This window comes from Ignavibacterium sp. (assembly GCA_032027145.1).
Taxonomy (GTDB): Bacteria; Bacteroidota; Ignavibacteria; order Ignavibacteriales; family Ignavibacteriaceae; genus IGN3.
Genome location: JAVSMP010000001.1, coordinates 2454815 through 2512485 on the forward strand (window position 1 = coordinate 2454815; position 57671 = coordinate 2512485).

Genomic DNA, 57671 nt, shown 5'->3' on the forward strand with positions numbered 1-57671 from the left:
TTGATATATCTACTTACTTCACGGTTAAAGGTGGATTGCAAAGAGTAAAAACTGCAATCATAAAGGATGGAGACGATTCATTACTTAAACTTAGATTTGTTCCTGCTGCAACTTTAATCAAGCTGAATGAAAAATGGAAAACCCGAACTGATCCGGGATTTCTGATAAATCTTAAAACCGGATTCTGGAAGAAAGAAAAAGATCTAACTGAGAATCAAACCGAAATCAAAAGAGTTCGATTATTTACAGAGGATACAGCGGATGCATTATACATCCATCCACTAAAAGCTTTAGCATTTGATGATACCAGAACAGATGATGGAATAATTACTTTGATGTATGCCATTAAAAGAGGAATTGAAATTGTATTCCAGGTTGAATCAAGTGAAATCGGCGTTGAAGTTATGGGAGATCCTGCCTGGCCCAATATTCTAATTTATGAAGCTTCGGAAGGCAGCCTGGGAATATTATCTCAGCTTACTGAAGATATTCAAAAATTTAAAGATGTAATAAAAGAAGCTTATAATATTTGTCATTTCAAAGACGGTGAAGATGACGATCCGGAACACAAGCCTGCCACATATAATGATCTACTAAGCTACTACAATCAAAGATATCATCAGGACATTGATAGATTCTTAATAAAAGATCAGCTTGAGAAATTAATGAACTGTTCTCTTGAGATTTTGGGAAGATCAACTTTTGGTTCTTATGATGAGCATTACAATTATCTCGTTAAAAGTATTGACCCAAATTCTTCAACTGAATTAAAATTCATTAAATATCTTTATGATAATGGTTACAGGTTACCTGATGAAGCACAGTACACAGTTTCTGAACTTTATGTTCTCCCTGATTTTTATTACAGGGAAACAAACACCTGTGTATTTTGTGACGGTACACCTCACGATGATCACGTAGTGAAAGAACAGGACAGACAAAAAAGAGAAGCATTGACCAATAAAGGTTATGATGTGTTTGTATATTATTATAAAGATAGATTAGATGAAATTATTAGTAAACGACCTGATATATTCAAAAAAGTAAGGTAGTATGAAATATCAACCCGGGACATTAGTTAAGCTACGAAACAGAGATTGGGTAGTAATGCCTTCGGGCGATGAAAATGTTCTCCTAATCAAACCATTAGGAGGCACTGAAGACGAAGCAACAGGAATCTATTTACCTTTTGGATTTACAGAAGAAAAACCGGAAGTATCTAACTTTCCAGAGCCCACGACACAGGATCTGGGAAGTTTTTCTATTTCATCTTTACTTTATAATGCTGCACGACTGTCTTTCAGAAATGTTTCCGGTCCTTTCAGATCTTTTGGGAGGCTTTCATTCAGGTTAAGAGCCTACCAGATAGTCCCTCTAGTAATGGCACTCAGACAGAATGTTATCAGGCTATTGATTGCTGATGATGTGGGTGTTGGTAAAACAATTGAAGCACTCACTATTGTTAGAGAACTGATAGACAGAGGAGAGTTAAAAAGGTTTGCCGTTGTTTGCTTGCCACACCTATGCGATCAATGGCAGCAGGAATTAAAAGATAAATTTTCCATTGACGCGGTAATCGTCAGATCAAGCACTGCAGCACAGCTTGATAGAAAGCTTAAAGATGAAAGTATCTTTAAAGCTTATCCTTACCAGGTGATTTCAATTGATTTTATAAAATCTGAAAGAAAGAAACCTGTATTTTTATCTGATTGCCCTGAACTTGTAATAGTTGATGAAGTTCACTCTTGTGCTAAACCGGAAGGTGCAACTATTAAACAACAGCAACGTTATCATCTTATTCATAGTCTTGCACAAAATCCAGAACAGAATCTGATAATGTTAACAGCTACTCCGCACAGTGGTAAATCATCAGAATTCCAATCACTTCTTGGTTTGTTAAAACCAGAATTTGAGTTTTATGATATAACCGGAAAAGACAAAGATAAAAGAAGCGAGGTGTCTAAGCACTTGGTTATAAGACGAAGAGCTGATGTTGAGCAATGGCACGAGACAACAATATTTCCGCAAAGAGATCCAAAAGAAATTTCATACGAATTATCCCCTGATTACAAAAACATTTTCTCTGAATTACTCAGATTTGTAAGAAACATTGACACAAAAAATGCTTCTTCGAATGCTAAGAAAAAATTCAGATACTTTGCTATTCTTGCTTTGCTTCGCGGGGTTATGTCTAGTCCGCAAGCTGGAATTGAAATGTTATCGAAAAAAGCTAAACAACTGAATGAAGAAGAAATTCAGACAGAGGAAGTAATTGAAAACCCGGTTGCTGATTCTGATGAAAGCGATTCTGATTCAACTCCAACAAACATTCTTGATAAAGCGGATTTAACAACTTCAGAATATAAAACACTTACCGACATAGCTGTCAAACTTGAGAATGTAAAAGATAACAAAGCAGAAGTGGCACTTACACAGGTAAGCAAATGGATTAAAGAAGGATTTAATCCGATAGTGTTTTGTCGTTTCATTTCCACGGCAAAATATTTAGGCGATTACTTTAAGGAGAAACTACCAAAGAATACTGATATGCTTGTCATAACCGGTGAGATGGTAGATGAATTAAGAAAAGAAAAAATCCAGGAGATAGGTAAATCAAAAAATAAAAGAGTGCTTATAACAACTGACTGCTTAAGCGAAGGAATAAATCTCCAGGAATTTTTTACTGCAGTTCTTCATTATGACTTGCCCTGGAATCCAAATCGTTTAGAGCAGCGGGAAGGAAGAGTTGACAGGTTTGGTCAATCAGCAGAAGTAGTAAAAGCATATATGCTTTATGGAAAAGACAATCCGATAGATTCTGTTGTGTTGAAAGTTCTTTTGAGAAAAGCCAGGGAGATAAGAAAACAAACCGGGATCTCCGTCCCATTTCCTGAAGACAGCCAGGGAATCCTTGATGCTTTAATTAATGCAGTTATACTGAATCCAAATGCGGTATTTGATGAGTATCAGCTTAAGCTTGATTTAGATGCACCTGATATTGAAGATAAATCTTTGCAGGTTACAAATGCTTATGAAAAAGCAGCGGAAAGAGATAAGCTCACTCACAGTATTTTTGCTCAGCACTCAATTAAAGTAAACGAAATTGAAGAAGACTTAAAACAATCGGATGAAGCAATAGGTGATACAAATACAGTAAGGGAATTTTTCATCCGTTCATTAAATGAACTTGGTGCACAAATCCAGACCGTTAAAAAAGGATATCTGCTATATACTACAAACTTATCCCCCTTATTCAGATCATTCTTTGATTACCAGGATGAAGTTAAAATATCTTTTGAATCACCAACACCTGAAGGATTTATTTACATAGGTAGAAATCATCCCTTCGTTGAATACTTATGCCAGTATCTTCTTAACGATGCACTTTCTGTTGAAAAAGAAAAAATTATTTCCAGAGCTTCGGTGATCAGTACAAATAAAGTAAAAACTAAAACTACAATCTTACAATTACGAGTAAGAATGCTGATCTCAGATAAAGTAAGAAAGAACGAACTAATTGCTGAAGAAATGATGCTTTGGGGTTATAGGAATAGTCCTTCTGAAAATGATTTCTTAAGTCACGATGAAGCAAAAGAGTTATTAATCAATTCCACTGCTGATGTTGAATTACCAAAACCACGACAGGAATCACAACTCGACAGTGAAATGGAAATTGTTAAAAGATTGAATACCAATTTTAATCAGATTGTTCGTGAGCGTTCCCAAAAACTTATTGAAGCACACGAACGATTCAGAAAATTAGTTACAGGCAGAAAGTATGATGTGGTTGAACCTGTTCTACCTCCCGATATACTAGGAGTATATATCTTATTACCAATAGTCAAAAATTAGTATGAATGATTTTGGATTTACAGCGGAAGATCAAGTAAAGACTGTGTATAAAGGATTAAGCCACGTTGTTATTTTGGGTGCTGGTGCAAGCATAGCTTCTGTTTGTGATAATCCAGAAAAGAATGGAAAACTTCTTCCCTCTATGGATAATTTAATTGATATTATTGGTTTAGAGGGTATGCTTAGTAGTAATATCAAAAAATATAATTCAAGAAACTTCGAATTATTATTTTCATCATTATATGAAGAAAATAAAGATTCTTCATTAATAAAAGATTTGGAAACAGAAGTATATAATTATTTTGATAGTTTAAGCCTGCCTGATACTCCAACTATCTACGATTATCTAATTTTATCTTTAAGAAGTAAAGATATTATAGCGACATTCAACTGGGATCCATTTTTATGGCAAGCATTTGTAAGAAATATGGATTTTACCGATAATTTGCCAAAACTTGCTTTCCTTCACGGAAATGTTGCGGTCGGCGTATGTGAGGAGGACAAAAGTTTTGGCCCTAAATATAAACTAAGTAATAAAAGTAAAAAACCTTTCCTGCCGACTAAACTTTTATATCCAATCACAAAAAAGGATTATGCAACCAATCCTTACATTGCTGATCAATGGAATCTTTTATCGCAAGGGCTCAAAAAACCAGCTCGTGTAACAGTCTTTGGGTATTCAGCTCCGAAATCGGATGTTGAAGCAATAAAAATTATGAAGAAAGCTTATGGCAATCCAGAAAATCAAAGATTTACACAGTTTGAGATCATAGACATAAAAGATAGATATGAATTAGCAGATACTTGGAATGAATTTATTTTCAGTCATCACTATGAGGTGTATAATGATTTTTTTGACTCCACAATAATGAGATTTCCAAGAAGAACTGGTGAAGTATTTTGGGAAAACTATATGCAAGCTAAATGGTGGGCACCAAACAACCCTCCAAGAGTAAATAAATTATCAGAGTTATGGGATTGGTATTCAAAATTTTTACCAGCTGAAAATTAGCAATGAAAACAACCGCAATAAAAGTTGAAGGACAAATAATTTCACCGGAGATTTTTGATAATCTCGATTCGGGAGAAATTAAAGGTCAATCACCTAAAGATTACGGATTTGATGCTAAGGTAAAAGTTAAAGAAGAAATTCAAAGAGCCTGGGCAAATGCAAAAGATCAGTGGAAAATTTTTAAGCGTTACATTGAACCGTTAACTGAAGAAGAATCCGGAACTTCCGAAACAAGAAGATACTGGATAATTCCACTGCTTAGTTTTCTTGGTTATAATGTTACTGTTTCAAGAGCAGAAATTGTTAACGAAAACTCCTACGCAATAAGCCATCGTGATATGAATATTGATGGCTTCCCGATCCACATAGTAAGTTTCAATGATAGTCTTGATAGAAAAAGAGAATCTTCCGGTCCACGTTTATCTCCTCACGCACTGGTGCAGGAATATCTGAATCTCACAGAACATATTTATGGATTTGTAACAAATGGTTATAAACTCCGACTGCTGCGCGACTCAGGTAAATTAGTCCGGCTTACATTTGTTGAGTTTGATCTTCAGAAGATGATGGAAGAAGATCTTTATGCTGAGTTTTCAATTCTCTACAGACTTCTTCACATTACCCGAATGCCGCAAAAGATGAGTGAAGGTGATATATCTTTAATAGAGCAGTATCATCAGGATTCACTTGAAGCAGGTGCAAGGATACGAGAAAAACTCAGCGGTGCTGTTGAAGATTCAATTAAAGTACTTGGCAATGGATTCCTCAGCAATCCCAAGAACCAGGAATTGATTGAACTGATAAAATCCGGACAAATGTCTGCAAATGCTTTTTATCAGCGTCTGCTCAGACTTGTTTACCGCATACTTTTCCTTATGGTGCTTGAAGAAAGAGATATTGTCTATCCGAATGATGACGGTAATGGTAATACGAAATATTACAAAGATCTTTACTACGAATATTACAGTCTGCAGAGGTTAAGAAGACTATCTGAAAAAATTTTCTTCTTTGATGAAAAACTTTTTGATCTGTGGATTTCACTAAGAAATACGTTCAAAATATTCGGAAGTGAAAATCTTGCTGCAAAAATTAAACTTTATCCGCTGGATGGTGATTTATTTGATTATGGTTCTCTGGGTGTGTTGAGTGATTCCGATATTGATAACAGGACTTTATTACAATGCATTAAAAACTTAAGTCAGTTTGATGATAAAGACACCAAAAGCATAATAAGAGTTAATTACTCTGCTCTAAATGTTGAAGAATTTGGCTCCGTGTATGAAGGACTTTTAGAAAAAGCTCCTTCAATAAATTTTGACGGACAGCATTATTCATTTTCATTTGTTGAAGGAACTGAACGCTCATCTTCCGGTTCCCATTACACACCTGAAGAATTAGTCCAGCCATTAATTAAACATTCTCTTGATTACGTCATCGAAGATAAAATAAAAGCTGTCATTGCGAGCGGAGCGAAGCAATCTGCTGAAGAAATTAAAAAGGAAAAAGAAAATGCCCTCCTCTCCATCAAAGTCTGTGATGTTGCGTGCGGAAGCGGACATATCCTTTTATCAGCAGCAAGAAGAATTGCACAGGAATTAGCAAAAGTAAGAACCGGCGAAGACCAGCCCTCTCCCGAACCGTACAGACAGGCAATACGTGATGTTATTAACCATTGCATTTACGGAGTTGATAAAAATCCTCTCGCTGTAGAGCTCTGTAAAGTTGCTTTATGGCTTGAAGCACATAATCCCGGAATGCCTCTTAACTTTTTAGACCATAAAATTAAATGCGGAGATTCTATTGTGGGACTTGCACGCATTGAAGAGTTGCAGAACGGAATTGCTACCGAAGCATTTAAAACTCTGCCCGGTTATGATAAGGATATTGCAGCATCTTTCAGAAAGCAGAACAAAACAGAAAGAGAAAACAGGACACAGTTAAAGCTTACCGATACTGAAGAAATTATTAACAACCTTAATACAATCTCTGTAAAGTTTAAGCACTTTAATTTACTCCCCGATACAACCGTTGATGAAGTTAAAAAGAAACAGCAGGAATACAACCTGCTTAAAGGCAGCGACTGGATGAAATTAAAAGAGCTTGCAGATATACAGTCTGCACAGTTCTTTATTGATAAGACAAATGCTAACAAAGAGTTTTTAACCACTGATGCAGAATACTTTAGAATTTTTGCAGGACAGAAAAAGGAAGTAAATACACGCAAAATCTCGCAAGCAATGGCAGTTGCTGTAGAGAAAAGATTCTTCCATTGGTTTTTGGAGTTCCCGGAAGTGATGCAGGAAGGTGGATTTGATTGTATTCTTGGGAATCCACCATTTAGAGGAGGGCTTTTTATAACAAATGATTATGGTGCTGATTACACTAATTATATAAAGACTTCAATTTCAAATGCTGGGGCTACTACAGATTTAGTAGCTTACTTTTTTAGACGAACATTCTTCCTAATAAATGAAAAACGGTTTATATCTTTAATCGGAACAAACTCAATTTCGGAGGGTGATACAAGAGAAACTGGACTCGAAAAAATTAATGAAACTAATGGATCCATTGTAATGGCAGTTTCTTCAATAAAATGGCCTGGTGTTGCAAATCTTCACGTATCATTGTGTTCTATATTTAAAGGTAAATGGAAGGGACCAAAATATCTTAACTTCAAAGAAGTTCTCAACATTGATTCCTGGCTCTCATTAGAAAATAAGAGTGTAAAACCAAATACTTTAACGCAGCCAATTTTAGCCTCTCTAGGAACAACTGTATACGGTAAAGGATTTTTCTTAGAGAACAATGAAGCAATGATCCTTATTAATTCAAATAATAATTATTCGGAGCTAATCAAACCTTTTCTAAATGGTGATGATGTATTAACAAATCCTAAAGTTGAACCATCAAGAAAGGTATTCTATTTTCAAAAATTATCAGAGGAACAACTACAAAACTATCCTGAGATTTATCAAATAGCGAAAGAGCGAATATTCCCAGAAAGACAAGAAAGTGGAAGTAAAAGAAGAAGAGAAAAATGGTGGTTATATACTTCGCCTGCAGAACAAATTTATGAATCGATTAATGACCTAAAATATGTTTTAGTCACTTGTTTTACATCTAAATATATTCTTTTTGTAAAAACAGCTATTGATATGATATTTTCAAATGCAACAATTGTCATCTCTACTGATAAAAACAAATATTTTTGCATTCTACAAAGTTTTACACACGAAATATGGGTAAAAGAATTTAGTTCAACTCTTGAAACAAGACAACGTTATGCGGTTTCAGATTGCTTTGATACTTTTCCATTTCCCCAAAACCACACAAAAGAGACCGAAGAAGAGCTTGAAAAAATAGGAGAAGAATACCACGAGTTCCGCCGCCAGCTTATGCTGGATATGCAGCTTGGCCTAACAAAAACTTATAACCTATTTCATAATCCTCAATGTTCAATGCTCAATGTTCAGTTAGCAAAAGAGATAAGGGAGATTAAGAGTGCCAACCTGCAAATACCAATAGAAGAAGCAATAGAAAGAATAGAAAAACTTAGAGCACTCCACAAACAAATGGATGAGGCAGTCCTAAAAGCCTACGGCTGGACAGACATCAACCTCGCTCACAACTTTTACGAAGTAGACTACTTACCAGAAAACGACAGAGTCCGTTACACCATTTCCCCAGAAGCACGTAAAGAAATATTGAAGAGATTATTAGAACTCAACCACAAAATCCACGAAGAGGAAGTCGCAAAAGGGTTGTGGGAGAAGAAAACCTCAAAGAAGAAAACAAAAGCAACTGAAGTAAGAGAACAACAAGAGAAATATGGACAGGGAGGGTTGTTTGGAGAGTGAAATAACTAATTTTAATCAAAGGGTATAACCATGGGACATAAATGCTACATATCATTTAAGGCTGAAGACGAAGACTATAAAAAACACATTCAAGAAAACTTGAATATTGATATGATAGACAAATCCTTAGATGAACCGATAGAATCACAGGATGAAGACTACATTATGCAGAAAATCCGCGATGATTATCTTTCAGATTCGACAGTGACTATTCATTTAATCGGTTTATATGGCGCTGAATCAAGAGGATGGTGGGAACAAAGGTTTATTAAAAGAGAATTGCAGGCATCATTGTATGATGGAAAAAATAATTCCAGAAGTGGAATATTGGGAGTAGTATTGCCAGAAATGAAAGATGTGATATTCAAAGGATCCATACAATGCGTCACTTGCAGTAACTCTCACAATTTAGTTATAGTAAATAATTCAACTGTAATTAGAGAATTTAGTTACAATTATTTTATACCTCATAGTAAATGTTCTTGGTCAGAAGAAGACAGATATTGTGTGTTAGTTGATTGGGATGATTTTTGTAAAAATCCAGAGCAGTATATAGATCAGGCTTATAATAAAAGAGGTGAACCAATTGCTAAAAAGGTTAAGGTAAGACCGGATCTTTAATAATGTCATACTAATATTTTAATGAAAAGTTTTATTAATCAATATTGAGGAGTACTGATATGACGACTGAAGGATATCTAAAGGAAAGAGTGGATGATCAAATAAAATGGTACGATCAAAAAAGTAAAAACAATCAGTATTGGTTTAAAGGATTACGCACTGCTGAAATAATTATTGCTGCCATGATACCTTTTATAAGTGGTATTACTGCAAGTTATGAAGGGTTTGAGAAAACAGGTTTAATACTTCTTGGTTTAGCAGGAGTTATTATCGCCATAATAGCTGGGGTTTTAAGTCTAGGTCAATTTCAAGAACACTGGATTGAATACAGAACTGTATGCGAAAGCTTGAAGAAAGAAAAGTTTTTATTTAAAACAGGAGCCGAACCTTACGGGCACGATGATTCATTTAATCTATTAGTTCAGAGAGTTGAAACACTAGTCTCGCAAGAAAATACTAATTGGGCTCAGTATATGATGAAGCGAGAAAAGAAGGAGAAAAATTAAGTTTTTCATTTAATAAAAAATGTGCATACCTATGGCAGTTATTGATACACTAAAAAATGTGATTGTTATTGTTGATTCAATTAAAAACAACCTTTCCATTCCGGATACTTTAAAAATAAACCTTTTAGAAAGTAATAAGACTTTCTATGAAGAATCATGGTTCATAGCTCTAATAGCAGCAGCAATTGCAGCTTTAGCTACTATAATAGGTGCTATTATAGGTCAAAGACTCCAACGTAGGACACTTAAAGAAATATATAATGAACAAGGTTATTTAAATCGCGATAAAGAGTTATTCACAATGCGAATGAATGGATGTCTTCAGATTGCTGAAGCTATGTCTGTATTATATCATGTTACATTGTATAAAAAAGATGGGAATAACCTTCCAGTCCTACCTACATCTTATATTACCTATCAAAATTTAAAAGACTGGAATACAGATACAACTAAACTTGTTGATCGTAAGTTGCTTCTTTTAAATCAGGAAATCTACTCAAAATTCACTGATGTTAATCAAATGGTTCTTGATCATCTGAAGGAAATTGAAGAAAGTCAAAAACCTCAACATGAATGGGATAAATTCTGTCGTGAAATAGGCAGGAGAGAATGTGGATTCATTCAAGAAAAACAATCTACGGTAGTTAAAGCAATGAGAGATTTTATTAAGGCTGAGTATAATATTGATTTGGAAGAAGTGAGGTAAATACAATGAAAATTGTTGTGATTGATTTTACTTCGAACTCTAAAAAGACACTAAAAGGTGTAGTTGAAAAAATGAACGATACCCAATCAGAGTTTAAATTTGAGTATCAGCAAGGTCGGAGTGAAGATAGGCAGAGTCTTAAAGAGTCAATTGAATGGGATCAAGGTTTCGAATTATTAAAGCAATACAAATCAAATACAGAAAATGACAATGCAATTGGAATATTTAGTTTACCATTAGAAAATAATTGGTTTAGTGTTACAAGATTTGAAGAGAAAGCTAGTTTAATTACTACTAATGATTGGGAATTTATTTCACATCTTAATATTGAATCATTTCTAACATTGGAATTGATAGAAAATCTATTAGAACAATTAGTTTATCATTCAGACTACAACTTTGCTCACGAACCCCCGATAGGTTGTATTCACGATATGTGTGGTTGGAAGACGGATATAAATCTGAAGATATTAACTGCATACATTTGCCCTCGATGTGTTGAAATGTTACAAAGCCATATAAGTGGCGAAAAATTAGATGCAACCTTTAAGTTACTCGAGTTAGCAAGAAATTATGCTTTTAATAAAATATCAGTTACCGATGAACCCAACGAACAGGAGATAATCTTTCCTGTTTCTATTTACATTAGAAAATTAAAGCACGAACCCGATATAAGAGAAAAATTTAGCTTGCTGCTAGACCTTTTTGATGTTTCTGTAAGAGTATCAACGATAATTTTATCATCAAGATTAAAAGAGATAATCCCAGATTATTTGAATGTAACCGAAAGAGGGAATCCCTCCTTAGGTGATTGGGTTAGTGGGTTAAATGAGGCTAAAGTTCAACTGGAGAGTACCCAAGATTCTTTTTTTTCTAATTATTATTCCTCGTTAAAAGAGGCACATTCTCTCATCTGCAGAACCGAATTGGTAAAGTTGAGAAACGATACCAAGGGTCACGCATACACTTTACCCCCTTTTCAGTTACAAAAGTATTTCCAGGAATATTACCCTACTGTAACTGAATTAATAAAAGTCTTGCGAAAGTTTTTAAGTCAGAAATTATTAATGGTTGATCGTTGCACTTTTGATAGAGGAATAGATTCATTTAAGTTAATAGCATCAGAGGTAAATGGTGATAACCCGGTTTTTGTAAAAAAAGAATATCGAATAAAGAAGTCTATTCCAAGACAAGAAATATTAAATAGTAAGAATGAAATGTTAATCTTTAACTCTGATAAAACGGACTTCATCTCCTTGTTTCCTTATTTGATTTATACTATTTGTCCAACCTGCGGTCAACCAAGAAATTTAATAATTGATTCAGAAAAAAAATATTTAGATCTGTTAGTAGGCCATAGGGTTACGATAACGGATTTTAATTCAATTGAATGCTAAACAAAAGGAAGAGAAATTATGGACTCACAATCGAAGAAAATTTTATGGATCCATATCAAATCGGCGTTGCGACAAGATATTTCATCACGCAACCTCAAAGATCCCAAAATCCGATTAAGAGCAATTGAAAATCTTGAAGAGCAGCTCAGGAATCATTTCCCTCAAATTTATAGCAATCCAATTGAGCTATTAAATCACGATAGAAATGAATTTAAACGCAAGTTGGGACAATATAAACCAACCGGCAGTCTCAGTGGTGCAGAGGAGAGCATCATTAATAATATTTATGATTATTTGGAACGTTTTAAGGATAATAATCAATAAAATTAATGTTTACACATTATGTTAAGTCCATATCTATCAGAATACGATGAAAGTACATCCAGTGAAGGAAGTCTGGACCCATTAGGGCTTTACCCAATTTCAGATCAATTAGCTACAAAATTAGTCCCGGGTTTTAGAGAAAGAATGCGTCATCCAAGATATCTTACAACTATCGCTGCTGGAATGGTTATTTGCAGTGAATTTGATGAAGACATTGCTGCCTCAGATGATAGAACAGAACCCTGGCAAATTTATGAGTGGTATGCAGTTCACGCTTTATATGCAAAGTATAGAACAGATGATGAGACTCAGCTAATCGGTTTACCCGGAATAGATAAAGCAAAGAAAGCATACAATGCAAATATATCTTTGAATCCATCTTCTTATCTCAAAATGGCAACCGTATTCGGTTTTCACGGTGTTTACAGGACTCTTGCTAAGGATTTAAAACTAATTGATACAAACATTCTGGGGGAATTCGGAGATGAGCTTATAAGAACATGGGAGAAAGAGGAAAATCTGGAGGGATTTTATTCTTCGCCATTCGGTTCGGGAAGGGATTTAAGAAAGCAATTTTACAATGCCATTAATGATTCGCTAAAAACTACTTCAATCGCAAGAAATAGAAATTGGAATGCTTTTTATGAATTGGCTGAACACATAGCACCATACAAAATTAATCCCATTGAACGGAAACTGCTTTATAACAAAATAATTGGAGAAATAGACTCATATCGATATCAGGTAATTAAAACAATTGAGTTAAGTGAAGTTCAAAAAATCTGGAATGATACCGGTTCTGAAAAAGAAATTCATAAAATTTTGTTTTCTTCAGCAACCAATGATTTAAAACATTTACTTAAAGCAATTTTTCAGTACGAAGAATTTGCACGCCTGCTACAGGATGCATTTGATTCTTGCTTATACGTAATGAGTGGTCGCTCGTCAACGAGAATTAATGACTTAAAAAATAATACTGAAATTACTAAGGCAGGTAAAAAAGTTAGTGATAGTTATAAAAAAGCAATTGATGCAATAAGTGAATATGGATTGTCATTTCAATTTGAAGAGCGATTTTCCACATTTGAAAAAGCGGTATCGGTTCCTGACTGGATTAATTTACTATTCGAGCATCATGAAACTACACAAAAGAATAAGCCACCTAATGGAAAAAGACCATGGTTTGAAAGAACTAATGATAGCAGATTTTTAATTTATCCGGGAAATCGACGAGATGAAAGTCCCACAGGTGAGGACTTATATGTTCATTATTATCGCACGACTCCTTTAGTATCATTTCTGAAAGATTTAGGTAAAATATAGAGATGGCTAAGAATAATAATCAGGGTATTCAAAAATTATTAGACTACTGGGAACCTCCTGATAACATTAAAGAACCAATTGGTTGTATTGCTACAACTTTTACATTTGATTCTAGTTTCTTTGAGGAACAATGTCTTACAAGATTCGTTAAAATGGAATCAGATGCTTTTTCGGATGGTCCCGCTTATTTAATAGAACGTGAAGAAAAATTCTCAGCATTAAAATGTGCTTCGGTTTTGGTTGATGCAAACCATTGTAGAGGGAAAAGAAGTCTGCGATGGGATCTTTTACCTTTTAAATCTAACCATGGAGTACTTCACGCAAAGATTTCGCTATTGTATTGGGTAAATTATGTAAGAATTATAATAGGTTCTGCTAATCTTACTGAGGATGGTTATAGAAAAAATCAGGAGGTTTTTGGTGTTGTTGATTTCTATCAGGATTCAGAAGCGCCTTACGATTTTTTAACTCAGACTCTTGAGTATTTAAGTTTATTAATTGAACAAAGCCAATACGATATTCAAAGTACGGCAGTAGATCGATATAGAGAATTTATAACTCTGGTTACTAAAAATTCGCGTAGTTGGAATAAAGAAAAGAAATTTAATAAGAAAAAAGATGTTGCAATTCATCCGATCTTTACTCATCAAAATTCAAACGATTTGTTAAATCAGGTTAAAAAAGTATGGTATGAATATGCGACAAGACCTCCTAAGTGGGCATATATAAATAGTCCCTTTTTCGATCCTCCCAATGCTGAGAATAAACCTGCGAAAAAAATATGGGAGATTCTTAATCAAAGGGGAAATGCTGAAGTTCAATACAATATAATTGCCGAAGATGATAAAGCAGTTGAAAATAAGCTGGTACTTTATGCTCCCGAAAGTTTAGACTACGCACCTGAAAACCGAAGTGAAGCATATGTGAATTTTGCAACACTTAGTGAGTGGGAAAATAAACGGTACAGACCAATACATATGAAATCCATTTTTCTTGAAAACGAAAATTGGTATTTCTATATAATTGGTTCAAGTAACTTCACATCAGCCGGATTAGCCTTGGGAAAACAAAAGAATTATGAAGCAAACATTTTATATGTAACAAATTCAATAAAAAACAAAGATGGAGAAAAATCATTAATTAATGCCTATATGGATGGTGAATTAATTGATGATGGGTTAATACTTGAATGGATTCCCAGAGAAGATGAGGATAAGTCTACAGAAGACCAACTACCTACTCTTCATAAAGCTTTCAAATCGGCTTCGTTAAATTTCAAAAGGGATAAGTTTATTATTGAGTTAGACCTTGATCAGGAGATAATGCCTAAATCATTTTACATTTATGATGAGCTGATGAAAAAAGAATTATATAATTCAGATGAATGGAAAAATGTTGGAAAACCTTCAAATGTAATTATTGAATATGAAGAGCAAAGACCACCTTCTGGACTATTTGTAAAATGGGATAAGTTAAGTGTAACAGTTTGGTGGCCGATAAACATATTAAATTCTTCAGTTCTTCCACCACCTGAGGAGCTCAAAGATTTACCATTAGAAGTGCTGCTCAATGTGCTATCCTCCTCGAAACCTCCGCATAGAGTGATTAGCGAATGGTTAAAGAAACAAAAGAAAACAAATGGTGAATCTGACGCCAGTCCACTTATAGATCCGCATAAACGAGTTAACACTTCAACATTTCTTCTGCAAAGAACAAGAAAAATTTCTTATGCGCTAACTGCATTAAAAGAAAAACTTCAAAAACCGATATATACCATTGAAAGTTTGAATTGGCGAATATTCGGACCAGTTGGTGTAAAAGCACTTTGTAAAGCAATTACCGAGACCGCAAAATCAGAGGAAGAAAAAGCTTTTCTACTCACTGAAATTGTTTTTGAGTTAAAAAATGTAAAACCGCATATTTCCAAAGAGACTATAAGCAAGTCAGAGTACAAGAAAACTATAGATGAAATAACTAGTGAGTTAAAAAAGGAAATTGACAATCTGGATTTAACTAAGGACCAACAGTTGAACGACTACATTACGAGTGTTTTCCAGGAAATTGAGAAATGAGTTATAGCTACAGTTTTGAAAATAATATAGATCTTTTTGTAAAGGACAGAATTTCTTTTGAGGATGCTAAGAGGCAAATGGCGACCACTCGGGAAATTCTGATGAGGTTAGAAAACCAACCAGGACTCATACTTGCAGATGAAGTTGGAATGGGTAAAACATTTATCGCGTTAGCAGTGGCTGTTTCAATAGCATTGCAGGATTCTCAAAAAAGACCAGTCGTTGTTATGGTGCCAACCTCGCTCAGAGATAAATGGCCTAAAGACTTTAATTTATTTAAAGAAAAGTGTTTGCCGCTAAATTTATCTAACAAACTTACATATGGTTTTTCGGATAAAGCAGTTGATTTTTTGAAATTCCTGGATGATCCTAAAGAGAGAATGAAGTCAATTGTTTTTCTTACTCACGGGGCTATGAGTCGAGGTCTTACTGATGGGTGGGTTAAACTGGCTATTATAAAACGTGCTCTGTTTAACAGGAAAGATACTCGTTTATTGAAAAAAGCATTATCACGTATTCTAGGAGATTTGCTATTTCTAAAATGGGCAACCAAAGATGAAAATATGTGGATTGATTTATTAGAAAGCCATACAGAGAAGTGGTTAAATATAATTCGTGATTATGGAGTTGATCCCGAAGGAGACAATGACAGCTCATCGGATGATGACCCCGTACCAGAAGCAATAACAAAAGTTCTTGAAGAATTACCAACAATTTATTTTGAAGAATTATATCAAGCCATTTGCAATATTCCTAAGAAATCATCTCCATATCTGAATGAAAGAATAAAAACTACACGTGCAATATTAAATGAAAACATAAGAGACATTTGGGAAAAAACAGTCAGATCACTAAGTGTTAAATTACCGTTGCTTATACTGGACGAGGCTCATCATTTAAAAAATGCACGAACTCGACTGGCCTCACTATTTAATACGGAAGATTCAATTGAAGATGCAGATGAGTTTTCTAAGGGTTCATTATCAGGAATATTCGAAAGAATGCTTTTTCTAACAGCCACTCCTTTTCAATTGGGCCATCATGAACTTTGTTCAGTTCTTGATCGATTTTCCGGTATCTCTTGGTCGGGACAAAGATCACCATCAATTACACTTACTGAGTATAAAACTGAAATTGATGAATTAAGAAGCAGATTAGATAAAACGCAAGTAAGCTCATTGAGATTGGAATCTGCCTGGAGCAGAATGCAAATTAAATCCAATAATTCAATAGATGTTGATACTTGGTGGGATAGGATTCTTGATAAAGGAAATAAGGACCCTGATATAGATGATCTAATTCAAAAGATTGAAGATGTAAAAAGTAGTGTGAAAAATGCGGAAATATTGTTGAAGAAATATGTTATAAGACACAATAAGAGCAAATATTTGCCTGGAGATTTTGCTAATGTTAAACGACGAGAGAATCTTATTGGTAAAGCAATACTTGATGACATAACGTCTTCAGATGAGATTGATGGATTGAGCATTAAAGATAATTGCATATTACCATTCCTGCTGGCATCGAGAGCAGCTGTGCTTAATGCTGCAGCAAGGCCTGTGTTTGCCGAGGGATTGGCATCTAGTTATGAGGCTTTCTTAAATACTAGAAAGTCAAAGGTTACAACCGATAGTGATGATGAAGAAATTTCAATAGATAATTATAATGAGTGGTATCATTCAAATATAGAAAAGTATATTTCTACTGAATTACAAAATTCATCTGAAATTACTCATCCTAAAGTATCAGCCACAGTCAAAAAAGCAGTAGAGCTATGGATGAAAGGTGAAAAAGTATTAATATTTTGTCACTATATAGCTACTGGAAAGTCTTTAAGACAATATATCTCTTATTCACTCAATAAATATATTCAGGAAGAAGCAGCTAAAAAACTAGGATGTGACTTATCAGAGACAGAGAAGAGACTTGATAATATCGGCAAACGATTCTCAACTAAGGATTCGCAATTCATGTTGGCCTTTGAGAATGAAATGAACACGATGATAAAGAACTATCATTCAATTAAAAAGCATAAAGATGATGTGATTGAAATTATAAAAAGATATATAAGGACGCCTTCATTTCTGATTAGATTTTTCCCACTTGATATGCAGGAGAGATTCAGCAAAGAAACACTTTTGGAGGCAATGGGAAATAAGGATCTTTCCGGAATTACATTAAGAGAAACGATTCTTGACTTTTTTAATTTTCTGGAAAATAAGTGTGGAGTGAATGAAAGAGAAAAGTATATCGGAGCTTTATTGGATATACAAACAGGAAATATACTAAGTGCTGATGCACGCAAATTTTTGATGGATGATGAAATTCAAAACGAAAGGACTGAACTACTAATACCCAATGTAAGATTGGTAAATGGAGATACAAAGTCAGAAACCCGGCAAAATCTGATGTTGACCTTCAATACTCCATTTTATCCAGATATATTAATTACAAGCAGTGTTCTAGCAGAAGGAGTTGATTTACATTTAAACTGTCGATTTATAATTCACCACGATTTATCTTGGAATCCTAGTACACTGGAACAAAGAACTGGTCGCATTGATAGAATTGGCTCAAAAACTGAAAGATCTGGAAAATCAATCAATGTTTTTATTCCATATGTATCTGAAACCCAGGATGAAAAAATGTATAGAGTAGTTATGGATAGAGAGAAATGGTTCAAGATTGTAATGGGCGATAATTATAAAGCAGATGTCAAATCAACGGATAAAATCTCGGAAAGAATTCCCTTGCCCAGCAAACTTACTGAAGAATTAGCGTTTAACTTAGAGATTTAGAAAATTATTAAATTTAGTTGAAAAATAATGGCAGAAATAGCAAGAAATAGCACAGGTTTATCAGGCGAATATTTTGTTGCAGCTGAATTGCTTCGTAGGGGATTTAATGTTGCAATAACTATGGGCAACGCAAAGGCAATAGATTTAATTGCTGAGAAAAAAGGGAAGACCTTTCCAATACAAGTGAAATCTATTTACAAAAAGAAAAATGTAGGTTGGCCAATACTTAAAAGTAAAGTTAAAAGAAATCATTTTTATGTTTTCGTAAATCTTAATGCTGATAAGATGGAAGAGCCGGTATATTTTATTTGTACTGCTGCTGAGGCAAAGAGAAATATAAAAGAGTATTCAACCAGAGGGATATTGAATATGTATTTAATTAACAATGATAAATTCAAGAGTCGGTGGGATAAGATTAAATAATTCTATAATTTGAAAAATTAAATAAATATGCTCGGCGCAATAACAGGCGACATAATTGGTTCGATCTATGAATTCATAGACACGAAACCAGAAATGGATTTCACTCTGTTTACTAATGAATCCTTCTTTACAGATGATTCGGTTTTAACTGTTGCTTTGGCTGACAGTATATTATCTGGCACTGTTTATAGAATAAAACTTCTCGAGTATTACCATCAGTATCCGGATTGTAGCTATGGATTAAGATTTCACGAATGGGTAAACAGTAAAAACCCACAGCCTTATAATAGCTGGGGAAACGGATCAGCTATGCGGGTTAGTCCTGTTGGCTGGGCTTATAATGATCTTGAAACAGTCTTACAAAAAGCAAAAGAGAGTGCAGAAGTAACGCATAATCATCCTCAAGGAATTAAGGGTGCTCAATCAACTGCTGCTTCAATATTTCTTGCACGCACAAAAAATTCCAAAAAAGAAATAAAAGAATTCGTAGAAAAGAATTTTGAGTATAATCTAGATTTGGATCTTGAAGAATTAAGAGAAAATTATCGCTTCAATGAAAGTTGCCAGGATACTGTACCTCAAGCAATCTTCACTTTTTTAATCTCAGATTCTTTCGAAGACTCAATTAGGAAAGCAATTTATATCGGCGGTGATTCTGATACACTTGCTGCAATTAACGGATCAATAGCAGAAGCTTTTTATGGCGGAGTTCCGCAAGAGATTAAGGTAGAGATTTATAAAAGGTTGGATGAAAGATTAATGGCTGTCAGCGCTAACTTTATTGAAAAGTATATGTCATATATTTATTGAGCTTTAATCAAATAACCCCTGCTGATTGTGGGGGTTAATTTTTTATATTCCATATTATAAAAAGGAATAATTTTATGTTCGGAATATCAGGACTATTGTACATTCCAGATTATATCACGTCCGATGAAGAATCAACTCTATTAAAAACAATAAATAAACAGCAGTGGGATAATACACTAAGCAGACGAGTGCAGCATTATGGTTATCGATACGACTATAAAGCCAGAACAGTGACTCCTGAGATGTACATTGGAGCTTTACCTAAGTGGTTAAATGATCTGGCTGTTCAATTACATAATGATGGCTTGTGTGAAGAAGCTCCAGACCAGGTTATTGTGAATGAGTATCAGCCAGGGCAAGGGATATCTGCACACATCGATTGTGAAAGTTGTTTTGGACCAAGAATATTCAGCTTGTCATTAGGAAGCACTGCGATAATGGAATTTACTCTTGAAGGAAAACCAAAGAAGGAAATACTACTAGATCGAAGATCTTTGGTGATAATGTATGGTGATGCAAGATCAATTTGGAAGCATAGCATACCTGCTCGTTTGAAAGATAAAGGAATTGAAAGGGGAACAAGAATCAGCCTGACTTTTAGAAATGTTGAGAAAGATTTTTAAGTTTTAGTTGCCATTCTGAATTTTATCTAGTTTCTCTGCCGTTTCTCTCATGTAATCAGGTGAAAAGTGAGCATAAATTTTTGTTGATTCTAAGTCGGAATGAGATAAGAAATTCATCAGCTCATGGTAACTACCAATCTTCATAACAAAATTAGCTCCAAACGTATGTCTGAGCATATGAATGGTCCCTTTAAAATCAGTTTTAGACAATACTTTATTTAGCTTTTCATTAGGAGTGGCTTGGCGGATTTTCTTGCCCTTTTCATTCACAAATACATAGCGAGAGTGTTTACCAACTTGTTGTTTCAATATTTCAAAGGCAGTTTTAGTCATTCGAATTGTGTGTATTTTTCCCGATTTAGTTTGAAATTCATCTGTAGAGATAATAGTCATCGTAGGATTATTTTCATCCATGGAAACATTATCCCATGTTAAATTTATTAGTTCCTTTTTGCGCAAACCTGTATAGACATAAAATTTAAAGATTGGAACCCAGTATGGATCAAGATTTTCCCAGATTACTTTTAGCTGATCATCAGTATAATATTTAACAGTGTTTGTCTTTGGCACTTTAAAGGGAACAGTTTCAGATGCTGGATTGGTATCAATATATTTCTCCTTAATAGCATTATTAAACATTTCAATCAATAAATCTCGGAGTATATTAACAGTATTTTTATGCCATGGCTTCTTCTTATTAACTGGTTCATTGGTTAATCTATTAAAACACGCCTGCAAATATTTTGAAGATATTAGTATAATATTTTCACATGCTGGAGAAAAATATTTATACATAAACTTTTCAAATCCATCAAAATAATTTTTGTATCTACTATAAGTTGTTTTTCGAACAATACCTGATTTAGTATTTAAATACTGAGCTATCAGTTCTTTTAAGGAAATGATCTTTGATTGAGCAGGATAAATGCCATGAATTCCTAATGTAAGTTTTTGTTGCCTATCCGCTCTTATTAATTCAGCATCTCTTTTATTGTGAGCAACAATTTCTCTTATTCTTTTTCCATTTAGGTTATAATCAAGCTGATATGATATTTTATTTTTGCGCCTTACTGGAACTAGTTTTACAACAGGTACTTTCATTATTTTTCCTAAATATTCCTAACTCTAAGTTAAAAAATTGACACGTATTTGACACGCGAGGAAAGTTTAAAATTAGAAAGGCCTTGTATTACAAGACCTTTCGAGAATTGAGTACCGAAGGCCGGACTCGAACCGGCACCTGGTGTAAGCCAGACTGGATTTTGAGTCCAGCGCGTCTACCAATTCCGCCACTTCGGCATAAATAAATTCACTAAATCAAATCTTTTTGAAGCTTTGTATCAATACAAATTTCCAAAAATGATGTGCAAAAGATAAAAAAACTTAATTTAACTAACTAACAAAATAGTGCTTCAATAATAGAATTCTCTCTAAATGGTATAAAGTTTTTGAAACTTCTTTCGATAATAAGTTAGCACCGGTTTATGGCACAGTGATTGAATAGCATAGTTTAAAACAACAGGAGTTATCATGAAAAAAACTTACAACAACAAAACAAAAAAATTTAACAAGAAGCAGGATATGTTTATTCTTGTTAGCAAGTGGGATAATATAGAAGATTATTCAGAAGAAGAAATTGAAGATCTTCTCGAAGAGAATAATATTCCGGAAATATCATATATAGAAGAAATTGAGAAACCAGAGTATATTATTTTTGATTAAAAACAACAGGTATCAAAATGAGTAAAACTTATATCGGACAAGACGGTCATTACGATATTGAAGATGACGGCAGAGTTATCCAGAAGATGGTTAATGAGTTTGGAAGATTAACCGGTATTACAAAAGTATATTCAAATTTTAAAAAGATCCCAAACTTATTAGATAGAAATAAGATCGAATATTTTCTTCAATTGCTCAATATTTATAAGGTCTCGGGACGGGTTTAAACTTTTATTTACTACTTGTCCCCTGAGCCTTCACTCATAAATTACTTCCTGACAGCTATTACTCTTTAAATCATCTTTCTGTATTTTTGTATCAAACAACGATATTGAAATATGGAAAACAACTTATCAAATAAAAATGATTCATCGAAATCAAAATCTAAAAACTTTATCTATGAAATAATTGATGAAGATCTGAAAACAAATAAATGGAATGGGAGAGTTCATACCAGATTTCCACCTGAACCAAACGGATATCTTCATATTGGGCATGCTAAATCAATTTGTCTTAATTCCGGAATTGCCCGTGATTATAACGGTAAATTTAATTTAAGATTTGATGATACAAATCCTACCAAAGAAGATCAGGAATATGTTGATTCAATTATTGAAGATGTAAAATGGCTCGGCGGAGATTTTGAAGACAGAGTTTTCTATGCTTCAGATTATTTTGAGCAGATGTTTCAATGGGCAGTAAAGCTAATTAAAAAAGGCAAAGCTTATGTTGATGATTCTGATCCGGAAACTATGCGAGGTCTGAGAGGTACTATCACTGAAGCTGGAAAAGAAAGTCCGAACCGTAATCGTTCTATTGATGAAAATCTAAATTTATTCGAAAGAATGAAAAACGGCGAGTTTAAGAATGGTGAAAAAGTCCTTCGTGCAAAGATTGATATGTCATCACCCAATATGCTTTTACGAGATCCTGTAATGTATAGAATTATTCATTCTGAACATCATAGAACTGGAAATAGATGGTGTATTTATCCAACTTATGATTGGGCGCATGGGTTAGAAGATTCAATAGAAGGGATTACTCACTCTATCTGTACACTCGAATTTGAAGTTCATAGACCATTGTATGATTGGTTCTTAAAAGAATTGGAAATTTATCATCCGCAGCAAATTGAATTTGCCAGATTAAACCTGACTTATACAGTTATGAGTAAAAGAAAATTACTTGAGCTTGTTGAACAAAAATTTGTTGATGGATGGGATGACCCAAGAATGCCGACTATTTCAGGTTACAGAAGAAGAGGCTATACACCTGAGGCAATTCAGAACTTTGCAGAAATAATCGGTGTAGCAAAGCGTGATGCGATGACCGATGTTGCATTACTTGAGTTTGCTGTCCGTGAAGATCTAAATAAAAAAGTTCAAAGAATAATGGCTGTTCTTGATCCATTAAAAGTTGTAATCACTAATTATAACGGTCAGGAACTATTGGAAGCAGTTAATAATCCTGAAGATGCTTCGATGGGACATCGTAAGATTAGTTTTTCAAAGGAAATTTATATTGAAAAAAATGACTTTATGGAAAATCCAATTAAAGGTTTCCATCGTTTGGCTCCGGGTGCTGAAGTAAGATTACGCTATGCATATATTATTAAATGTGATGAAGTTATAAAAAATGATAAAGGAGATATAGTTCAGCTTAACTGCAGTTATGATCCTGATACCAGAAGCGGAACAGGAACAAGTACAAAAAAAGTTAAAGGCACAATCCACTGGGTTAATGTTAGAGATGCAGTAAACTGTGAAGTGAGATTGTATGACCGTTTGTTTACTGTTGAAGATCCCTCAGGCGTAAAAGAAAAAGATTACAGAGATTTAGTGAATCCTGAATCGCTTAAAATAATCTCAAATGCTAAGCTTGAACCCTTTGTCCAAAATTTTAAACCTGGAGAAAAGTTTCAGTTTGAAAGACTGGGATATTTTTGTATTGATACAAAATTCACTGATAGCTCAAAATTAGTTTTCAACAGAACAGTAACTTTAAAAGATACCTGGGCTAAAACTGTAAATAAAAAATAGAATTATAATAATTAGTTTAATTATGCCGCAGAATAAAAATCCAAAATTATATTCAGTGATTACAGGAGATATTATCAAGTCTTCAAAACTGAGTATAGAGATGCACAAAAAACTTGTAAAAGTTTTAAGAAATTGTTCAAGAGAAGTATTGAAGGTTTTTCCCGGTGCACTTAAATACGAGCCTGAATTATTCCGTGGTGATAGCTGGCAATTATTAATTCAAAAACCTGAAAAGGCTTTAAGTATTGCTCTGTTTTATCGTGCATATTTAAAAGCCAATTTGATGGTTAATAAAATTGATGCAAGAATGGCAGTATCTGTTGGTACAGTCGATTATATTGAATCTTCTGTTGGCGTGGGAGATGCGTATAAGATTTCCGGAAAAGCTTTGGATAAAAAGGGTAAACGCAAGATTAAATTTGTGTCGGAGATTCTAAAGAATCCTGAAGTTATTGATTTAATTATTTATAACTCAGATTTTATTTCGTCAAGGTGGACAAGGAACCAGAGTAAAATTATTCTACTTGCCCTGCAAGATTATGATCAGAATAAAATTGCTCTTAAACTAAAAATATCACAACAAGCAGTTTCTAAACAATTGGATTCAGCAGGCTGGAATATTATTTCTAATAATATTGAGTTCTTTATTAGTGTTTTATTAAGCGACAACAGGAATATTATCTGATATTATCAGCAAATGAATATTGTTGTTTTTATAAATACAACCTTAAAAGGTTGTATTAACTATATACAACCCTAAAAGGTTGTATCTCTTGATTGCTGTCAAATAACAGGAATAGTTGATCGAACGTTAATCTTATATTAAAGCTAAATAAGTGTTAAAGGTTATATGAATTATCTGCATAACCAATAAATAATATTTTATGAAAACAGAGTTTATTCAAATATTGATACCTTTATTGGCTGCACACTTCCTCGGTGATTTTATATTTCAAACTGATAAGGATGTAAGGAATAAAAAAAGCTATCTGATATTTGGGAAACATATTATCATTGTAACAATCCTGAGCTACATTCTGGCTGGCGTATGGAATAGTTTATTAATACCAATTATAATATTACTCTCACATCTTATTATTGATTCCCTAAAAAAATCATTTAAGAATGATTCTTTATTATTGTTTGGGCTTGATCAATCAGCTCATTATTTAGTGATAATATTATTATCATTTTATTTAAGTGATAAAATTAAAACTGAATACATAAATCTATACTGGAATAATTTATTTGGGAATAATTATCTGAGATTATTAACAATTGTAACTTCGATTATCCTGGTAACAAAATTCAGCGGTATAATAATCAGTTATATAATAAAGCCTTTCCAAATAAAAATATTTAAAGATGAAAACAACAATAAAGATGAAATAAATACCGGTAGAGTTATAGGATATTTAGAACGGTTTGCTATTTTGATTTTATTCCTTGCAAATCTTCCAACCATAGTTGGTTTTTTAATTACTGCTAAATCAATTTTAAGGTATGGCGAGATAAAAAATAATAACGATAAGGTTTTGGTAGAGTATGTTTTAATTGGGACACTTTTAAGTTTTGCAATCGGGATTACCATTGCTCTGCTTGCTATTGAAACACTAAACTTACTTTCTTAATATCATAGAGAAATATTTTCTATCGCTTTATCTATTCTTTTAATCACTTCATCTTTACCAAGTATAAACAGCAGATCAAACATTCCTGGACCAGTGCTTTGTCCGGATACAGCTAATCGTAATGGATGGATAAGTTTGCCTTTCCCAACATTAAGTTCTTCAGAAGTTTTACTAAGGGCGTATTCAAAATCTTCTTTTGTTGGATTAGTCAGATTCTCAAATTCACTTTTTAGTTTTTTAAGATGGTCAGGAGTTTCCGGTTTCCAGTTTTTATCAATAGATTTTTGTTCATACTCCTTTGGAGGTTCATAAAAATATGTGCAGTTATCTATAAAGTCTTTTACAAAAGATACGCGTTCTTTCATTGCTTCAATAATCAGTAACAGGTAGTTATCAGAAAAACTTTGATCTTTATATCTGGATTTATGAAGCTCTTCTTTCAGCATTGTAATTAAATCACTGTTGGCTTTTTTGCGTAAATGCTCTGCATTGAGCCAATTTAATTTCTGAAGATCGAAAACTGCTCCTGCTTTATTAACTCTTTCCAATGAAAAACTATCAATCAGTTGATCCAAATAATAAAACTCTTTGTCATCGCCGGCATTCCAGCCGAGCAAAGCAACAAAGTTGATAAGAGCTTCTTTCAAAAATCCTTTATCACGATAATCTTCAACTGCAACATCGCCTTGTCTTTTAGAAAGCTTGGATCGATCGGGATTTAATAGTAGTGGCAGGTGAGCAAAAACCGGTCTCTCCCAACCAAAAGCATCATAAAGTAAAACATGTTTTGGAGTTGAAGATAGCCATTCTTCACCGCGGATAACATGAGTAATTTTCATCAAATGATCATCTACAACATTTGCAAGATGATAAGTAGGGTAGCCATCGCTTTTAATTAAAACCTGATCATCAACATTATTGCTTTCAAACTCAACATGTTCACGGATTACATCATCAAATTTAATTACTTGATTTGATTCGACATTTAATCTTATAACTTTTGGAATACCTGATGAAAGATTTTTTTCGATTTCTTCTTTTGACAGATGGAGACAATGTTTATCATATTTTGACTGAGGGAGTTTTTGTTTTTCCTGTTCTTCTCTTAATATCTGCAGCCTTTCAGGGGTGCAAAAACAATAATATGCTTTTCCTTTTAGTAACAGTTCATCGGAGTATTTCTTATAAATCTCAAGTCTTTCTGACTGCAGGTAAGGTTTAAAACTTCCTCCGATTTCAGGTCCTTCATCAAACTGTAATCCAGCCCATTTAAGAGCTTTTATAAGATTCTCTACAGCACCTTCAACATAACGGTTCCTATCAGTATCTTCAATTCTTAAAACAAAAGTTCCGTTGTTTTTTTTTGCAAATAAATAATTATATAAAGCAGTCCGCAATCCACCAACATGTAAATATCCAGTTGGACTAGGTGCAAATCGAACTCGTATAGTTTCACTAATCATTTGAGTATTCCTGTGTAAAAAAAGCAGAAGAGAAAAAAATTTTCTGGTACATCACAAAATGATCAGCTATCAGAAAGCATGCTAATCTTTGGTAATTTTGTTTTCAGTATAATACCTGACCTTTTCAATAAATTCCTGGCTGTCAATTGGTTTTGGTATATAATCAGTTGCTCCAGCTTCAAGACATTTTTCACGATCACCTTTCATAGCAAATGCAGTTAAGGCAATTATAGGTGTATCTTTATAATCATCAAGTTCCCTGATTTTTTGTGTTGCTTCAAAGCCATTCATTACAGGCATTTGCATATCCATTAAAATAAGATCATACTTTTGTTCCTGTACTTGTTCATAAGCCTGCAATCCATTTTCAACAACAACAATTGATTCAAAATTATTTTTCTTCAACAATCTGGTAACAATAATTTGTGAGTGTTTGTAATCTTCTACTAAAAGTATTTTTACGGTATCCTTGTTTTTTTTAACTTCATCGGGAGTTGCCGGTTCATCGTATCTGTTTATAAACGCGCTAACTGTTTCTGCCAGATCTTCAATATTAGAACTGCTCTTGTGGAGCAGATCAGAAAATAATCCATCTATTTTCTTCAGATCATCCTGATAAGTTTCTTTACCTGTATAAATAATAATAGGTAGTTTAGAAAAGCTCTTATTTGATTTTATCATTTTTATAAGATCAAAACCATTAACAACGGGCATATCAAGATCAATAATTGCAAGATCAAGATTAAGATTTTCAATCATACCAATAACTTTTGATGACTGATGTTCTGCAATCGCATTAAATCCTGCTTGTTCTACAGCTTCTTTAATCAGATTTAATGTAGGAATGTCATCATCAACAACGAGAATATTTGAATCTTTCTTCAGCCGATAACTTGTTAAGACTTCAACGAGATATTTATAATTGATCGGTTTAACAAAATATTCAACAGCACCCATCATAAAAGCTTTTTGCTGTTCTGCTTCAACAGAGCAGACTATTATAGGTATATGCTTGGTAATCGGGCTTTCTCTAAATTGTTTTAAAAGTTCAAATCCATTTGCATCTGGCAGGATTATGTCCATTATTACAGCTAAGTACTGCTGAGTTTCAACAATCCTCATTGCTTGCTGTGCTGAATTTACAATTGTAGGTTCATAACCCCATTTGGTCAGGTAATTACTTAGCAGTTTAGATGTAGCATAATCATCTTCAACTACCAGTACTTTATTTTTGGTACCGATTGGCTTTGGTAAACCTGAAAGCTGACTTTCTATTGTGCTGCCAATTTCTGCCGAAACTGAAATAGTATAAGTAATTCCTTTTCCAATACCACTCGAAATACTGATATCACCATTTAAAAATTCTATATACTTTCTGGTAAGAGTCAAACCAAGTCCTGTTAAATTACCAAACTTAGATATCTGTAATTCATTCATTGCAAAAGGTTGAAAGAATTCGGTAGTTTTTTTAGCATTAAGACCCTGACTTGTATCAGTTATTCTGAAAACCAGTTTTTTATTTGTGGGAGCAGAAGCTATTATTGAAATTTTACCATGTTCTGTCAATCTAACAGAGTTAGTTATAATGTTAAGCAGAACATATCTGAGTTTTTGAGTATCGATCTTTATGTTATCAGGAATGTTTTTATCTATTTCAAATAAAAATTCTATTCTGGATTTATCAATCTTCGAGCTAAACAATGATATGATCTCATTTAAGTAATCTCTGAAGTTTGTATTTGTAAAATTTATTTTGGTTATTCCGCTTTCAAGTTTACTCAGATCAATCAAATCGTTTATTACCGAAAGAAGTTCAAAAGCATTATCCTTTAAAGTTCCAACATATTCTGTCTGTGAAGGTGAAAGATTTTCTTCATTAAGTAATGAGGCAAAACCCATTATGCTATTAGTTGGGGTTCTCAATTCCTGAGCTATACCAGCTATAATTGAGCTTAAAGAATTATTAAGATTTCCTTTACTGCCGATCCAGAGTTTAATAAGATTTTTTATTCCTTCGCTTATCAGCTCAATATTATCAGAATCACTTTGTGTAAAAGAAGATTTCTTTGCAATTTTTAACAAAGCGATTTGACCATCACCAAGATTAAAAAGCACACAACCTTCATTCATTAAATGATCTGTAATATTAAAAGCGCAGTTGGATTGTATAGTAAAACGCTGGAACTGTTGTTTGGCAGTTAAATTTGCGCAATTCGGACAATTGATCTGAACTTCATTAGTTAATGTTTTCTTAGATGTTAATGATTTTCCGATTACTTCCAGGCTGCCATTACTTTTTAATTTGAACAATGCTGTTGCTTCTAATTCAAATTCTTTTACAAGAAAATCACAAAGCTTTCCGGGGAAATCTGCGGCAGAGCGAACAGCTGCTTGTATTAATTCGTTGTATTTACTTAAAAAATCAATTTTTGAACTTTGCATATTGGTTTTTTGATTTTATGAATATCACTCTTAAAAATTTATTCTAATCTAATTAGATTTTACTTTATTGCAAAATTAAACAATACCAGTCATTTTATCTAAATAATTTTTCTTGATTTTCAGTATATCACAATCATCTAATTGTTGTCATCTCACAATTGTTTTAAGCATAATAAGCTAAAACTTTATATAGTTAAGTATTTAACTGTCTTACATTACTTTAAAATCCTTATAGAATATTAATTCAGTTTAAAGTAAACTGAATATAGAGATCATTTTTTATCTGACGCATTAACTTTAAAATATTTTCAAAATTTTTCTGAGATATTGAAAGTAGTTAATTATTTAGCATTGATTTAACCAATAGCTTAAATTAGTTTTCAAAAAAAAATCTACTACTGTTTGAAATCTGTAAAATATTTATATCTGATTTTATTCTTTTGCAGCTTGTGGTCTAATCTTTCTAAAGCGCAAAGCGATTACTCTACAATTATTGTCTCTGATACAATTACGATAAACTTTAATAATCATTATCCGATTTCACAGGTTAATATCATCCCTAATTCAGAACAGATTTATCTTAAAGGAAAACAATTAACTTCAGAAGATTACGAGTTTTTATATTCACAGGGATACTTCAAACTTTCACCCTCACTGCCTTATTCTATTTTTGATACTCTTATTGTGAAATACAGATCCTTTAAACTTTCATTAAAAAAGGAATATTATAAAAAGAGTCTGGTTCTTAAATTTGATGATAAAACAGGCGATACTGTTATGGTGCTTTCATCAGCTTCGGGCGGATTTTCACCCGATGCAATATTTGGTTCGGATATGCACAAAAGCGGAACTATAGTAAGAGGATTTACTGTAGGAACAACAAAGGATTTTTCACTTACCAGTGGATTGCGTTTACAGCTTTCTGGCAAAATTTCTGATGACATTGAAATTGTTGCTGCCCTTACTGATGAAAACACTCCAATCCAACCTGAAGGGAATACTGAGAGATTGGAAGAGCTTGATAAAGTTTTTATTCAGATGAAGCATAAAAATGTTACAGGAACATTTGGTGACTATCAGCTAAAGCAAAGGTATGGTGAGTTTGGAGTTATTGATAGAAAGCTTCAGGGCTTGATGGGAGATTTCAATTACGGTAATGTTTCAGGTTATGTATCAATTGCAAACTCAAGAGGTAAGTTTAACACTAACAGTTTTAATGGCTCGGATGGTGTGCAGGGTCCATACAGATTAAGTGGACTGAATAATGAAAGAGATATAATCATTATTGCCGGCACCGAAAAAGTATTTCTTGATGGTGTTGAAATGAAACGAGGTGACAATAATGATTATGCAATCGAATACTCAAATGCAACAATTACTTTTACCCCAAACAAATTAATAACATCTGCCAGCAGGATAAGTGTGGACTTTGAATATACTGACAGACAATTTGCAAGAAGTTTTTTTGGCGCAGGAACTTCGGTTAAGCTATTTAATGAAAAAGCAAATCTTAAAGTTCAATATTTACGTGAAGGGGATGATCAGGATTCACCTATTGATTTATCACTTAGTGAAGATGATAAAAATATTTTATCACTTGCAGGTGATGATCGTGATAAGGCAGTTAAATCCGGTGTAAAACTTGCTGAACCTGATTCACTTGGGCAAATAAAAGGTATTTATACAAAGGTTGATACTATAATTAATGGAAACCAGTTTTCATATTATGTTTACAATCCGGGTGATTCAGCTTCACTGTATAATGTCAGCTTTAGTTTTGTCGGCGATGGTAACGGAGATTATTCAAGACAGAGTATTGGTTATTATAATTTTACCGGCATAGGAAAAGGAAGCTATCTGCCAATAATTTATTTGCCGCTTCCACAGCTAAAACAACTTGGCAGCGTAGCAATTGATATTCTTCCTTTTGAAAATATTTCATTAAGCCTTGAGTATTCAGGAAGCCTTTGGGATAAGAATAGATTATCTTCTTACGATGATGGTGATAATTATGGTTATGCAAGAAATGTTTTATTAAAAGTTTCACCTTCACAAATAACGATCGGGGAATTGAATCTTGGCAGAGCTGGATTTTCATACAAAGACCGATACAAACAAGGTAAGTTTACATCTTTAGATAGATTTGATGAAGTTGAGTTTAACAGAAATTACAATACATCAGCACAAACAAAACAACAAGATGAATCTTTAAGAGAAATAGGATTGCTGCTTCAGCCAATAAATGAGCTAACAGTAAATTCATCTGCCGGATTTCTGAGGAAAGGTAATGATTTTTCATCTGACCGCTTTAATAATATAATCAGATTTTCTGATATGAAATCTTATAATGTTGAATACAATCTGGATATTGTTAATTCAAAAACTTCATTGCTAAAAAGCAATTGGTTAAGGCATAAAGGAAATACATATTATTCAGTCTGGTTTCTAAAACCCGGTTTTGAGTTTATGGCTGAAGATAAACAAGATAAACAGACTGCAAAAGATTCTTTACTAAATGGAAGTTTGAAGTATTTCGAATATTCACCTTTCATTGAACTAATAGAAATTTCGGGTATTAAAGCTTTAACAAAGTTTACCCTCAGAGATGATCATTTACCTTTAAATGGCAAAATGATAAAAGAATCCAGATCAAAAACATTTACACTCGAAATTAATTACAGCGGAATAAAAGAAGTAAATACAAATCTTGTACTTACTTTCAGAAATAAGAGATATCAGGAACAGCTTAAACAAAAAGGTTTTCTTGATAACGAAACAATACTAATACGATCCAGAACAAAATTTAACTTTTGGCAGCGGCTTCTAAATGGTGATTTGTATTATGAAGTATCAACACAAAAATCTGCCCGTTTACAAAAAGTATTCGTAAGAGTAGAACAGGGAACAGGCAACTTTGCTTATCTTGGAGATATTAACAACAATGGAATTGCTGATGAGAATGAATTTGAACCCGCATTGTTTGATGGAGATTTTATTCAGGTTACTCTGCCGACAGATGAATTGTTTCCAGTCATTGATCTGAAAACAAGCACCCGGTGGAAAGTAAATTTTTCTGAACTGGTTGATAAAAATACTTTTATCGGAAAAGTAATTAGTCCGTTATCTTCAGAAACTATATTCAGGATCGAAGAGAACAGTCGTGATTTAAATTATGCTAATATTTATTTGTTAAAACTCTCAACATTTCAAAATGAAAATACAACTATTCGTGGATCAAATTATATTCAACAGGATATTTTTATTTTTGAGAATGATCAGGAATTATCTTTAAGATTGAGATTTACTCAAAGGAAGGCGTTAAATGAATTCAGTTCCGGTTTTGAAAGATATTACAATCGCGAACAAAGCATCAGAATAAAATTCAGAATGGTAAAAGAAATTTCAAATCAAACAGACTTTATTAACCAGATAGATAACGTCAGTGCCCCGGTTAATTCAAACAGGATTAGAGAGATTAATAGCAATAATATAATTTCTGAATTTTCATACCGCCCTGATAAAAACATTGAGGTCGGTTTTAGAATAAAAGCAGGAAGAAGTGAGGATACTCATCCAAAAACACCAACAGTAATTGATCTTAACTCACAGTTGTTAAGATTTAATATTTCATTTCTTGGTACTGGCAGACTAAGAATTGAAATTGAAAGGAATGAGCTTTTATCAAATACTACTGAAAATTTAATTCCTTATGAACTTACCAATGGCAATCAGATTGGGAAAAATTATTACTGGAGATTAAATTTTGATTACCGTCTCTCATCATTTTTGCAAACAACAATCAGTTACGATGGAAGAGTGCAGGGCAGTGGAAGCAGGGTTATACATACTGCACGGGCTGAAGCAAGAGCATATTTTTAACAACAATTTGTCATGCTGTACATAATCAATGTATGACATCATTAAAGGTAATTATGAAGATTATATCAAACTTAATTGAAGCACATATTTTCAGAGTTAATAAAGGTAAACTTGAATTTCTTGCGCTTAAAAGATCACCGGAACAAAACTATCCTAATTTGTGGCAAATGGTTTCCGGAAAGATCAAAAAAAACGAAACTGCATATCAATCTGCACTTAGGGAAATAAAAGAAGAAACAGGATTAAGACCAGAGAAACTTTGGATTGCCCCAACTGTAAATTCTTTTTACTCACCGGATAATGATTATATCTGTTTGCTGCCTGTTTTTGCTGCTAAAGTTAAATATAACAGCAAAGTTAAAATAAGTAATGAACATACTGAATATAAATGGGTCAGCCCTGAGCAAGCTAAAAAATTATATGCCTGGGAAGGTCAAAGAAAATCTATTGATGTAATTGTTGATTATCTGCTTAATAGAAATTCGTTTCTGAACTTTATTGAGATTACTCTTTAGATTGTGCATTCATCAAGTATTTTTCTATTTTGCTTATGATATTTGTAAAAAAAATTACAATTTTTTTCCTTTAGATTACTGAATCAATTAAAATAAAATATATAGGAGATGTTTTGGGCTTATTAGTAGTTGGGTCACTCGGTTTAGATACTGTAATAACACCGTTCGATAAAATTGAAGAAGCTTTGGGCGGATCAGCTTCTTATATTTCTCTTGCTGCAAGTTATTTTGGCGGACCTATTGAGTTCGTTGGCGTTGTTGGCAGTGATTTTCCTAAAGAGTACATAAAAATCATTGAAGACCATGATGTGGATACTGAAGGATTACAGATTGTAGAAGGCGGTAAAACTTTTCGGTGGACTGGGAAATATCATTACGATTTAAATGTACGCGATACTCTTTTAACCGAGTTGAATGTATTTGAGAAATTTGATCCGGTTATACCAGACAATTTTAAAAAATCTAAATTTATATGTCTTGGCAATATTGATCCCGTATTACAATCAAGAGTTTTAGATCAAATGGAAGATCCGCAGTTTGTTGTTTGTGATACAATGAATTTTTGGATCGAAGGGAAAAAGGATGACTTATTAAAGCTTTTAAAAAGAGTTGATGTACTGATTATTAATGACAGTGAAGCAAGATTGCTCGCTCACGAACCAAATTTAATTCGTGCAGCAAGAATGATCAGAGGACTCGGTCCAAAAATTTTAATTATTAAAAAAGGTGAACACGGTGCACTTCTGTTTGTTGAAGACATAGTTTTTTCTGCTCCTGCTTATCCTATGGAAACTATTTTTGATCCAACTGGTGCAGGAGATTCGTTTGCAGGCGGATTCATTGGTTACCTCTATAAAACACGCAGTCTCTCACCTGATAGCTTAAAGCGTGCTGTTATTTACGGAAGTACTATGGCATCTTTCTGTGTAGAGAAATTCAGTACAAAAGGTCTCGAAGAATTATCTAACTTGCAAATACAAGATCGCTTTAGAGAATTTATGACTCTTTCCAGATTTGATGAACAAGAATAGCAATTAAATTATTTAGAATAGTTTTTCCGAAAAGCCCCTTTCTTTATAAGAGAAGGGGTTCTTTAGTTTTGAGCTTATTGTTCTATTTACTTAATCATAAAGTGTATTAAACTCAATTAATAAATCAGAGTGATTTATAAATGATGAATAATTATTATGCAATAAAATTTTCAGAAGAAAGTTTTTCATATTTGGATCAAACAAAACTCCCGCTGCAGGAAGTTTATATTAAAACTGACGATTATGAAAGAATTGCAACAGCAATCGAAAGATTAGAATTACGAGGTGCACCTTTAATCGGAATTTCTGCAGCATTTGCATTAGCACTTTCATTCAAAGGAATTACTTCTAATCATAAAAACCATTTTGAAAAAGTTTATAATAGATTAGCCTCAACAAGACCGACAGCAGTTAATCTTTTTTATGCATTGGATAGAATGAGAAAAACTTTTGAAATTATTTCTGATTATTCAAATGTATATCAAATACTGATTAAGGAAGCAAAAGCAATTTTTGATTATGAAGAACATTGCTCTAAAAGAATATCTGAGATTGGTGCTAATATTTTCATTAAAAAATCCAATATACTGACGCATTGCAATACAGGTTCGCTTGCAGCTGCCGGATTTGGAACAGCATTCGCAATTATTAAAAAAGGATTTGATGATGGATTTATCAAACATGTCTTTGTTGATGAAACAAGACCTTTGCTGCAGGGTTTGCGCTTAACAACTTATGAGCTTATAAAAAACGGAATTCCATTTACGGTTCAGACTGATTCAATGGCTGCGGTTTTAATGCAGCAGGGTAAGGTTGATTTGGTTTTGACAGGAGCTGATAGAATTGCGCTTAATGGTGATAGTGCTAACAAAATAGGTACCTACAATCTGGCAGTGCTATGTAATTTTCATAATATTCCGTTTTATATTGCTGCCCCTTCAACTACAATTGATAGAAATATTGCAACTGGAAATGAAATAGAAATTGAATACAGAAACGGATCTGAAATATTGTCTTTAGATGGTAAGCAAATTACTGATCCGGGTTTGCAGACTTTTTCACCTGCATTTGATGTAACTCCGGCACATCTTATAAATGGAATTATTACCGAAGAAGATTTTTATTCCTTCCCATATAATTTTATACGATGAGCGAGATAATTAAAACTGATGCGGTTGTACTTTCAAAACTAAGCTACGGAGATACAAGCAGCATAGTTACACTTTACACCGAAACTGATGGTAAATTATCTGCTATTGTTAAAGGCGGCAGAAGTTCAAAATCAAAAATTGGAAAAATCATTGATCCGATTAATTATCTTCAAATTATCATTTACAAAAAAAATACGCGCGATATACAGATACTTTCAGATGCTAACCTGATTTCACATTTTATAAATCTTAAAGAAGATCTTAATTCGGCAAAATATGGTTTTGCAGTAATTGAACTTATAAAAAATCTAACAGTCGAGCACGAGGTTAACCAAAAATTATTTAAAGGGTTAGTAAAGATCTTAAATCTTATCAATGACAAAAAAGAAAATCCTGCTTTTTTATTTGGGAGATTTTTACTTTTCTTCCTGTCAGAATTAGGTTATGAGTTATCAACCGATAAATGTTCTGTTTGTGGGAACAAATTAATTACCGGGACGACTCTCGGTTTCGATTTTAATACCGGTATATTATGTTCTGATTGTTTTAAGTCACATTCAGGTGTTGAAACAATCTCTGCGGAACTTTTTGATTTAATCTTTTGTCTAAAAACCAATAGATTAACAGAGAAATTTAATGTTGGAATAATGGATAAGTTCATTTTTTTAATGGAACAATATTTAAGATTTCATATAACAGGGTTTAAAGGAATACAATCATTCAGAATTTATAAATAAAAAGTAGAGGTAATTATCAGCATTTGCGATACCAATGAATAAAGTGTGAATCTAATAATACAAAAAAAAAATAATAGGAGAATAAAAATGAAAACTAAAGGTGTTTTAGGTGCGGCTGCCCTTGTAGTAGTAGGAATTTTATTTGGAGCTTTACTCGTTTCAGGTTTTGGTTTAGTAAGACCAGGATGGGCAGATATTAATTTAGGTGCAAATCATCCTCCGGTTAATCTTGATGCAGATGCTACTTCTTTTTCAAAAGCATTCATTGAAGTTGCTGAAAAAGTTACTCCGGCAATCGTACAGATTAACGTAGTGGCTGAGAGGGAAAACCCGCATAAAGATTTTTTCTTTTTTCCGTTCGATGATCAAATACCTAAAGAGCAGCAGGGATCGGGGAGCGGAATAATAATTTCTGATGATGGTTATATATTAACAAATAATCATGTTGTTGATAATGCAACAAAAGTAAGTGTCGGATTAGCAGATAAAAGAACATTTAGTGCAAAGGTTGTTGGTACTGATCCATTAACTGATTTAGCTGTTATAAAAATTGATGCTGATAATTTAACATCAGCATATCTTGGTGATTCCGATAATCTAAAAGTAGGACAGTGGGTAATGGCAATTGGTAATCCTCTTTCACTCTCCTCTACTGTAACTGCTGGTATTGTTAGTGCAATTGGAAGAGGGCAATTGGGATTGATTAATGATAGTTATGGTATTGAGGATTTTATTCAAACAGATGCGGTGATAAATCCAGGAAACAGCGGCGGTGCCTTAGTTGATCTTTCAGGTGCAGTTGTTGGTATTAACTCTGCAATTGCTACCCGTGGTACCGGTACTTATATTGGATATGGATTTGCAATACCAATCAATCTGGTTAAGACAGTTGCTAAAGAAATTATTGCCTATGGAAAAGTAAATCGTGGATATATCGGCATAAATATTGGAGAAGTTAATGATGCTCTGGCAAAGTCAGTTGGTCTTGATAAACCGAAAGGAATAATTATTCAAGGTATTGTTGAAGGTGGTGCTGCGTCTGAAACTGATCTTAAGTCAGGAGATATAATTCTGTCAGTTGATGGGCGTGAGTTAAATAAGCCAAATGAATTACAAGGATATATTGCTTCCAAAACTGCCGGCACTTCAGTTAATCTTAAAATTTTCAGAGACGGAAAGGAACTTGATAGAAAAGTAACACTAAAAGCACGTGATGAAGATGCTAAAAATAAACCGGTTGTGATGAAAGGTGAGAATAATTCAAAAAGTGAAACTAAATCAAATACTGTCAGTTTTGAAAGTATTGGAATGACTGTTAAAAATCTTAGCGAAAAGGATAAAGAAAACTATAACATTAACTCAGGTATAATTATTACTAAAGTTGAAAACTTTAGTAAAGCAGCAGAACAAAAACTTGGAAGCGGTTTAGTTATTGTTGAAGCTGATAAGAAAAAGATTAATGATGTTGCTGCATTTGAAAAAATAGTTGACAGTAAAAAAGGTAAAGCAGTGTTATTAAAAGTTCAGGATAAAGATGGTAACTCAAAATTTATCGGTCTGGAAATACCTGAATAAAAAACGATAAATAATTTCTGTGAACGTCCCGATTATTCGGGACGTTTTTTTTATATTTGCTGCAAATATTGGAAAGTAAATGATAAGATTTCTGACAGCAGGAGAATCGCACGGAAAAGCATTAACTACTATAGTTGACGGCTTTCCTTCTAACTTAAAAATATCAAAAGAATATATTAATCTTCAGCTTAAGCGAAGACAATCAGGCTATGGTCGTGGATTAAGGATGAAAATCGAATCCGACAATGTGGAAATTATTTCCGGGCTTAGATTTGGGAAGACACTTGGTTCACCGGTTTCGATGTTAATCAGAAATAATGATTGGGAAAACTGGCAAACTATTATGTCAGTTGAGCCGGTTGATGATAAAATTCAGAAAGTGACTATTCCACGCCCTGGTCATGCTGATCTGGTTGGCATTTCAAAATATAATTTTGATGATATACGAAACTCGATTGAAAGATCCTCTGCAAGAGAAACTGCTGCTCGTGTTGCGGCTGGCTGCTTTGCAAGAAAATTACTTGAAGAATTCGGGATAACCATCGGAAGTTTTGTTGAAAGTATCGGCGGGGTTTATCCTGAAAAACCATTCACAGAAAAATTATTTCAAAACAGATTGCAAAAAAACTTTACTGCAAAAACTATATCAGATAAAGCTGATAAAAGTGTAGTTCGCGTTTTAGAGAATACACAGGAAGAAAAAATTATCAATAAAATAAAAAATGCTAAAAAAAAGGGAGATACTTTAGGCGGTACTTTTGTAACTGTTGCAACCGGAGTTCCTGTTGGTCTTGGAAGTTTTATGAATCATGATACAAAACTTGATGCTGAGATTGCTTATTCAATAATGTCTGTAAATGCTGTTAAAGCTGTTGAAGTAGGTGAAGGTTTTTTATTAGCTGATAAATATGGCTCAAATTCGCATGACGAGATTATTTTAGATAAAGAATTATTTTCACGAAATACAAATCGTGCTGGTGGTATTGAAGGAGGAATTTCCACAGGTCTTCCAATAATTGTTAGAGCAGCAATGAAACCTATTGCAACTTTGATGTCTCCTATTGAAAGTGTAAATCTCTCTAATATGAAGAAAGTTGACGCAAGAAGAGAACGCAGTGATTTTGTTGCTGTACCTGCTTGTGCTGTAATTGCTGAGTCAATGATTGCATGGGTTATTGCTAAATATTTTATTCAGAAGTTTGGCGGAGATTCCCTGGAAGAAATCAGGGATAATTACAATTCCTACAATAAGAAGCTCTTTTCGAGAATAAAAAATAATTTTAAAAGATAAATATGATTCAGATAAAGATATTTACATTCAATTTATTTTCTGAAAATACAATTGTTATTTGGGATGATAAATTATTAGAAAGCGCTGTTGTTGATCCGGGCTGCAGTAATCCTGTAGAAGAAAATATACTGGCAGATTTTATTGATGGGAAAAATCTTAAAGTAAAATATCTTATCAATACACATTGTCATATAGATCATATCTTCGGATGTGAGTTTATTAAGAAAAGATATAATCCTAAATATTTAGCACCTGAATTGGATTTGCCTTTAATTGAAAACGCTTCTATGCAGGCTGGTATGCTTGGAATTGATTTTTCAATAAATATCAGACCCGATGATTTTCTATCAGAAGATAAAAAACTTAGTATAGGTGGATTTGAGATAGAGTTTTTATTCACTCCAGGACATACTGCCGGCGAGTTTTGCATTTATATTCCTGATATAAAATCTTGTATAACAGGTGATGTTCTTTTTAGTGAAAGTATTGGAAGAACAGATCTTTGGGGTGGTAATTACGATACTTTAATACAAAGCATTCAGGATAAACTACTGACTCTTCCGGATGAAACAATTATCTTTCCTGGTCATGGTCAATCCAGTACAATTGGAAAAGAAAGAATATTTAATCCATTTCTAAATCACACTGTTTAATTATTACAGGGTTGTTATGAAAAACAAACTTTACGAGTTATCTCAAAAAAAAGAGGATGCTAAACTTGGCGGTGGTGAACAAAAAATTAAAAGTCAGCATGATAAGGGGAAACTAACTGCTCGTGAAAGGATAGAACTCTTAGTTGATGAAGGCAGTTTTGAAGAAATCGGGATGTTTGTAAAACACCGGACAAAAGATTTTGGATTGGATAAACAAAATTATCCTGGTGATGGCGTTGTTACCGGATTTGCTAAAATTAGTGGAAGACCGGTTGCTTTGTTTTCACAAGACTTTACTGTTTTCGGCGGTTCACTGTCTGAAACACACGCTGAAAAAATTGTGAAAATTATGAAGCTTGCTATGAAAGCCGGCATTCCTATTATTGGATTAAATGATTCCGGTGGTGCAAGAATACAGGAAGGTGTAAATAGCTTAGGAGGATATGCTGATATTTTTCTTCTTAACACATTAGCTTCAGGTGTAGTGCCGCAAATATCTGTTATTCTTGGTCCTTGCGCTGGCGGAGCTGTTTATTCACCGGCAATTACTGATTTTATTTTTATGACCAGAAAAACCAGTCATATGTTTGTAACCGGTCCAAATGTTGTTAAAACTGTTACACACGAAGATGTTACCTTTGAAGAACTTGGAGGGGCTGATACTCACAGTCAAAAAAGTGGTGTTGCTCATTTTGTTTATGATAATGAAATAGAAACATTGTTAAATGTTAGAAAACTTTTAAGTTTTATTCCTTCAAACTTTAAGGAAAAACCAATTCAGGTTGAATTTAATTTCGGTTTATCTGCTGAGAATGATAAACTAAAGCACATATTACCAGATAATCCAAATAAACCCTATGATATGAAAGAAGTAATTCTCAATATTGTTGATGAAGAAAGTTTTTTTGAAGTTCATAAAAATTATGCTGAAAACATAATATGCGGTTTCGCCAGATTAGGAGGAATGAGTGTCGGAATTGTCGCAAATCAGCCGCAAGTTTTGGCGGGAGTTTTGGATATTAATGCATCGGTAAAAAGTGCAAGGTTTGTCAGATTTTGTGATGCGTTTAACATTCCTTTGCTTGTTTTAGTTGATGTTCCTGGGTTTTTACCTGGCACAGAACAGGAATGGAATGGAATAATAAGACATGGAGCCAAATTGTTATTTGCTTTTAGCGAAGCCACTGTACCAAAAGTTACTTTAATTATAAGAAAAGCCTATGGCGGAGCTTATGATGTAATGAATTCAAAACACATCAGAGGCGATTACAATTTTGCATGGCCTACTGCTGAAATTGCAGTGATGGGTCCAAAAGGAGCCGTTGAGATAATTTTCAAGAAGGAGATTGAATCATCAGCAAATCCTGAACAAGAACTTGAACTTAAACTGAACGAATACATCGAAAAGTTTGCTAATCCATATATCGCGGCTGAAAGAGGTTTTTTGGATGATATTATAGATCCTGAAGAAACAAAGAAGATACTAATAAATGCTTTTGATCTATTAAGAAATAAGGTAGATAATAATCCTAGAAAAAAACATAATAATATTCCACTTTGATTTTATAAGCCATTGTTATTATTGATGTTATCTGATTTGGTTAAAATATTACTTGTAAAAAGAATAATGAAAACTTATATTAACAACCATAATTTTATTTCGGAGTGCTGATGAATAAATACATACTAATTCCAATAGCGATGTTAACAATGCTTTTACTTGCAGCTTGTTCATCCACATCAGAAATTACAAATCATTATCATTCAGATACAATTGAAAATACAAAAAGAGTTGGTATAGTTTCCGAAATGTTAGAGGAAGCAAGACAATATTACGTTCTTGCATTAAAAAAGCAGGAATTAAACAGCACTAAGGAAACAGTTGAAAATTATGAAGCTGCTTTAAGGATAATTAATAATCTTAGCTACTATCCGGGCATAGATGATAACGCTGCCTATGTTGAGTTAGAAAACTCAATTATTGACGACTATAAAAGTTTTATTGATGGATTAAGTGAACTGCCGGAATCAATTTCATTTGCTGCTTATGAAGAATGGATGAAAACATCGGTACCTGAGCTTGTTCTGACAAATAATGAATTTGAAAAAACAGAGCGGATAGTTATTCCATCTGATATTCCATTGGAATTAAATTCATACGTTGAGCAATGGCTGAGTTATTTTACAGGAAAAGGCAGTACAGCAATGAGAAGATGGCTTGAGCGCTCAGGCAGATATTTTCCGATGATGACCAAAGTTTTCGAAGAAGTCGGTACACCGAAACAATTGGTTTATTTAAGTATGATGGAAAGCGGCTTAAATCCAACTGCAAGATCTTGGGCTAGTGCTGTTGGTTTATGGCAGTTCATCAAATCCACTGGTAAGCTATATGGGCTTGAAACCGGTTTTTATTATGATGAAAGAAGGGATCCAGTTAAATCTACTTATGCTGCTGCCAGACATCTTAAAGATCTTTATACAAATCTGGGTGATTGGTACCTTGCACTTGCCGCGTATAATTGCGGTGAAGGAAGAGTTACGCGTGCATTGAGAAAATCAAAAGGTAATACTTTTTGGTCAGTCAGACCTCATTTACCAAAAGAAACAAGAAACTATGTCCCGATTTATATTGCAGTAAGTATGATTGCAATGGAACCAGAAAAATACGGTTTTACTGATATCAATTATCAAAAACCTTTTGAGTATGATGTCTATACTGTTGATGGTGCAATTGATTTGCAATTCCTTTCAGCATGTGCCAATACTGAATTACAATTGCTTCAGGAAATGAATCCTGAATTAACTCAGCTTTCAACCCCATCAAATTTTCAGGGCGGATATCCATTGAAAATACCAAAGGGATCATTGAACAGCTTTGTATTAAAGATGCAGAATATTCCTGAGTCTGCAAGAAGAACCTATTTGGTTCATACAGTTAAAAAGGGAGAGACTGTTACTAAGATCGCAAACAGATATGGTATATCTAAATTAGATCTTGCAGATGCAAATAATATTACCGTCAAATCTAAGTTATATTCCGGAGTCAAATTAAAAATTCCGGTTCTAACCAGTCTTAATGTAAATGATTTTTCTGATAACACCGATACACAGATCGCACAAGATATAAATTCACAAAATCAAAATGAAGATTATATCTCGCCTTATGCAAATCTTAATGGTAATAATACATTAGCCTTAAATGAAACTCAGGAAATTGATGAGGAGGATGAAGTAATATCGAATGGTCAAACAACAGCAAACGAAAACATTGATAACATCGAAACTTTAATTGAGGAATCTACTGCTTCAATGATTCCGGAAGGTTTTGTTGCAGTAACTTATAAAGTAAAAAATGATGATAGTTTATTAGGTATTGCTGATTTGTTTAATTCAAGAGTAAGTGATATTAGAAACTGGAATAATATTCCATACACAACTACAATTAAAATTGGTCAAACATTAAATATCTACGTTCCTGAAACAATGAAAGATTATTATGCTTCTCTTGATAAATCTACAGAAATTGAAAAGAATAAAAATATTGTTTCGAAAAATTCAAATAAAAATTCCGGAATCCTTTACCATAAAATAAAAAGAGGTGAAACTTTAGGTTTAATTGCTGCTAAATATGGTGTAAGTGTAAATCAATTAAGAGATTGGAATAATATTTCCGGGAATAAAATTGTTGCTGGAAAGAATTTGAGAGTTTATTCCGAAGGAAATTTCAATTATACCTCTAATAATGAAAAGACAAATACTGTTACTAAGAATAACATTTTTAAATACAAAGTTAAAAGAGGTGATAACCTCGGTAAAATTGCAGAAGAATTTGGAGTATCAATCAACCAGATTAAAAAATGGAATGGTCTGTCAGATAATAAAGTAATTGCCGGCAGCACTTTAAAAATTTACAGCGGAACTTCAAGCTCAACATACGGTGATAATACAACCAAGAATACATCAAATGTAAACTATTATAAAGTTAGAACTGGTGATTCTATCGGACAGATTGCTGATAAATATGGTGTAAAGATTTCAGATATTCAAAACTGGAATAATATATCAGGCAATAAAATTTTAGCTGGCAGTACTCTTAAAATTTATTCTGATGCAAACATTAATGATATTCCAACTGAAACAAAGACAACTGTTAAGAATTCAAAAACCAATAATCAGGTTTACACTGTTAAAAAAGGTGAATCGTTATTCTCAATTGCACAACGCTATAATACTTCAGTTGCAAAGATAAAATCACTAAACAACTTAAAATCAAATAATATTCAAGCAGGACAAAAACTTTTAGTTAACTAAAAACAATATTTATTTACTGAGCCGTTAGGGGTGTTATCCCGCCTACCCGTGGGATATCTGAGATAATACCCTAAAAACCTGATCTGGATAATGCCAGCGTAGGAAAACGGGTGAAAGAATGATTTTTTAAGTAGCCGTTTTTCCAGAACGGCTATTTTTTTTGGAGTAATTATGAAAAAAATAATCATTCTTTTTTTATTCTTTTGTTTTGAGATATTTCCGCAAATCAAATCTGTAAAAGGAATCGTCTTTGATTCTGATTCCAAAGTACCTCTGCAAGCAGCTAATATTCTGATAAAAGGAACAAGTGTTGGAACAATTACTGATGGAAACGGTTTGTTTTCTCTTGATTTTAATTTTACTGATACAAGTATTATCATAATCAGTTTTGTTGGCTATAAAACTAAAGAAGTTTTGATAGCAAAAAATAATACGGAAGAAATTCAAATCCCGCTTGAAAGTAAAATCTTATCTTCACAAACTATTCTTATTGAAGCAAGTGTTGGAAAAAAGGGTGTTACTCCAATTTCTTTTGACAAAATCCTAAGAGAAAAAATTAGCAGAGATTATGTCGTTCAGGATGTGCCCGGTTATTTGTCACAACTTCCATCAACAACATTCTATTCAGAAAACGGAAATGGAATAGGTTACAATTATTTAAGTATTCGTGGATTTGATCAGAGAAGAATTTCAGTTTCAATTAACGGTATTCCACAAAACGATCCTGAAGATCACAATGTGTATTGGCTGGATTTTCCTGATCTGCTAGCAAGCACAGAATTGCTTCAGGTTCAGAGAGGTTCAGGCTCAGGAGTTATCGGCTTTCCATCTGTAGGCGGTTCAATAAACATAATTACATCGCCCTTTTCTGATAGAACAAGGTTTGATTTGCTTGTCTCAGCAGGTTCATATAATACAAAAAAATATAGTGCTTCATTTGCAAGCGGATTAATAGATAATCGTTATTCGGTTTATGCAAAGCTTTCTCAGATATTTAGTTCAGGTTATAGAAATTTATCCTGGTCAAAGCTAAATGCATATCATCTGTCATTTGTAAGATATGATGATAACTTTACAACTCAGCTAAATCTTTACGGCGGTCCGATATCTGATGGATTAGCTTACACCGGCATTGCTAAGTTTGCTGTAAAAGATCCTGTAGAAAGAAAAGCTAATTATTCTTATTGGGAAGCAGCTGAAAACAAATACAGCTATGTGTTAAACAGAAGACCTGAAGAAATTGAAAACTTCTCCCAGCCGCATTTTGAATTGTTGAATGAATTTTATCTTAAAGATAATCTTAAGTTTAATTCTGCTTTGTTTTATGTTTATGGCTCGGGCTTTTTTGATTATGATGGTTCGTGGTCTGTTTATTATGATGATTATTTCAGACTTAAATCTAATGGATTTGATTCGACTCAAATTCCTGTTAATGCTTTGATTCGTGCGCAGGTTGAAAACAAACAATTTGGCTGGATTCCTAAAGTAAGTCTTAATCATCTCAATGGTCAGTTGATTATCGGAGGTGAATTCAGATTTCATCAATCAGAACATTGGGGCAGTATAAATTATGCTGAAAATATTCCCGAAGGAGTTAATAAAGACTATAAATACTATTATTACAATGGTGCGAAAAATATATTTTCCGGCTTTATTCACGAACTCTATAATCTGAATGATAATATAAATTTACTTGGCGAGATACAGGTTACATATCACAAATATCATTTATTTAATGAAAGATATCTCGGAAATGAATTTACAATTGATAATTTATTTGTTAATCCAAGAGTAGGATTTAATTATAAGTTTTCAAAAACAATCAGTTCATTTATATCATTTGCCAGAGTTACGAGAGAACCAAGGTTGAAGAATTATTACGACGCAGCAGAATCAAGCGGTGGAGAGCAGCCGCAATTTGCACTAAATGCAAACGGCACTTATAATTTTGCGGAGCCAAATGTTCAACCGGAAACCATGAATGATATCGAGATAGGATTATCTTTTCAATCAGAAGATTTATCACTTAATGTTAATTTCTATTATATGATTTTTGAAAACGAAATTGTTAAAAGCGGAAAACTTGATAGATTCGGGCAGCCGGTTACAGGCAATGTTGATCAAACAACACATGCAGGAACAGAAATTAGTTTTATTTACAAACCAGTCAGAGCATTAGAGTTTTTTGGTAATACTACTTTTAGCTCGAATAAAATTAATAATGGAAAATATTTTATTAGTGATTTGGATTGGATTGATCTTAGTGGTAATAAAATAGGTGGTTTTCCGGAAATGCTGGCAAATGCCGGGATACAATTTCATTCGAACAATTTATATGTTAAACTAAGTGCTAAATATGTCAGCAGTTTTTACTCAGATAATTTTGATTCTCAAATAATTAAGTATCTGTCCAAATTTCCGGGATTTATTGATTATAACGACAATGTTAATGATTCATATTTTACAGCAGATTTTTATTGCAGCTATGATTTTAATTTTTTTGGCGGTATAAACAGTTCAAAATTATTTTTACAGGTAAATAATATCTTTAATAATTTATATTCTGCTTATGCTATTGGTAAAGAGTTTTTTCCTGCCGCTGACAGAAACTTTATTGCAGGTATTCAATTAGGATTATAAAACAATTTCGGATTCTGATAAATAGCTATCGCTTTATTTATTAGAAGTCAACTTACTATAAACTATATACTATTTAAAATAAATTATGAAGCGTTGTTTAATTTTAGCAAATGGCAAATCTCCGGCAAAAAAAACTATAGAATATTTTCACAAAAAAGGTTTCACTACAATTATATGTGCTGACGGCGGGGCAAACTCTGCACGAAAATTAAATTTAATACCTGATTTTATTATAGGTGACTTAGATTCTATAACTGATTCAAATCTGAAATATTATTCCAAGAGAGTTAAAGTAATAAGATATAATAGACAAGACGATACTGATGTTGATAAGAGCATAAAGTTCGCAATTAAAAATAAATTCTCTCAGGTTGTCTTATCAGGTGTTACAGGTGACAGATTAGACCACACAATTTGCAATTTAGGAATAGTTATCAAGTATCTTTCACGTATCAATATTTATACTGCTGCAGAAAAATCTTTTCTTATTCCTGTTAATAATACAATCAGATTCCCTTCAATTCCTGGTGAAATTATTTCTATCTATGCATTTGATAAAAAAACAAAAGTCACTTCAGCAGGGCTGAAGTATAAATTAAATAACAGTTCACTGGCTTTTGGTGTTAATGAAAGCACTTCAAATGTTAGTGTAGATAGTAATGTAACAATCGAAGTTAAAAATGGTGTTGCTTTTGTTATAAGAGAATTACAAAGCCTGATAAAGTATGATCTCTTTCAGTTTGTTTGATATAACAATTATCGTCCTGTTCTTTTCAGCATTATTGATAATAGGATTTTTATCTTCACGTAAAGTAAAATCAGATGCAGAAAGCTTTTTACTTTCAGGCAGAAATATGGGATTGTTTTTATTTGTTCTTGTTAATGTATCTACATGGTATGGTGGGATAATCGGAGTTGGGGAGTTTACTTATCGTTACGGATTAGTAAGCTGGTTTACACAAGGTTTGCCTTATTATTTTTTCGCTTTTTTATTCGCACTGTTTTTCGCAAAAAAAATTCGTGAAGCAGCATTATTTACAATTCCAGAAAAACTTGAACAGGTTTATGGAAAAAATACTGCACTTCTTTCTGCAGTTGTTGTTTTCATACTTGTTTCGCCAGCACCTTATTTACTGATGAGTGCAAATTTAATATCGCTTGTGTTTGATACCGGTAATTTATTATCACTTATTATCGCTACAATACTTTCTGCTTCATATCTGATTAAAGGCGGATTCAAATCGAATATTTTTACCGATGCGTTTCAGTTTTTTATAATGTTTACCGGATTTATTATAATAGTTTTAGTTGCAGTATTAAACTTTGGTAGTATCGATTACCTCAAATCAAATTTGCCTCAATCACACCTTTCTTTAACCGGTGACGCTTCGATTACATTTTTAATTGTCTGGTTTCTTATTGCTTTATGGACTTTTGCTGATCCCGGCTTTCATCAACGATCTTATTCAGCCAAGACTGGTAATGTTGCTAAATACGGAATTTTAATTTCTATAATATTTTGGGCTGTATTTGATTTTCTTACCACTTCAACCGGTTTATATGCAAAGGCGATAATTCCAAATCTGGAAAATCCAATGATGGCGTATCCATTATTAGCTGAAAAAATTCTTGCTCCGGGATTAAAGGGAATATTTTATGCTGCTATGTTTGCTACAATAATTTCTACTCTAAACAGTTTTATGTTTTTAAGTGCTACAACTATTGGTAATGATTTTATTTATCGAATCAGCAACCGAAAAAGAATTGATAAAATTAAATTCTATACCATAATTGGTATAATTGTTACTTCAGTTCTGTCAGTAATCATTGCTTATGCTGTCCCATCTGTTGTGCAAATCTGGTATATCATTGGGTCTTTGTTTATTCCCGGAATTATTTTACCTGTAATAAGTGCCTATTATCCCAGAATTATTATTTCAAATAAAATTATTCTGCTTGAGATAATACTTGCTATTTTATCTGGAACGGTTTGGTTGATAATCCGGAATTATTTACATGGGTTTATATATGAAATTGAGCCAATGCTGGTAGGGGTTTCAGTTGCTTTATTAATTCATTTGATAGGTTTAATTAGAAAATCTTTTTCGTTTAATAAGAGAAAGCAAAATTGACCCGCCAAGCACAACTACAATTATGAAAAGTGATATCTCAGTTGGGATTTTATAAAAATCAGTAACTAACATTTTGATACCAACATAAAACAACACAACGGATACTCCATATTTAAGATAAACGAAAAGATCAATAAGACCAGCCAAAGCAAAATACAGCGCTCTTAAACCAAGTATAGCAAAAATATTTGAAGATATAATTATAAAAGTGTCCTTTGTTATTGCAATGATTGCAGGAATTGAATCAACTGCAAATACTATATCTGATGATTCAATTAAAAGCAGAGCAAGAAAAGTTGTTGTAACGTAAATCTTGTGATTATCTTTTATAAATAACTTTTTGCCCTTATAAGTTGTGTTCAGCTTAAAATATTTTCGTGCTATTTTTAACAGCCAGTTATTTTCAACATCTATTTTTTGATTGCCGCCAAAAGCCATCTTATAAGCAGCAAGCAATAAGATTACAGCAAACACATAAATAACCGGTTCAAAAAGATTTATTAAAGTTACACCAGCTAAAATAAAGATAACTCGGAAAACTACTGCGCTGATAATACCCCATTTTAACACATGCGGTTGATTTTCCGGTTTTACATCCATTATACTGAAGATCATCAGGAATACAAAAAGATTATCAACCGAAAGCGATTTTTCGATTATATAACCTGTCAAAAATTCAATCGCTTTTTGATGACCATCTTCCATGTAAATAAAAATAAATAGATTGAAAAGAAGAGCGGTTAATATCCAAACACCGCTCCAAATAAGACTTGCTTTTAAAGTTATTTTTCCGCGTCTATGATCTGTTACATATAAATCAATAAACAGAAGCAATGCAACTATGACAGAAAAAAAATACCAATAAGAAGATTCAGCTATCAAGGCAGGGTAATCTTTCTATGGAAGAAAAACTGCTATTGCTAGTACGGTAGTCCACAAACCGTTTTTATCTCCTTCAGCAGACTGTGTAACATTAAATGAACGGACAATCTTGCCGGACATTTTGTAAATGTTTTCTCTTTCACTCCAATCCTTTTCAGAATCAAATTCAACGCCCAAAGTAGTAGCAAGCATTGTAGCAGCAAGATCTTCTGCATACTCTCCGCATACTTTTTCAGTCTGACCAAATGGATGATGTTCTGAAAGATATCCGTAGGCATTATTATCTGCAGGAATTGCTACACCTAACGAAGCTGCAATTAATCTATTTGGCTCATTAGTAGAGTTTCTTGCCATAACACAATGTGTAATCTGACCGGGTGTAATAAGTTTTACTCCTTCATCTACAGAGATGCGTTTGCATCCAACAGGAAAGATACTGCTTACAGTTACAAGGTTACAGATTTCTATTTTTGCATTTCTTAGTGCAAGTTCAAAAGAGCTTAAGTACTCTTTGTGTCTTCCAACACCTTTGGTAAAAAAAACTTTTGTTGGTAGATACAATTTTCTTCCCTTTCTATTCTAAGTTAATTGAATTTAATGAATTTCCGTTTTCCAACTTTTAAAATCATTCCTGATTTTACATAAATGATCTGATGCAGATCGCTGATTTTATCACCATCTATTGAAACACCGCCTTGTTGAACTAATCTTCGTGCCTCACCTTTTGAAGGCGCAAAGTTTACTAAAACAATCAGATCTAAAATATTAATTTCTTTGTTATTCCCAATACTGAATTCTTCTATTTCATCAGGTAAGCCTTTGTTTATAAAAATATTATCAAACTCTTTTTGAGCAGACTCAGCAGCTTCCTGATTATGATACATTTTAACGATGGTTCTTGCTAGTTCACGCTTTAAATCCCTTGGATTAATACTTTTATCTTTTAGCTGAGTTTTTAATTCTTCAAGCTTATTACTTGATACATCTGTTGCTAATTCAAAATATGTGTAAATAAGATTATCTGGAATTGATAAAGTCCTTCCGAAAATTTGTGATGGCTCATCAGTAATACCGATATAATTATCAAGCGATTTGCTCATCTTTTCCACACCATCAGTTCCAACAAGTAAAGGCATTGTAAGAATAATCTGAGGCTCTAATCCAAATTCTCTTTGAATATCACGCCCAACTAATAGATTAAATTTCTGATCAGTTCCGCCAAGCTCTACATCACTTTCAATTGCAACTGAATCCATCGCTTGAGCAAGCGGATATAAAAATTCATGAATACTAATTGGCTCGCCGGATTTAAATCTTTTAGTAAAATCATCTCGTTCAATCATCCTTGCAACAGTATATTTTGAAGAAAGTTTAATTACATCTTCAAATGACATTTTACTGAGCCATTCAGAGTTGTAAACGATTTTGGTTTTTGCCTTATTCAGAATTTTAGAAGCTTGCTCAAAATAACTTTCTCCGTTTATTCTGGTTTGCTCCAGTGAAAGGGCAGGGCGGGTTGCATTTCTTCCTGATGGATCGCCGATCATTCCTGTAAAATCACCAACAATTAATATTGCCTGATGTCCAAGTTCCTGAAATTGAGCAAGTTTTCTAATCACTACTGAATGACCAATATGAAGATCAGGTCTGCTTGGATCGCATCCAAGCTTTACATTTAATGGTTTATTAGTCTTTAATGATTTCTCTAGTTTTTTTACAAGTTCTTCTTCAGGAATTATCTCAACAGTTCCCCGTTTGATGACATCCATTTGTTCATTTAATGACGGAAATTTAACTATGCTCATCTTTAATTTTTAATTCTTCTTCAATTAGTATTTAATTTTTCTTTCCTGTTCTCTCTGAAAATCCTTTTTGGCTATATCGTGTCGTTTATCATATACTTTCTTGCCTTTAGCCAAAGCTAATTCAACTTTAACTCTGCCGCTTTTGAAATATAATCTTAATGGAATTAAAGTTAGCCCTTTTTCTTTCGTTTTACCGATTAGCTTTCTTATTTCAGATCTGTTCATCAATAATTTTCTATCACGGGTTGGTATGTGATTATTGATGTTGCCTTGTTTATACTCGCTAATGTGTAAACTTAAAAGCCAGATTTCATTATTCTTAATCAGAGCATAACTATCAACAAGGTTTGCTTTACCTTCTCGAAGAGATTTTACCTCTGTACCCGCAAGAACAATCCCAGCTTCAAATGTCTGCAAAATTGCATATTCGTGTCTGGCTTTCCTGTTAACTGCAATATTTTTCTCTTCTTCTTGTTGTTTCATTTTCTTCAAAACGAAAAGCAAAAATCAAACTAAATGTATTAAAATGCAAGGAATCCTGATTAAAGTTTTTATTTACTGATACTCAGATTGTTATTGCTGTTTTGTTTCGCTCTGAATTTGAGCCAATTAAATACCACAATAAAAATAATGAATGGACTAAAAAGATTAATTATAAGTATGTTTATAAATACAAAACCATAAATAAATAGAAATGAAAAAAGGATGAACGCAGTGTTTAAATAGAACGTTAAAAGAAAAGATTTTATCCTAAGTTCCTGCAGTATTTCAGTTTCATCTTTTTCTTTAGAAAAGCAAATAAAAAACAGCCCGGTTATTAAAAACAAGGCTGTCAATTCCTCTGATACATGATTTGATATTATACTTAAATAATTAGTTTCAAAATACTTGGAGTAAACTGCAAATACTTTGACATCAAAAATCTTTAGTTTTATATCAAAGTAAAAACGAATAACACCAAGAACAATTCCAATAAAAGCAAGAATAAATCCTGCTAATCTAAACTTCCTTGGCAGAAGAATATTCATCGTGATCAGAATTTAGTTTGTATAATTAGCATAGATATAAGAACTGGCTTTTGAACCATCTTCCATCTCGATTTCAAACCATACTAAACCAAATTTGTGATTAACTCTGTAAACTTTCTTTTTAATACCCGGAATCTTAGGGTCTTCTTCAACTTTTATAGTTTTGATAGAATAAAAGCCATAAGGGAAATCATCCTGATTTGTTCTTTCCGTTACAGTTCTTACTATTTCTGTTCCATCATCTTTCTTCATAGGATAAGTATCACCAACAACTGCATCATACTTTGCTATTGTATGGTATTTCCCAGTTTTATTGAAAAGTCCATAATCCTGTATTCCTTCTGAGGTACTTTTAAAAGTAACACTTGCGTCTATTTTTCCACTTTGATCCTTATAAACATCAGGAATTGCAGCATTGATTGATGAAAGTGCCGGCGATTTTGTTAAATCCGCTTTAACTTTTAAAGTTATTATACCATTATTATTACTTACTATGTAAACTGAATCCCAAATATTGGTATTTGTATTACCCACTTTTACTGAAGCCCCAAACGAATTTCCAACTGTATTTATACCAATATTGGTTTCACCATTTATAATGTTTGGATCTTTTGAATCTTCTTCTTTATCGCAGGCAAAAAAAAGAATTGACAGGACAAGTATTAAAGAAATGAAAGATTTGTTTTTCACGATTTTTCTCCCTTGATTTTGTTTATTACTAGAACTTCACTCTTTTTAAAAAATATTAAAAAGAACATTATAAAATTACGCTTTATATATAAACTGAACAAACCAATAAATCCGAAGAAAACTGTAAAAATCCTGATAACATATACTGTAATCAAAACAAATATTAACTAATTTTGTTTCAGTAAAAATCGGAATTAAATGAGTAAAAAGTTATTTATCTGGAATTTGATTTTTTCAATCTCAGTTGTTGCGCAGCATTTTAACATTGAAAGAATTGAACCGCCAAACTGGTGGACAGGATTGAAACATGATACAGTTCAGATAATGGTTTATGGTAATAATATTTCAGAAGTTGAAATCTATCCGCAGCACGGTCCTGTTGAAATTGTAAAGGTTCATAAAGCAGATAACTCAAATTACATTTTTCTTGACGTGTTTATTCCTGAAAATTTAAAACCCAACTATAACTTTGAAATTGGATTCAGCTTAGGTGAACAAGATACTGTAATTAAATATCCAATCCAGCATAGAGAAAATAGTAAAGACAGATATAATGGCTTTAATCAAAATGATGTTGTATATCTGATAATGGCAGATAGATTTTGTGATGGTAATCCTGCAAATAACAAGATAGATGACAGCTTGGAACAATTTACTTCAAATGATTTGGACGGAAGAAAGGGCGGAGATATTGAAGGGATAATTTCCAAATTGGATTATCTGAAAACCCTTGGCGTTACTGCAATCTGGATAACTCCCATGCTCGAAAACAATATGTGGATGAGTTATCACGGTTATGCAGCGACTGATCTTTATAAAATTGATTCAAGGTTTGGAAGTAATAAACTATACAAGGAACTTGTTAGTAAAGCACACCAAAAAGGTTTAAAAATCATTGTTGATCACGTTTCAAATCATATCGGAATAAATCATTGGTGGATGAAAGATCTTCCATTTAAAGATTGGATTAACGGAACTGTAGAAAATCATCTCCCTGCAAATCATAATAAAATGACTTTTCCCGATCTTTATAGTCCGGATGAAGCTGTAAACAAAACCTGGAATGGATGGTTTGAAGATTATATGCCGGATTTGAACCAGTCCAATTCTTTCTTAAAAAAATATCTTATTCAAAACACAATCTGGTGGATAGAATACGCAGGCATAGATGGGATCCGGGAGGATACATATCCATATTGCAATCAGTATGCGATGAGTGATTGGACAAAAGAAATTTTAATGGAGTATCCGACTTTAAATATTGTTGGAGAAATCTGGACAGGTGAACCTGCTTTCCTTGCAGCTTATCAACAGAAGAATAAATTTGGTATTAAACCGGATTCACATTTACCGTGTATTACAGATTTTGCTTTATCTGATGCTCTGAGAGATTATCTGAGCGGCAAAAAAAATCTTGAGGGAGTGTTTAACACTATCGCTAAAGATTATTTATATCACGATGCAAGCAGTTTGTTAACATTTATTGATAACCACGATATAGCAAGAGGTTTATTTGTTGCAAACAATGATGTTGATAAATACAAAACTGCATTAACGATATTGCTAACAACACGAGGAATACCAAAAATATTATATGGATCAGAAATTGGAATAATTGGTGATAACAGACATGGTACAATAAGATCAAGTTTCCCAGGTGGATTTGAAGATGATAAACAAAATGCTTTTACTGAAAGCGGAAGAAATAATTATCAAAACGATATTTTTTACTTTACAAAGAATTTAATTGAAATCAGAAAAAGTTACAGATCACTTTCAGAAGGCAGACTGATTCATTTTTATCCGTTCAATAACGTATATGTTTATTTCAGAATATCAGAAAATGAAAAAACTATGATTGTTATTAATGGAAATGATGCGGATACAGAAGTTGATTTGCAGAATTATAAAGAAACACTTGGCTTAACTAAAAAGATTAAAAACATTAAAACAAATGAAGAGCTTGAGATTACAGAGAAAAGAAAAATAAATATTAAAAGAAAAACTGCAGAAATATTTTTGCTCGAAATGTAGAAAAAAATCCAAGGTAAAAATTTATGTTAGAAATTCAGAAAAAACTTACAAACACTTTTTATGCAATACTTGCATTACCGGCTACAGCAGTTGGATTTGCACTTTCAACACAGATTGCGGCTTTAAGCTGGATATTAAATAAAAAATTCGGTTTAAACATTCATGAAGTTGCCTTTGTTTGGCTTGCTGGTCCGCTCGCAGGAATATTTGGACAAGTTATTGTTGGAATGATAAGCGATAACGTTTGGTTTATGAAAGGAAGACGCAGACCCTTTATAATTATAGGGGGGATTATTGGTGCATTAATGTTTTTAGCTTTACCACAAATTGGTGTTATCTCTGAAGCAACTGGAATTACTAATATAATTTTAATTGCTTCTGTAATAGCTTTGATGCTGGATTTGTCTATCAACGTTACATTCAATCCAGCCAGATCTATTATTGCAGACCTTACGCCAGAAGGGAAGAAGAGAACTGCAGGTTATGTGTGGATGCAGGTTATATCAGGTACTTTTGGTGTATTGGCATATTTTCTTTCTATGGTATTTGGTAATGAAACTCTCTTATTAATTGCCGCAGTATTTGTATTGGTTTGTTCTGTCTTTCCAATCTTGTTGATTGAAGAACCAAAAGAATTAGAAGGTCTTAAAGAATCAAAAGAAGATGCTCATACTGTGATGGATATTTTTAAATCAATTTTTCCCCTTTATGGATTTTTAGTTTTTGGTGTGTTCAGTTTGATTTTTCATTTCTATCAAATTGAATTAAGAACAATTCACAATCCGCTTTTGATTTTAGCATTGATCTATACAGTCATAATCGGAATATATATTATATACAAAAGTAAAACAGATAAATCTGATAACATTGAGTTTCAAAAAATAATGCTTGCCCACACTTTTACCTGGATAGCATTTCAAAGTATGTTTGTGATGACGGGCTTTTTTATTGACAAGCAGATCATTCCAAATCTTGATCTTACAAATGTGTTTGCTAATAAATTTGCCGAATTCTTAACCGGTGTTGAACAAACAAAAGATACAACAACCGGTAATATTATTTCTTTGGGTTTTTTAATCCTCAATGCTGTTGGTGCAGTATTTCCAATGGCATTATCTGCAATAGCAAAAAAGATAGGAAGAGTAAGAACATATACAGCAGCTTTAGTCTTTAGTGCAGTCGGATATTTTTATATCGCATTTTTTGGAAGACAGGAACTTAATTTTTATTCTGGAATGTTTTTAACCGGCATAGGTTGGTCGGCAGTAATCTCTATAGTATTTTCAATTGTTACTGAAAGAATAAATCAGAATAAAATGGGATTGTTTATGGGAATATTTAATCTTGCCGTTGTTTTACCGCAAATGATGAGTCAGGGAGTAGCAAATATTATTTCAGAAACACAAAATTATCAATTGCTTTATATTCTTTGTGGGGTCTTTGTTTGTTTTTCAGTTGTCTTCTGGTTGTTCATTAAAGAACCAAGGTCAACTGCTGATCTCGTATCACATCAAAAAGGTGGACATTGATTTTAGAAAATGTGGTGATTGATCTCCTGATCAATCCAAATTATAAACAATAATAAAAATAATTAATTGGAATGGACAGGAGTCCATTCCCTACGATGAAATGAATTGTGTTGTAATTTATGTTCATTATCAGTCAAAATTAAAAAATTTATAGGAACGAACAGGAG

Annotated in this window: 44 protein-coding genes, 1 tRNA gene and 1 riboswitch (1 of these 46 cut by a window edge); of the genes, 35 read left to right on the forward strand and 10 right to left on the reverse strand. The window is 33.0% G+C overall.

Going from position 1 to position 57671, the window contains the following annotated elements; genetic code table 11:
- The 15 genes from ROY99_10355 to ROY99_10425 all read left to right on the forward strand — a co-directional run.
- Positions 1-1052: the 3' portion of a DEAD/DEAH box helicase gene (locus tag ROY99_10355; GenBank protein MDT3696780.1), read on the forward strand. The gene continues 4069 nt to the left of window position 1, outside the view; 1052 of the gene's 5121 nt are visible here — the last part of the coding sequence; its start codon lies beyond the left edge, outside the window; its stop codon occupies positions 1050-1052.
- A 1-nt stretch (position 1053) separates the two neighbouring features.
- Positions 1054-3852, forward strand: coding sequence for a helicase-related protein (locus tag ROY99_10360; GenBank protein ID MDT3696781.1), 2799 nt, complete (start codon positions 1054-1056; stop codon positions 3850-3852).
- A 1-nt stretch (position 3853) separates the two neighbouring features.
- Positions 3854-4864: a hypothetical protein gene (locus ROY99_10365; GenBank protein ID MDT3696782.1), complete on the forward strand. Its 1011-nt coding sequence runs from the start codon at positions 3854-3856 to the stop codon at positions 4862-4864.
- A 2-nt stretch (positions 4865-4866) separates the two neighbouring features.
- Positions 4867-8721 carry a DNA methyltransferase gene (locus tag ROY99_10370; protein MDT3696783.1) on the forward strand — a complete coding sequence of 1285 codons (3855 nt, stop codon included), beginning with the start codon at positions 4867-4869 and terminating at the stop codon, positions 8719-8721.
- A gap of 30 nt (positions 8722-8751) precedes the next feature.
- The gene (locus ROY99_10375; protein ID MDT3696784.1) at positions 8752-9342 is read left to right on the forward strand and encodes a TIR domain-containing protein; all 591 of its coding nucleotides are present in this window, start codon (positions 8752-8754) and stop codon (positions 9340-9342) included.
- Positions 9343-9401: 59 nt separating this feature from the next.
- Positions 9402-9848, forward strand: coding sequence for a DUF4231 domain-containing protein (locus tag ROY99_10380; protein ID MDT3696785.1), 447 nt, complete (start codon positions 9402-9404; stop codon positions 9846-9848).
- A gap of 31 nt (positions 9849-9879) precedes the next feature.
- A complete protein-coding gene (locus ROY99_10385) occupies positions 9880-10554 on the forward strand; it encodes a hypothetical protein (protein MDT3696786.1) in 675 nt (224 codons plus the stop codon).
- Between the two features lie 5 nt (positions 10555-10559).
- Positions 10560-11951 carry a hypothetical protein gene (locus ROY99_10390; protein ID MDT3696787.1) on the forward strand — a complete coding sequence of 464 codons (1392 nt, stop codon included), beginning with the start codon at positions 10560-10562 and terminating at the stop codon, positions 11949-11951.
- An 18-nt stretch (positions 11952-11969) separates the two neighbouring features.
- Positions 11970-12275 (forward strand): hypothetical protein, encoded by a 306-nt coding sequence (locus ROY99_10395; protein ID MDT3696788.1) that lies wholly within the window; start codon positions 11970-11972, stop codon positions 12273-12275.
- Between the two features lie 18 nt (positions 12276-12293).
- On the forward strand, positions 12294-13598 hold the full coding sequence (locus ROY99_10400) for a hypothetical protein (GenBank protein ID MDT3696789.1): 1305 nt from the start codon (positions 12294-12296) through the stop codon (positions 13596-13598).
- Positions 13599-13600: 2 nt separating this feature from the next.
- Entirely contained in the window at positions 13601-15670 is a 2070-nt protein-coding gene (locus tag ROY99_10405) for a hypothetical protein (protein ID MDT3696790.1), read from the forward strand.
- Positions 15671-15771: 101 nt separating this feature from the next.
- Positions 15772-18468, forward strand: a complete 2697-nt coding sequence (locus tag ROY99_10410) for a helicase-related protein (GenBank protein MDT3696791.1) — start codon at positions 15772-15774, stop codon at positions 18466-18468.
- A 27-nt stretch (positions 18469-18495) separates the two neighbouring features.
- Positions 18496-18891 (forward strand): group I intron-associated PD-(D/E)XK endonuclease, encoded by a 396-nt coding sequence (locus ROY99_10415; GenBank protein ID MDT3696792.1) that lies wholly within the window; start codon positions 18496-18498, stop codon positions 18889-18891.
- A gap of 27 nt (positions 18892-18918) precedes the next feature.
- A complete protein-coding gene (locus tag ROY99_10420) occupies positions 18919-19701 on the forward strand; it encodes an ADP-ribosylglycohydrolase family protein (GenBank protein MDT3696793.1) in 783 nt (260 codons plus the stop codon).
- Between the two features lie 74 nt (positions 19702-19775).
- Positions 19776-20324 (forward strand): alpha-ketoglutarate-dependent dioxygenase AlkB, encoded by a 549-nt coding sequence (locus tag ROY99_10425; GenBank protein MDT3696794.1) that lies wholly within the window; start codon positions 19776-19778, stop codon positions 20322-20324.
- Positions 20325-20327: 3 nt separating this feature from the next.
- Here the strand turns inward: ROY99_10425 and ROY99_10430 are convergent, their stop codons facing one another.
- On the reverse strand, positions 20328-21425 hold the full coding sequence (locus ROY99_10430) for a site-specific integrase (GenBank protein ID MDT3696795.1): 1098 nt from the start codon (positions 21423-21425) through the stop codon (positions 20328-20330).
- A gap of 112 nt (positions 21426-21537) precedes the next feature.
- Positions 21538-21623: transfer RNA gene (locus ROY99_10435), tRNA-Leu, on the reverse strand.
- A 231-nt stretch (positions 21624-21854) separates the two neighbouring features.
- On the opposite strand from ROY99_10435, the gene ROY99_10440 reads away from it, so the two are divergent.
- The 5 genes from ROY99_10440 (at position 21855) to ROY99_10460 (ending at position 25716) form a co-directional block, all read left to right on the forward strand.
- Complete coding sequence (locus ROY99_10440) at positions 21855-22046, forward strand: hypothetical protein (protein ID MDT3696796.1); 192 nt, start codon at positions 21855-21857, stop codon at positions 22044-22046.
- Positions 22047-22063: 17 nt separating this feature from the next.
- Complete coding sequence (locus ROY99_10445) at positions 22064-22273, forward strand: hypothetical protein (protein ID MDT3696797.1); 210 nt, start codon at positions 22064-22066, stop codon at positions 22271-22273.
- A gap of 111 nt (positions 22274-22384) precedes the next feature.
- Positions 22385-24085: a glutamine--tRNA ligase/YqeY domain fusion protein gene (locus ROY99_10450; GenBank protein ID MDT3696798.1), complete on the forward strand. Its 1701-nt coding sequence runs from the start codon at positions 22385-22387 to the stop codon at positions 24083-24085.
- A gap of 22 nt (positions 24086-24107) precedes the next feature.
- Entirely contained in the window at positions 24108-24770 is a 663-nt protein-coding gene (locus ROY99_10455) for a SatD family protein (protein MDT3696799.1), read from the forward strand.
- A gap of 199 nt (positions 24771-24969) precedes the next feature.
- Complete coding sequence (locus ROY99_10460; GenBank protein MDT3696800.1) at positions 24970-25716, forward strand: DUF3307 domain-containing protein; 747 nt, start codon at positions 24970-24972, stop codon at positions 25714-25716.
- A 2-nt stretch (positions 25717-25718) separates the two neighbouring features.
- Here ROY99_10460 and gltX read toward each other — a convergent pair whose 3' ends face one another.
- Both gltX and ROY99_10470 read right to left on the reverse strand, forming a co-directional pair.
- Positions 25719-27179 carry a glutamate--tRNA ligase gene (gltX, locus tag ROY99_10465; protein ID MDT3696801.1) on the reverse strand — a complete coding sequence of 487 codons (1461 nt, stop codon included), beginning with the start codon at positions 27177-27179 and terminating at the stop codon, positions 25719-25721.
- Between the two features lie 81 nt (positions 27180-27260).
- Positions 27261-29621 (reverse strand): response regulator, encoded by a 2361-nt coding sequence (locus ROY99_10470; GenBank protein MDT3696802.1) that lies wholly within the window; start codon positions 29619-29621, stop codon positions 27261-27263.
- Positions 29622-30023: 402 nt separating this feature from the next.
- Between ROY99_10470 and ROY99_10475 the strand changes: the two genes are divergently transcribed.
- From ROY99_10475 to ROY99_10535, 13 genes are all read left to right on the forward strand, one after another.
- Complete coding sequence (locus tag ROY99_10475) at positions 30024-33500, forward strand: hypothetical protein (GenBank protein MDT3696803.1); 3477 nt, start codon at positions 30024-30026, stop codon at positions 33498-33500.
- Positions 33501-33553: 53 nt separating this feature from the next.
- On the forward strand, positions 33554-34015 hold the full coding sequence (locus ROY99_10480) for an NUDIX pyrophosphatase (protein ID MDT3696804.1): 462 nt from the start codon (positions 33554-33556) through the stop codon (positions 34013-34015).
- Positions 34016-34128: 113 nt separating this feature from the next.
- Entirely contained in the window at positions 34129-35046 is a 918-nt protein-coding gene (locus ROY99_10485) for a PfkB family carbohydrate kinase (protein MDT3696805.1), read from the forward strand.
- A 140-nt stretch (positions 35047-35186) separates the two neighbouring features.
- The gene (gene mtnA / locus ROY99_10490) at positions 35187-36197 is read left to right on the forward strand and encodes an S-methyl-5-thioribose-1-phosphate isomerase (protein ID MDT3696806.1); all 1011 of its coding nucleotides are present in this window, start codon (positions 35187-35189) and stop codon (positions 36195-36197) included.
- A complete protein-coding gene (gene recO, locus ROY99_10495; GenBank protein ID MDT3696807.1) occupies positions 36194-36934 on the forward strand; it encodes a DNA repair protein RecO in 741 nt (246 codons plus the stop codon). Before mtnA ends, recO begins: the two co-directional genes overlap by 4 nt.
- A gap of 87 nt (positions 36935-37021) precedes the next feature.
- Positions 37022-38509, forward strand: a complete 1488-nt coding sequence (locus tag ROY99_10500; GenBank protein ID MDT3696808.1) for a Do family serine endopeptidase — start codon at positions 37022-37024, stop codon at positions 38507-38509.
- 79 nt (positions 38510-38588) lie between these two features.
- Positions 38589-39800, forward strand: a complete 1212-nt coding sequence (aroC, locus tag ROY99_10505; GenBank protein MDT3696809.1) for a chorismate synthase — start codon at positions 38589-38591, stop codon at positions 39798-39800.
- 2 nt (positions 39801-39802) lie between these two features.
- Positions 39803-40453, forward strand: a complete 651-nt coding sequence (locus ROY99_10510; GenBank protein ID MDT3696810.1) for an MBL fold metallo-hydrolase — start codon at positions 39803-39805, stop codon at positions 40451-40453.
- 16 nt (positions 40454-40469) lie between these two features.
- Positions 40470-42014 carry an acyl-CoA carboxylase subunit beta gene (locus ROY99_10515; protein ID MDT3696811.1) on the forward strand — a complete coding sequence of 515 codons (1545 nt, stop codon included), beginning with the start codon at positions 40470-40472 and terminating at the stop codon, positions 42012-42014.
- A gap of 110 nt (positions 42015-42124) precedes the next feature.
- On the forward strand, positions 42125-44764 hold the full coding sequence (locus tag ROY99_10520) for a LysM peptidoglycan-binding domain-containing protein (GenBank protein ID MDT3696812.1): 2640 nt from the start codon (positions 42125-42127) through the stop codon (positions 44762-44764).
- A 16-nt stretch (positions 44765-44780) separates the two neighbouring features.
- A riboswitch (TPP riboswitch) is annotated at positions 44781-44886 on the forward strand.
- A 49-nt stretch (positions 44887-44935) separates the two neighbouring features.
- The gene (locus tag ROY99_10525; GenBank protein ID MDT3696813.1) at positions 44936-47404 is read left to right on the forward strand and encodes a TonB-dependent receptor; all 2469 of its coding nucleotides are present in this window, start codon (positions 44936-44938) and stop codon (positions 47402-47404) included.
- A gap of 85 nt (positions 47405-47489) precedes the next feature.
- Positions 47490-48152: a thiamine diphosphokinase gene (locus ROY99_10530; protein ID MDT3696814.1), complete on the forward strand. Its 663-nt coding sequence runs from the start codon at positions 47490-47492 to the stop codon at positions 48150-48152.
- Positions 48130-49536 (forward strand): sodium:solute symporter family protein, encoded by a 1407-nt coding sequence (locus ROY99_10535; GenBank protein ID MDT3696815.1) that lies wholly within the window; start codon positions 48130-48132, stop codon positions 49534-49536. The genes ROY99_10530 and ROY99_10535 overlap by 23 nt, the downstream gene beginning before the upstream one ends.
- Here the strand turns inward: ROY99_10535 and ROY99_10540 are convergent.
- Genes ROY99_10540 through ROY99_10565 form a run of 6 tightly spaced genes read right to left on the reverse strand, consistent with a single transcriptional unit; the run spans position 49492 to position 53941 of the window.
- Complete coding sequence (locus ROY99_10540) at positions 49492-50418, reverse strand: TerC/Alx family metal homeostasis membrane protein (protein ID MDT3696816.1); 927 nt, start codon at positions 50416-50418, stop codon at positions 49492-49494. The genes ROY99_10535 and ROY99_10540 overlap by 45 nt on opposite strands.
- A gap of 15 nt (positions 50419-50433) precedes the next feature.
- Positions 50434-50979 (reverse strand): arginine decarboxylase, pyruvoyl-dependent, encoded by a 546-nt coding sequence (locus ROY99_10545; protein ID MDT3696817.1) that lies wholly within the window; start codon positions 50977-50979, stop codon positions 50434-50436.
- Positions 50980-51002: 23 nt separating this feature from the next.
- Positions 51003-52223, reverse strand: a complete 1221-nt coding sequence (gene tyrS / locus ROY99_10550) for a tyrosine--tRNA ligase (protein ID MDT3696818.1) — start codon at positions 52221-52223, stop codon at positions 51003-51005.
- A 24-nt stretch (positions 52224-52247) separates the two neighbouring features.
- Positions 52248-52715 carry an SsrA-binding protein SmpB gene (gene smpB, locus ROY99_10555; protein MDT3696819.1) on the reverse strand — a complete coding sequence of 156 codons (468 nt, stop codon included), beginning with the start codon at positions 52713-52715 and terminating at the stop codon, positions 52248-52250.
- Positions 52716-52774: 59 nt separating this feature from the next.
- On the reverse strand, positions 52775-53251 hold the full coding sequence (locus ROY99_10560) for a hypothetical protein (GenBank protein ID MDT3696820.1): 477 nt from the start codon (positions 53249-53251) through the stop codon (positions 52775-52777).
- A gap of 12 nt (positions 53252-53263) precedes the next feature.
- Positions 53264-53941, reverse strand: coding sequence for a hypothetical protein (locus ROY99_10565; protein MDT3696821.1), 678 nt, complete (start codon positions 53939-53941; stop codon positions 53264-53266).
- 198 nt (positions 53942-54139) lie between these two features.
- On the opposite strand from ROY99_10565, the gene ROY99_10570 reads away from it, so the two are divergent.
- The gene (locus tag ROY99_10570) at positions 54140-55975 is read left to right on the forward strand and encodes an alpha-amylase family glycosyl hydrolase (GenBank protein MDT3696822.1); all 1836 of its coding nucleotides are present in this window, start codon (positions 54140-54142) and stop codon (positions 55973-55975) included.
- A 23-nt stretch (positions 55976-55998) separates the two neighbouring features.
- A complete protein-coding gene (locus ROY99_10575; GenBank protein ID MDT3696823.1) occupies positions 55999-57504 on the forward strand; it encodes an MFS transporter in 1506 nt (501 codons plus the stop codon).
- The last annotated feature ends 167 nt before the right edge of the window (positions 57505-57671 follow it).

Coding starts and splice junctions, on each gene's coding strand:
- ROY99_10360 (MDT3696781.1), top strand. CDS start 1,054: ATGAAATATCAACCCGGGACATTAGTTAAGCTACGAAACAGAGATTGG.
- ROY99_10365 (MDT3696782.1), top strand. CDS start 3,854: ATGAATGATTTTGGATTTACAGCGGAAGATCAAGTAAAGACTGTGTAT.
- ROY99_10370 (MDT3696783.1), top strand. CDS start 4,867: ATGAAAACAACCGCAATAAAAGTTGAAGGACAAATAATTTCACCGGAG.
- ROY99_10375 (MDT3696784.1), top strand. CDS start 8,752: ATGGGACATAAATGCTACATATCATTTAAGGCTGAAGACGAAGACTAT.
- ROY99_10380 (MDT3696785.1), top strand. CDS start 9,402: ATGACGACTGAAGGATATCTAAAGGAAAGAGTGGATGATCAAATAAAA.
- ROY99_10385 (MDT3696786.1), top strand. CDS start 9,880: ATGGCAGTTATTGATACACTAAAAAATGTGATTGTTATTGTTGATTCA.
- ROY99_10390 (MDT3696787.1), top strand. CDS start 10,560: ATGAAAATTGTTGTGATTGATTTTACTTCGAACTCTAAAAAGACACTA.
- ROY99_10395 (MDT3696788.1), top strand. CDS start 11,970: ATGGACTCACAATCGAAGAAAATTTTATGGATCCATATCAAATCGGCG.
- ROY99_10400 (MDT3696789.1), top strand. CDS start 12,294: ATGTTAAGTCCATATCTATCAGAATACGATGAAAGTACATCCAGTGAA.
- ROY99_10405 (MDT3696790.1), top strand. CDS start 13,601: ATGGCTAAGAATAATAATCAGGGTATTCAAAAATTATTAGACTACTGG.
- ROY99_10410 (MDT3696791.1), top strand. CDS start 15,772: ATGAGGTTAGAAAACCAACCAGGACTCATACTTGCAGATGAAGTTGGA.
- ROY99_10415 (MDT3696792.1), top strand. CDS start 18,496: ATGGCAGAAATAGCAAGAAATAGCACAGGTTTATCAGGCGAATATTTT.
- ROY99_10420 (MDT3696793.1), top strand. CDS start 18,919: ATGCTCGGCGCAATAACAGGCGACATAATTGGTTCGATCTATGAATTC.
- ROY99_10425 (MDT3696794.1), top strand. CDS start 19,776: ATGTTCGGAATATCAGGACTATTGTACATTCCAGATTATATCACGTCC.
- ROY99_10430 (MDT3696795.1), bottom strand. CDS start 21,425: ATGAAAGTACCTGTTGTAAAACTAGTTCCAGTAAGGCGCAAAAATAAA.
- ROY99_10440 (MDT3696796.1), top strand. CDS start 21,855: ATGAAAAAAACTTACAACAACAAAACAAAAAAATTTAACAAGAAGCAG.
- ROY99_10445 (MDT3696797.1), top strand. CDS start 22,064: ATGAGTAAAACTTATATCGGACAAGACGGTCATTACGATATTGAAGAT.
- ROY99_10450 (MDT3696798.1), top strand. CDS start 22,385: ATGGAAAACAACTTATCAAATAAAAATGATTCATCGAAATCAAAATCT.
- ROY99_10455 (MDT3696799.1), top strand. CDS start 24,108: ATGCCGCAGAATAAAAATCCAAAATTATATTCAGTGATTACAGGAGAT.
- ROY99_10460 (MDT3696800.1), top strand. CDS start 24,970: ATGAAAACAGAGTTTATTCAAATATTGATACCTTTATTGGCTGCACAC.
- gltX (MDT3696801.1), bottom strand. CDS start 27,179: ATGATTAGTGAAACTATACGAGTTCGATTTGCACCTAGTCCAACTGGA.
- ROY99_10470 (MDT3696802.1), bottom strand. CDS start 29,621: ATGCAAAGTTCAAAAATTGATTTTTTAAGTAAATACAACGAATTAATA.
- ROY99_10480 (MDT3696804.1), top strand. CDS start 33,554: ATGAAGATTATATCAAACTTAATTGAAGCACATATTTTCAGAGTTAAT.
- mtnA (MDT3696806.1), top strand. CDS start 35,187: ATGATGAATAATTATTATGCAATAAAATTTTCAGAAGAAAGTTTTTCA.
- recO (MDT3696807.1), top strand. CDS start 36,194: ATGAGCGAGATAATTAAAACTGATGCGGTTGTACTTTCAAAACTAAGC.
- ROY99_10500 (MDT3696808.1), top strand. CDS start 37,022: ATGAAAACTAAAGGTGTTTTAGGTGCGGCTGCCCTTGTAGTAGTAGGA.
- aroC (MDT3696809.1), top strand. CDS start 38,589: ATGATAAGATTTCTGACAGCAGGAGAATCGCACGGAAAAGCATTAACT.
- ROY99_10510 (MDT3696810.1), top strand. CDS start 39,803: ATGATTCAGATAAAGATATTTACATTCAATTTATTTTCTGAAAATACA.
- ROY99_10515 (MDT3696811.1), top strand. CDS start 40,470: ATGAAAAACAAACTTTACGAGTTATCTCAAAAAAAAGAGGATGCTAAA.
- ROY99_10520 (MDT3696812.1), top strand. CDS start 42,125: ATGAATAAATACATACTAATTCCAATAGCGATGTTAACAATGCTTTTA.
- ROY99_10525 (MDT3696813.1), top strand. CDS start 44,936: ATGAAAAAAATAATCATTCTTTTTTTATTCTTTTGTTTTGAGATATTT.
- ROY99_10530 (MDT3696814.1), top strand. CDS start 47,490: ATGAAGCGTTGTTTAATTTTAGCAAATGGCAAATCTCCGGCAAAAAAA.
- ROY99_10535 (MDT3696815.1), top strand. CDS start 48,130: ATGATCTCTTTCAGTTTGTTTGATATAACAATTATCGTCCTGTTCTTT.
- tyrS (MDT3696818.1), bottom strand. CDS start 52,223: ATGAGCATAGTTAAATTTCCGTCATTAAATGAACAAATGGATGTCATC.
- ROY99_10560 (MDT3696820.1), bottom strand. CDS start 53,251: ATGAATATTCTTCTGCCAAGGAAGTTTAGATTAGCAGGATTTATTCTT.
- ROY99_10570 (MDT3696822.1), top strand. CDS start 54,140: ATGAGTAAAAAGTTATTTATCTGGAATTTGATTTTTTCAATCTCAGTT.
- ROY99_10575 (MDT3696823.1), top strand. CDS start 55,999: ATGTTAGAAATTCAGAAAAAACTTACAAACACTTTTTATGCAATACTT.